The sequence below is a fragment of the Streptomyces sp. BV286 genome, from assembly GCF_019090165.1.
Taxonomy (GTDB): domain Bacteria; phylum Actinomycetota; class Actinomycetes; order Streptomycetales; family Streptomycetaceae; genus Streptomyces.
In genome coordinates this window covers 114,453-171,543 of record NZ_JAHRIB010000100.1, presented here as the reverse complement: position 1 = coordinate 171,543, position 57,091 = coordinate 114,453, and the positions used below count along the sequence as shown (strand labels likewise).

The window sequence follows — 57,091 nt, the reverse complement described above, 5'->3', positions numbered from 1 at the left end:
GGCGGGACCAACTCACAGTACCCGGCGGTAGTTTGAGGCGTGTCTGCAACCTGTCAGACCTTGACGTGAACCCTTGGTGGGGGGTTGGCTGTCCGTGATCGACCGCTGACAAAACCAGTCATCGGTGAATGTCAACCGGTTGCACAAAACAGACACTGAATTACCGCGTCGTGTGAGGAAGTTCCCGCGGTGTCTCCACCCCCTCCACCCCTCGGCCGTGCCCGCAAGCGCGCGGCCCAGGCCTTCGACGCCGCACTGGACGACGCCGAACTCGTCGCCGCCCGTGCCGCGTTGGCCCAGGGCCGGTGGACCGCCGTACGTTCCCTGCTGGTCGAGACCGGCGACGACTGGGACCGTCGCGGGCACCGCGTCACGACGCTCGCGCAGGAGAGCGGCACGCTGGCCTGGGCCCGCGACTGGCAGCTCGCCGAACCCGAGTCGGGGGACGCCGCGGTGCTGCTCGCCGTCGCCACCGTCCAACGCGCCCTGAACGGCAAGGAGAAGCCCACCAGGGCGCGTGAGGCGTGCCGCAGCGCGGCGGCGGCCGTGCCCGCCGACCCCACGCCCTGGCTCGGGCTGCTGATGCTGGAGCGTGTCCTCGGCGCCGAGCAGGACGTGGTCCAGCTCTTCGACGAGGTCCGGCACCGGTACCCCGACCACCACCACGCCCATCACCTGATGGTGGCCCGGCTGGCCGAGCGGCGCCCCGACGCCGGGCAGGACCCGCTGCACGAGGTCTACGACTTCGCGACCTGGTCCGCCGAACAGGCGCCCGCCGACTCGCCGCTGGCGATCCTGCCCGTCGTCGCGCACGCCGAGCGCTTCCGGGTGCTGGCCGCCGCGGGCAGCGAACCCGCCGACCCCGTGGCGTCCGGGCACTGGGTCGGCCGGCGGGCCCGGCAGGTGATGAAGACGGCCTTCGACTGGTGGCTGGAGTGGGAGCGCGACGACCATCCGCGCAGCCAGCTCGACCTCAACTTCCTCGCCCACGCCAAGTTCTGCGAGGGCCGGGGCGCCGAGGCGGCCGCCCTGTTCCACCGCATCGGATCGCACGCGACCCCCGTTCCGTGGTCGTACCCCGACCGAGACCCGCACAAGGCCTTCCGTGCCGCACGCGACAGCGTGCTCGGCACGGTCTGAACAAACGCCCCAGCACATCGCAGCCCCCGAAAGGACAACCCCGCCATGACGACGGGCAGTTCGCATACCTCAAGTGCGTCGAGCAAGAGCAGACAGACCGCCGCGGACAGCGGCATCAGCACCTTCAAGGGCCAGGACCGGGCGCTGCGCTCCGACCGGCTCGGCACGGGGGGCCTGTTGCTCTCCGTGCTCGCGGCGACCGCCCCGCTCATGGTGGTCGCGGGTGTCATGCCCACTACATTCGCGGTGATGGGCATCGTCGGCCAGCCACTGCTCTTCGTCCTGCTCGGCGTCGTGCTCGTCCTCTTCAGCGTCGGGTACGCCGAGATGAGCCGCCACGTCCACAACGCGGGCGCCTTCTACGCGTACATCTCCCGGGGACTCGGCGGCATGGCGGGCTCGGGGGCCGCGGCCGTCGCACTCGTCGCGTACAACGCGCTCCAGATCGGCATCTACGGCATCTTCGGCTTCGAGGTGTCCGGCCTGTTCGCCACCTACCTCGACGTCGAAGTCGCCTGGTGGATACCGGCGTTGGCGGCCGCGCTCCTCGTCGGCGCACTCGGCTGGCTGAAGATCGACGTCAACGCGCGCGTGCTCGGGGTGCTGCTGCTCATCGAGGTCGCGCTCGTCGTCATCTTCGACATCGCGGCCGTCGCCGACCCCGCCAAGGAAGGCCTGTCGCTGCACGCCTTCAACCCGGACACCCTCACGGGAGCGGGCCTCGGCACCGCCCTGTGCTTCTGCATCGCCGCGTTCCTCGGCTTCGAACAGGCCCCGGTATACGCGGAGGAGACCAGCCGGCCGCACATCCTGGTCCCGCGCGTGATGTTCCTCGCGATCGGCTTCGTCGCCGTGTTCTTCGCGCTCAGCTCCTGGGCGCTGACCGTCGCCGCGGGCCCCTCCGGGATCGTGGGCGCCGCCCAGAAGCAGAGCGCCGGGCTGCTCTTCCACCTCACCGAGTCACGGCTCGGCGGGACCTTCACCGACGTGCTCCACATCCTGTTCGTGACCGGCATGTTCGCCGCGATGCTCAGCTTCCACAACGTCGTCGCCCGGTACGCCTTCGCCATGGGCCGGGAAGGTCTGCTGCCCTCCGTCTTCGGCCGGACCACCGGCGCGAGCGGCGCGCCCGGCACGGGCTCGCTGCTCCAGTCCGTCATCGCCGTGGTGGTCGTGGCCGCGTTCGCCGTCGCCGACGACAAGCCGGTCGGCGACCCGACCGCGCCCGTCCTGCAGCTCTTCACCTGGATGGGCAACGTCGGCGCGCTCGGCGTCATCGTGCTGATGGCCGCTGCCTCGCTCTCCGTCATCGTCTTCTTCGCCCGCAGGGGCGCCGCGGCCGCCCAGGCCTGGCGCCTGGCCTGCTCGGTGATCGCGGGGGTCTCGCTCCTCGTCATCGCGGTCTACACCGTCAAGGACTTCGACGTCCTCGTGGGAGCCGGACCCGGCTCCTCGCTGAGCTGGGTACTGCCCGGCATCATCGTGCTGGCCGCCGCCGCGGGCGTGCTCCAGGGCCTGTTCCTGCGCGCCCGCAAGCCCGAGGCCTACGCCGGGATCGGCCTCGGCAACGAGGCGTTCCAGCTGGACAAGGCGGCCGGGCCCGACGCCTGAGCACCCGGCCCCCCGGCCGTCCCGCTCCTGAGAAACCCGTAAGAAAGATTACGGAACACTGACGAGCACCCCCGGCCCCTGGCTTCCCGGGGCCGGGGGTGCTCGAATCGGTGTGTGAACCCGGAACTGTCGTCAGCGGCCGCGGGCGAACCCGAGGAGGGCGGAGCCCCGGTGGGGCGCCGGCTCATGCTCGGGATGCTCGGGCTCGGTGCCCTGGGCGTGGTGACCGCGCCCACCCTCCAGCGAGGCCTGGAGTCCTTCCTCGGCGGCGCCGCGGACAAGGACCCCACCGGCCTGACCGGCCTCCTCCCCAACGGCGGCGGCTTCCGCTACTACTCGGTCACCTCCTCCGTCCCGCACAAGGACGAGGACTCGTACCGTCTGAAGATCGACGGCCTGGTCGACCGCCCCGGCACCTACACCCTGGCCGACCTGCGGGCCCTGCCGCAGACCCGGATGGTCCGCGACGTCCAGTGCGTCACCGGCTGGCGGGTGCCGGACACGCCCTTCGAGGGCGTACGGCTGTCCCGGTTGCTGGACGCCGCGGGGGTGCGCTCCTCGGCCGGTGCGGTGCGCTTCACCTGCTTCGACGGCGCGTACTCGGAGAGCCTGACCCTGTCCCAGGCCCGCCGCGCCGACGTCCTCGTCGCCCTGCGCATGCAGGACAAGGACCTGAACCACTCCCACGGCGGCCCGGTCCGCCTCTACGTGGCCCCCATGTACTTCTACAAGTCGGCGAAATGGCTGTCCGGCATCACCGTCACGTCGGACGTCCGCCCCGGCTACTGGGAGGAGCGGGGCTACGACGTGGACGCGTGGGTGGGCCGATCGAACGGACGGGACGATGACGCGACCTGAGATCGACGCCTCGCGGCCCCCGGACACCGGCGAGCGCTTCGCGGCCTCGGTCCGCGTGCGCCGCTTCTCGCCCGCCGAACGGTGGGTGCACCGGGCGACGGCCCTCCTGATGGGGCTGTGCGTCCTGACCGCGGCCTGCCTCTACCTGCCCCAGCTCGCCGAACTCGTCGGCCGCCGCGCGCTGGTCGTCACCGTGCACGAGTGGTCGGGGCTGCTGACTCCGGTGCCCGTCCTCGCCGGGCTCGTCTCGCGCGCCTTCCGGGCGGACCTGCGGCTGCTCAACCGCTTCGGGCCGCACGACCGCGTCTGGCTGCGTTCCGCGCTGCGCCGTGACGCACGGCCCGGGGCGCGGCCCGCCGGGAAGTTCAACGCCGGGCAGAAGACGTACGCGGCGTGGATCGCCGGTGCCGTCCTGGTCATGCTCGGCACGGGGCTGCTGATGTGGTTCACCCACCTCGCCCCGCTGGTCTGGCGCACGAGCGCGACCTTCGTCCACGACTGGCTCGCGCTGGCCATCGGCATCGTCCTCGCGGGGCACATCGGGATGGCCCTCGCCCGCCCGGAGTCCCGGCGGGGCCTGCGGACGGGGTCGGTCAGCCGCGAGTGGGCGGAGCGGGAACACCCGCTGTGGCGGCCCTAGCGCCGGTCTCCGGCGCGCCGCGTCCTGACGAAGGTGTGCGGAGGCGCGCGGGTCGTGCGTGGCAGGGCGCGCGGATCCCCGCGCCCCTTCCAGGACTCAGGCGTCGTCCCCGAAGTCCAGCAGGACCTTGCAGGACTCGGCGCGGTCCGCCGCGAGGGCGAACGCCGACTCCGCCTCGCCCAGCGGGACCACCGCGCTGATCAGCCGGTCGAGACGCGGCTGCCCGGCGAGGAGCGTGAGCGCCTCGTCGAACTCCCCGTCGAAGCGGAAGGCTCCCCGCAGTTCGATCTCACGGCTGACGACGAGGTTGCCGGCGAAGAGGCTCTGGCCGGGTGGCAGCATGCCGAGCTGGACGACGACCCCGCCGCGCCGCACCAGGCGCAGGCAGGTGTCCAGCCCGGCGGCGACGCCGGAGGCCTCGACGGCCGCGTCCACCTCGGCGGGCCAGTCGGGCGAGGAGGGCACATCCGCGCGTACGGCCGTGTCCGCGCCGGCCGCCACCGCGTACTCCAGGGCCCGCGGCAGCAGGTCCGTGACCGTCACCCGCGCGGCGCCCGCCGCCTTCGCCGCCGCGACGACCAGACAGCCGATGGGACCGGCGCCGGTCACGAGGACGTGCTTCCCGGAGAGGTCACCGGCCCGTCGTACCGCGTGCAGGGCGACCGACAGCGGTTCGGCCAACGCGGCCCGCCGCAGGGGCAGTCCGGCGGGCAGCGGCCTCAACTGCTCGGCCGGGACCACGACCTGGGCCGCGAATCCGCCCTGGACGTGCGGGGTGCGGGCCGCGCTGCCGAGGTAACGGGTGTCACGGCACACGTTCCGGCGGCCCGCGGCGCACTCCGGGCACACCCCGCACGGTGTGGCCGGGTGCACGGCGACGGCCGTACCCGGTGCGGGAAGGCCCCTGCCGCCGCCTCCGTACGAGAGCACGGTGCCGACGACCTCGTGACCGAGGACCATCGGCTCGCGGAGCCGGAAGTCGCCGACCCCGCCGTGGCGCCAGTAGTGGAGATCGGATCCGCACACCCCGCCGTACCGTACGGCGACGAGTGCCTCGCCGGGTCCGGCGAAGGGAGCCGGGAGGTCCTCCACGCGCAGGTCCCCCTGGCCGTGGATCACGCAACCGAGCATCGGGAAAGCCCCTTTCAGGCTCTGCGGACTCACAGGACGCTGGTCATGCCGCCGTCGACGTACAGCACCTGACCGCTGACGAAGTCCGCCGCCGGGGAGGCGAGGAACAGCACGCCGCCCACCAGGTCCTCCGTGCGCCCCCAGCGGCCGGCCGGGGTCCGCCGTCGGACCCATGCGCTGAACTCGGGGTCGTCGACGAGGGGTTGGGTGAGTTCGGTCTCGATGTAGCCGGGGCCGAGCCCGTTCACCTGGACCCCGCAGGGCCCCCAGTCGGCGCACATGCCCTTGGTGAGCATCTTCAGCGCGCCCTTGGTGGCGGCGTACGGCGCGATCCCGGGCCGTGCCACCTCGCTCTGCAGCGAGCAGATGTTGACGATCTTGCCGTGGCCGCGCGCCGTCATGCCCCGTGCGGCCTCGCGGCCCACGAGGAACGCGCTCGTCAGGTTGGTGTCGAGGATGCGGTGCCAGTCGGCGTCGGCGAACTCCAGGAGCGGCGCCCGCAGTTGCATTCCCGCGTTGTTGACGAGGATGTCCAGCGGACCCACCCGCTCCTCGACGTCCGCCATCCCGGCCGCGACCGACGGTCCGTCGGTGACGTCGAAGGCGGCGGTGTGGATCTCGCCGGGCAGTTCCGCGGCGGCCGCGGCGAGCCGGCCGGTGTCGCGGCCGTGGAGCACCACCGTGCAGCCCGCCTCCGCGAGGCCCCGGGCCAGCGCGAGGCCGATGCCCCGGCTGGACCCGGTGACCAGCGCGGTGCGGCCGGTGATGTCGAAGAGGGGATGAGTCATCGACGTGACTTTCTGTTCGGGTCGGCCGGACCGGCTGTCGAAGCCGGCTAGATCACCAGCGACAGCAGCATGACCAGGCCTCCGGCGACCACCGAGATGATGGTCTCCATGACCGACCAGGTCTTGATGGTCTGGCCGACGCTGAGGCCGAAGTACTCCTTGACCAGCCAGAAACCGGCGTCGTTCACATGGCTGAAGAACAGCGAACCGGCCCCGATCGCGAGGACGAGCAGCGAGGCGTGCGCGGTCGACATGTCGGCCGCGAGCGGTGCGACGAGACCGGCCGCCGAGATGGTGGCGACGGTCGCCGAACCGGTCGCGAGCCGGATCGCCACCGCGATCAGCCAGGCCAGCAGCAGCGCGGGGATCGACCAGTCCTTGGAGATGTCCAGGATCATCTGGCCCACACCGGAGTCGATGAGCGTCTGCTTGAAGCCGCCGCCCGCGCCGACGATCAGCAGGATGCCCGCGATCGGCGCGAGGGACTTCTCGACGGTCGAGGAGATCCTGTCCTTGGTGAACCCGGCCGCCCGCCCGAGGGTGAAGAGGGCGACGAGCACGGCGGCGAGCAGGGCGATCAGCGGCGAGCCGATCACGTCGAAGACCCGCTGGACCATGTTGTCCGGGTCGTCGATGACGATGTCCACCAGCGCCTTGGCCAGCATCAGGACGACCGGCAGCAGCACGGTGGCGATGGTGACGCCGAAGCCGGGGCGCTTCTCCAGGTCCTCGGAGGCGCGCTGGGGGATCATCTTCTCCGGGGCGGGGACGTCGACCCAGCGGGCCGCGTACTTGGAGAAGAGCGGGCCCGCGATGATCACCGTCGGGATCGCGACCAGGATGCCGAGGGCGAGGGTGACACCGAGGTTCGCCTTGACCGCGTCGATCGCGACCAGCGGACCGGGGTGCGGCGGGATCAGCCCGTGCATCACGGACAGACCCGCGAGCGCCGGGATGCCGATGCGCATCAGCGAGTAGTTGCCCCGCTTGGCGACCATGAGCACGACCGGGATGAGCAGCACGATGCCGACCTCGAAGAACAGCGGCAGCCCGATCACCGAGGCGATCAGCACCATCGCCCAGGGCATCGAGCGACCGCTCGCCCTGGCGAGGATCGTGTCGACGATCTGGTCGGCGCCGCCGGAGTCCGCGAGGAGCTTGCCGAGTATCGCGCCGAGCGCGATCAGCACGCCCACGCCTGCGACGGTCGAACCGAGACCGGACGAGAAACTGGCGATCGCCTTGTCGAGCGGGGCCCCGGCGAAGGCACCGAGCGCCAGTGACCCGATGGTCAGCGCGAGGAAGGCGTGCAGCCTGAACTTGGTGATGAGCAGGACGATGACGGCGATGCCCGCCAGAACGGCGATGCCCAGCTGAGCGTGGCCCGCCGAGGTGATCGGCTCGACGGGGTCCGCTGCCAGCATCTCGACGCTGAGTCTGGTCACGGTGCTTTTCCTTGGGTGGGAGGGGGAGTTTGTGGGGGTTACCGGGGGAGGCCGCGCAGCGCGGCCACAGCCCGGTCGGTGATCTCGTCGGGGCTGCCGGACACATCCACGGCGACACCCGTCTCGTCCGCCTGGAGCGGCTGGAGGGTGGCGAACTGGGAGTCGAGGAGCGCCGTGGGCATGAAGTGGCCCTTGCGGTGCGCCATCCGGTCCTCGATGAGCTCACGGTCACCGGTGAGGTGGACGAAGACGACGTCGGGCGCGGCCGACCTGATGCGGTCGCGGTAGTCCCGCTTCAGCGCGGAGCAGCTGACCACACCGCCGAGACCGGCCCGCCCGTGGGCCCAGGCGCCGATGGCGTCCAGCCAGGGAGCGCGGTCCTCGTCGGTGAGGGGGGTCCCGGCCGTCATCTTGGCGATGTTGGACTCGGGGTGGAAGTCGTCGGCCTCGGCGTAGGGAACGCCGAGACGGCCCGCCAGCAGGGGTCCGATGGTGGTCTTGCCCGTGCCTGCCACACCCATGACCACGACGACGTGGGGGGTAGTCATTGCTGCCTCGCTGTCTTCTTCGACATCGGATGAACGTCAGGTGCCGCATCCGTCACGACACTGAAACCCATAGGTCAGATGAATTCAAGAGTCTGAGACATATAAGTCTGACTTTTTGTTCCCCCGCTTCGCCTCGTAGGCTGAGCCTCATGAGCACACCGGGCCGGGGGCTGCACGGCCATGTACTGGAGAGCCTCGGTCCCTCGATCACCGCGGGCGAGTACCCCGCGGGCAGCGTGCTGCGCACCGACGAACTGGCGCAGCGGTTCGAGGTGTCACGCTCCGTGATGCGCGAAGCCGTGCGTGTCCTGGAGTCGATGCACCTGGTCGAGTCCCGGCGCCGCGTCGGTGTGACCGTGCGTCCCGCGCACGAGTGGAACGTCTACGACCCCCAGGTCATCCGGTGGCGTCTGGCGGGCGCCGACCGGCCGCGTCAGCTGCGCTCGCTGACCGTGCTGCGCTGCGCCGTGGAGCCCGTCGCCGCGGGCCTCGCCGCCAAGTACGCCACGGCCGAGCAGTGCGCCGAACTCACCGAGTGCGCCCTCGGCATGGTGGCCAACTCACGCGGCCACAAGCTGGAGGGGTACCTCGTCCACGACATCGCCTTCCACCGGATCGTGCTGCGGGCGTCGGGCAACGAGATGTTCGCCCGGCTCGGCGACGTCGTCGCGGAGGTCCTGGCGGGCCGCACCCACCACCAGGTGATGTTCGAGGACCCCGACCCGGCCGCGGTCACCCTGCACGTGCAGGTCGCGGAGGCCGTCCGCGCCGGTGACGCGGTCCGGGCGGAGGAGCTGACCCGGGAGGTCGTGCTGGGCGCCCTCCAGGAGCTGGACATCCTCAGCCCGGAGTCCTGAGCCGGAGCCCCGACTCCCTTGCCTCGTAAGGGAGTTGCGCGCCTGCGGGCGCGTCGCGCAGTTCCCCGCACCACTTGAAGGGGCTACTCGCCGATGTCCCCGTCGACGTACACCCAGGCCCCTTCGACGCGCTCGAAGCGGCTGTGCTCCTGCAGCGAGCCGCCGGCGTAGGACGCGCGGAAGGTCACGGTGCCGGTGCCGTGGAAGGCCGAGCCCTCGCTCGTACCGAGGATCTCCAGACCGCTCCACCGCATGGCCGGATCGAACTCCACCCGGGCGGGCCGGGTGCGCGGATGCCAGGTCCGCAGCAGGTACGCCTCGTCGCACCGCACGAACGCGCAGTAGCGCGAGCGCATCAGCGCCTCGGCGGTCGGTGCCGTCGCCCGGCCCTCATGGAACCGGCCGCAGCACTCCTCGTACGTTCCCGCGAGACCGCAGGGGCAGGAGGGGTTCCGCGCGGGGACGGAACGGCGCCGGTCACGGGACTGAGGAGTGCGTCGGGACATGAACGCCATTCTCCCGCACCACCGCCCGGGCCAATTCCCGCGCCCCGTCAGGGGCGCGGGGAACCGCGCGACCAGCCGCGGACGGCCCGCACACCGGTGACGGCCGGCCCCTGACCCGCTCCGGGCGGGACGCTCACCGACGGGACGCTCACGACGGCGGATAGGGCGGCCGCGCCGGAATCGCCGCGGAGCGGGACGGCAACGGCGGCAACGCCGTCTCGTCCAGCCACGCGGCGAACAACTCGTCCAGCGGCTCGACCGCGTACCGCGCCACATGCGCCGTGAACGCCGCCGTGGTCACCGACCCGCCCCGGTGCACGGCGGCCCAGCCCCGCAGCATCCGGAAGAACGCCTCGTCACCCAGCGCGCACCGCACCGCGTGCAGCACCAGCCCGCCCCGGTCGTAGAGCCGGTCGTCGAACATCAGCTTGCGGCCCGGGTCGGACAGCCTGAGGTCCTGCGGCAGCGCGGCCACCTTGCGGTGCGCCAGACCCGCGAGGGCCTGGGCGCTGCGCCCGCCCGACCGCTCCGACCACAGCCACTCCGCGTACTTCGCGAAGCCCTCGTTCAGCCAGATGTGCCGCCAGTCGGCGATGCTCACACTGTTGCCGAACCACTGGTGGGCCAGCTCGTGCGCCACCAGCCGCTCCGAACCCCGGGCCCCGTCCACGTGGTTGGCGCCGAACAGCGACAGCCCCTGCGCCTCCACCGGGACGTCGAGCTCCTCCTCGGTGACGACCACCGCGTACTCCCCGAAGGGATACGGACCGAAGAGCTCCTCGAACAGCTCCATCATCGCGGGCTGCCGCGCGAAGTCCCGGGAGAACTCCGTCAGCAGATGCGCCGGGATGTGCCCGGCCTGCGGGACACCGCCGAGCCCCGGATCACCGAGCAGTACGGTCTGGTACTTCCCGATGGACAGCCCGACCAGATAACTGGACGTCGGCGCCGCCTGCTCGTACACCCACGTCGTCGTGGACGCCTTCGGCGTGCGCGTCAGCAGCCGCCCGCCCGCCACCACCGAGTACGCCGACGGCGTGGTGACGGCGATCTGGTAGGAGGCCTTGTCCGCGGGCCGGTCGTTGCACGGATACCAGGACGGCGCCCCGACGGGCTGGCTCGCCACCAGCGCCCCGTCCTCCAGCTCCTCCCAGCCGAGCCCGCCCCACGGGCTGCGCACCGGCCTGGGATTGCCCGACCAGTGCACCTCCACGGTGAACGCGGCCCCGGCCCGGACCGGCTTCGCCGGGCGCATCCGCAGCCTGCCGCCGCGGTGCGTGTAGTGCGGCGCCCGGCCGTCGACCCGGACCCGGCCGATCCGGAAGTCGGCGAGGTTCAGATGGAACTCGGCGAGCGGCGACCGGCCCGCTATGGCGTTCAGGCGCGCGGTGCCGGACAGCCGGTTGGGTCCTGGACGGTAGTCCAGGGCGAGTTCGTACCGGTGCACCCGGTAACGGGGGTCACCGTTCGCCGGGAAGTACGGATCCGCTCCCACTGTCTGCTGAACCACTGAAGTGTCTGCTCCCCTGCGCTGTGCTCGTACGACGTGCCGGTGCACCGACCGCTGCCAGATCCGACCGGTCTGCCCGAGAGGCGCCGTACGGGGCCGCGTCTAGGGACGCCAGGCCTCGATCGGGTTGCCCAGCCAGCGGGTGTCGTCGGGGACGGTTTCCGCCGCCATGACGAGGGACGCGGGTCCCAGTGTGCTGCGCGCCCCGACGGAGCTGCCGGGCAGAACGATTCCGCCCGGGCCCAGGGTGGCGCCCTCACGGAGCACCACAGTATCCGTCCGCAAGATCCGGTCGTGGAAGAGGTGGGTCTGCAGGACGCAGCCGCGGTTCACCGTCGCCGCGTCCTCCAGCGTCACCAGATCCGTCTCGGGCAGCCAGTAGCTCTCCACCCACACGCCCTTGCCGATCCGGGCGCCCAGGGCGCGCAGCCAGAGGTTCAGCACCGGGGTGCCCGGCACGGACCCGGCCAGCCAGGGCACGGCGACGACCTCGACGAAGGTGTCGGCCAGCTCGTTGCGCCACACGAAACCGCTCCACAGCGGGTGCTCACCGGCCCGGTGCCGGCCCACGAGCAGCCACTTTGCGAGCACCGACAGCAGCCCCGCCGCCGCTCCGGCGCCCAGCAGCACCAGCCCGGCGAGCGCCCAGGCCCACGCCCCCAGCGCGCTCAGCGCCGCGACCGTCAGCACGGCGAGCGCCGCCGAGCAGAACACGGGCACGATCCGGCACAACTCGACGAGCCCACGCGCCCACAGCAGCCGCGCGGGCGGATCGTACGTGAGGCTCTGGTCGCCTCCCTGCGCCGACCGCGGCAGCTTCACCGGCGGCAGTCCCAGGTACGAGCTGCCCTTCTTGGCCTTCTTCGGTGTCGCGGAGAGCACCCCGACCAGGCCCCCGTCCGGTACCGAACGGCCCGGCGCGGTCATTCCCGAGTTTCCGAGGAAGGCCCGGCGCCCGATCTCCGCCCGCCCGATCCGCATCCAGCCGCCACCGAGCTCGTACGGCGCGGTCAGTGTGTCGTCGGCCAGGAACGCCCCGTCGCCGACCGTCGTCAGGCTGGGCAGCGCGAGCACCGTCGACACCTCGGCGCCCCGCCCGATCCGCATCCCGAGCAGCCGCAGCCACACCGGCGTGACCAGCCCCGCGTACAGCGGGAACAGCGTCTCGCGGGAGCGGTCCATCAGCTGGGTGACCGTCCAGGCCTGCCAGCCGATCCGGCTGTGCGTCGGATGCGTACCGGGCCGCAGACCCAGGCTGAGCAGCCGCACGGCGACCAGCAGGATCAGCGCGTACGCGAGACCGAAGGCCAGCGTCGCCGGCACCAGCGCGACCGCGGCGCCCCGCAGCGCCGCGGCGAGCCCGGCATCCGGGGTGACGAAGAGACTCACCACGAGCAGCGCGGCGAAGCCCGCGACCAGCGGCAACGCCGACAGCGCGAATCCGGTCGCCCCGTACATCGCACGCCAGTACGTGCCCTTCTGCGGACGCTCCTTGGGCCAGTCCCGCTTCGCCTTGCCGAGCTTGACCGCGGGTGCGCCCGCCCACCGCTGGCCGGTCGGGACCTGCCCGGACACGGCCGAACCGGGCGCGACCTCGGCCCGCTTGCCCACCCGGGCGCCTGGGAAGAGGATGCTGCGGGTGCCGACCACGGCGTGCGCGCCGACCTTGACCGGGCCGATCTCCAGGCGGTCCCCGTCCAGCCAGTGCCCCGACAGGTCCACCTCGGACTCCACGGCGGCACCCCGGCCGAGCTTGAGCATGCCGGTCACGGGCGGCAGCGAGTGCAGATCGGCGTCCGGCCCGACCTTGGCGCCCAGCGCACGCGCGTACCGCTCCAGCCAGGACCCGGTCAGCGAGGTCGCCCCGCTGAACTCGGCGAGCCGCTCGGCGGTCCACAGCCGCAGGTGCACCCCTCCGCCCCGCGGGTACCGCCCGGGCGTCACGTTCCGCAGGAGCAGCCGGGCGCCGCCGGCCGCGATGGCGAGCCGTCCGGGCGGGCTGAAGAGCAGGACGGCGCACGGGACGACGAGCCACCAGGAGGCGGTCGGCGCCCACGGATACGCGCCGAACCAGTGGAGCGTGTTGCCGAGCGCGGCCAGTGCCACCGTCCAGCGCAGCCCGAGCAGCGCGAACAGCGGTACGAGCAGCAGCAGTTGGACCACCTTGGCCCGCAGCGGCACCGGCGCGATCACCCGCTCCGCACCGTCGCCCTGCGCGGACCTCTCCAGATGCCGGGCCAGCTTCCGCAGCACGGGCTGCTGGTAGACGTCGAGCACGGCGGCGCTCGGGTAGCGGGTGCGCAGCCTCGTCGTGAGCTGGGCGGCGGCGAGGCTGCCGCCGCCGATCGCGAAGAAGTCGTCGCGGGCGGAGCCCACCGGGATGCCGAGCACCTCGCTCCACTGCTCGGCGAGCCACGCCTCGGTCCCGTACAGCTGCTCGGCGGGGCCGCCGGTCTCCACGCCCTCCAGCGGCCAGGGCAGCGCGTTGCGGTCGACCTTGCCGGACGTCCGGGTCGGCAGTTCGGCCACGGGCGCGAGCAGCGGGACGAGGGCCGCGGGCAGTTCCGTGCGCAGCTTCTCGACGGCCGCCGCCCGGTCCCAGCCGTCCTGGGTGACCACATAGCCGACGAGCAGCTGGTTCCCGCCACGGGCGGTCCGTACGGCGGCCGCGGCGCCCGCGACCCCGGGCAGCGCCTGCAGCGCGGCGTCCACCTCGCCCAGCTCGATCCGGCGCCCGCCGAGCTTGATCTGCTCGTCGGCCCGCCCGAGGAAGATCAGCCCTTCCGGCTCGGCCTTGACCAGGTCCCCGCTGCGGTAGGCGCGCTCCCAGCCGAGCGAATCCAGCGGGGCGTACTTCTCGGCGTCCTTCTCCGGGTCGAGATAGCGCGCGAGCCCCACCCCGCCGATCACGAGCTGGCCGCTGCCGCCCATCGCCACGGGCTCCCCGGCCTCGTCGACGACGGCGAGCTCCCAGCCGTCGAGGGGCAGGCCGATCCTGATCGGCTCCACGCCGCTCATCAGCGAGGCACAGGCCACCACGGTGGCCTCGGTGGGCCCGTAGGTGTTCCACACCTCCCGCCCCTCGGTGACCAGGCGCTGCGCCAGCTCGGGCGGACAGGCCTCACCGCCGAAGATCAGCAGCCGTACCTCGTTGAGGGCCTCCGGCTCCCACAGGGCGGCCAGCGTCGGCACGGTGGAGACGACGGTGATCTCCTGCTCAACCAGCCAGGGCCCCAGATCGGCGCCGCTGCGCACCTGGGAGCGCGGTACGGGCACCAGGCAGGCCCCGTACCGCCAGGCCAGCCACATCTCCTCGCAGGAGGCGTCGAAGGCGACGGAGAGACCCGCCATGACTCTGTCACCCGGCCCGATCGGGTCCTCGGTCAGGAACAGCCCGGCCTCGGCGTCCACGAAGGCGGCGGCACTGCGGTGGGTGACGGCCACACCCTTGGGCCTGCCGGTGGAACCGGACGTGAAGATGATCCACGCGTCGTGCTCGACCCCGGGGCGCGCGGCGGGCGCCTCGCTGCGCCCCCGCACGGTCAGCTCGTGCCCGGCTCCGACGACGGCCCGGACGTCCGCCTCCCCGAAGACCAGCTCGGCCCGCTCGTCCGGGTCCTCGGCGTCCACCGGCACATAGGCGGCTCCGGCGGCCAGTACGGCGAGGACGGCGACGTACAGCTCGTTGGTGCCGGAGGGGACGCGGACGCCGACCCGGTCCCCGAGGCCCACCCCTGCGGCGCCGAGCCGCCGTCGCAGGGTCTCGACCTCGACGGCCAGGGCACGGTAGGTGAGGCTGCGGCGGCCGTCGTCCAGCGCGGGCTCGTCGGGGCAGGCCCGCACGGAGGCGTCGAAGACGTCGACGAGTGTGCGCGGTGAGGGCGCGGAGGAGGCGGAGAAGCGCGCCCGGCCGCCGAACTCCGCCCGGACCTCGTCGTCGGACAACGCGAGCGCGGGGCCTTGCTGGAGGGCTGCCATCGGGTCCTCACATGTCGTTCCCGGATGCTCCGGGGGAGCCGGCGGGCCCGCAGGTATGCCTGGGGATGTTCCGGTCAGCTCCGAACAAGCGTGGAATTTTAGTACGACGCTAGCCGCGGACCTGCGCCGCAGCCATGCGAGCAGGCCTTTCGAGGGGCCCGGCGGGATGGGGCCGACTCTCTGACATGGGGATATGTCACCCTGACGAGATCTGCCCCACATGTTGCCGGAACCCGCTTCCGGGGGGTGTCACGGGCGGTGTCCGGGGGTGTCACGGACAACGAACGAGGGCCGCGACCAGTGGTCGCGGCCCTCGTTCATCTCGTGTGTCCGAGGGGGGACTTGAACCCCCACGCCCGATAAAGGGCACTAGCACCTCAAGCTAGCGCGTCTGCCATTCCGCCACCCGGACAAGGTGTCTGTCGCGCGGGGTTCCCCTCGCGGCGACGAAGGAAACATTACCAGGCTTTCCAGACCCCCCGATCACGGGCCGTCGGGGCGTGAACGGCCTGTGACGGGCCGGGTCCGCCCTTGGGACCGGAGGCCCGGAGAGGGAGGATGGGAGGGACCGCCAGCAGGGACTGTGGGAGGAAGCAGCGTGAGCGAGCCGGACACGACCAAGGGCATCACGGGTGAGGACGAGGTCGTCGACCTCTGCCGCGAGCTGATCCAGATCGACACCAGCAACTACGGCGACCACTCGGGCCCGGGTGAGCGCAAGGCCGCCGAGTACGTCGCGGAGAAGCTCGCCGAGGTGGGCCTCGAACCGCAGATCTTCGAGTCGCACCAGGGTCGTGCCTCGACGGTGGTCAGGATCGAGGGGGAGGACCGCTCGCGGCCCGGACTGCTCATTCACGGCCACACCGACGTCGTACCGGCGAACGCCCAGGACTGGACGCACCACCCGTTCTCCGGCGAGATCGCCGACGGCTGCGTGTGGGGCCGGGGCGCGGTCGACATGAAGGACATGGACGCGATGACCCTCGCGGTCGTCCGCGAGCGGATGCGCAGCGGTCGCAAGCCTCCCCGGGACCTCGTCCTGGCCTTCCTGGCGGACGAGGAGGCGGGCGGCAAGTTCGGCGCCAAGCACCTCGTCACCAAGCATCCCGACCTCTTCGAGGGCGTGACCGAGGCGATCGGCGAGGTCGGCGGGTTCTCCTTCACGGTCAACGAGAAGCTGCGGCTGTATCTCGTGGAGACCGCGCAGAAGGGCATGCACTGGATGAAGCTGACCGTGGACGGCACGGCCGGCCACGGTTCGATGATCCACCGGGACAACGCGATCACCGAGCTGTCCGAGGCCGTCGGACGGCTCGGCCGGCACAAGTTCCCGGTGCGCGTGACGAAGACGCTGCGGCACTTCCTCGACGAACTCGGCGACGCGCTGGGCACCGAGCTCGACCCGGAGAACATGGACGCGACGCTCGCCAAGCTCGGCGGCATCGCCAAGCTCATCGGCGCCTCGCTGCAGAACACGGCCAACCCGACGCAGCTGGGCGCGGGCTACAAGGTGAACGTGATCCCGGGCCAGGCGACCGCGCACGTCGACGCCCGTTATCTGCCGGGCTACGAGGAGGAGTTCCTCGCCGACCTGGACCGCATCCTCGGCCCGAACGTGAAGCGCGAGGACGTGCACGCCGACAAGGCCCTGGAGACCACCTTCGACGGGGCCCTCGTGGACGCCATGCAGACCGCGCTGTCCGCCGAGGACCCGATCGCCCGCGCCGTCCCGTACATGCTCTCCGCCGGCACCGACGCCAAGTCCTTCGACGACCTCGGCATCCGCTGCTTCGGCTTCGCCCCGCTGAAGCTGCCGCCGGAGCTGGACTTCGCCGGGATGTTCCACGGTGTCGACGAGCGGGTCCCGGTCGACGCCCTGAAGTTCGGGGTGCGGGTGCTGGACCGCTTCATCGAGGCGTCCTGAGATCTGCCGAACCGCGAGGCGTCCTGAATTAACCCGCTGAAACGACACTCCAATAATCGCCAGCGCGTACGGAGCCGACTGAGAAGAGTGAATGCGCTCATAGGCTCGTAGCCCTATTACTCCCTCCTCGTTACTGGTGATGTGATCCGCGGCTGGGATCACATTTGCCTACTAGGAGGAATAATGATCAAGAAGATCGTCGCCGCTGCCGCTGCCACGGGTGGCCTCGTTCTCGCTGGTGCGGGTGTTGCGGCTGCCGACGCCGGTGCTCAGGGTGCTGCCGTGCACTCTCCCGGTGTGCTCTCGGGCAACGTCATCCAGGCGCCCATCCACGTGCCGGTGAACGTCTGCGGCAACACGGTCTCCGTGATCGGGCTGCTGAACCCCGCCTTCGGCAACACCTGCGTCAACGCCTGACGTTGTGCTCACCTCATGAAGGCCTGCATTCCATGAAGGTCTGACGTCATGAGGGTCTGAGTCCGCGGCCCCGGAGCGCGCGCCATGCGCTCCGGGGCCGCCGACATTCCGTATTGCGCGCCCGCGCGTCCGGCGCGTGCGCGTTCCTGATGCAACAGGGCTCACAAGGCAGGGAAAAGCTATGCGACAGGTCACCCGCAAAGGTCTGATGACGGTGGCGGCCGCGACCGGGGTCCTCGCCGCCACCGGCGGTTACGCGCACGCCGACTCGGGGGCGCACGGCACCGCTTCGGACTCCCCGGGCGTACTCTCCGGGAACTCGGTGCAGGCGCCGGTGCACGCGCCGGTCAATGTCTGCGGCAACACCGTGAACGTGGTCGGGCTGCTCAACCCGGCGGTCGGCAACAAGTGCGCCAACAAGGGCGGGGGCTCCGGCCATCACGGCAACGGCGGCTCGGGTCACCACGGGCCGGGCGGTGGATCGCAGGCCGGGGGGCACACCGGTGACTCGCCCGGCGTCGGCTCCGGCAACCACGTGCAGGTCCCGGTGGACGTGCCGGTCAACGTCTGCGGCAACGGCATCTCCGTCGGCGGCATCGGCAACGCGGCCACGGGCAATGCCTGTGCGAACAGCGAGGACGGGCACTCGGTGACGCCTCCCGGGCACGGGGGGCCGAACACCCCGGGCAAGCCGGGAGACCCGGGGACCCCGGGCAACCCCGGTGATCCGGGAGACCCGGGCGGGCCCGGTGGTCCGAAGAGCGGGAACCCGCACGGCTCGAACCCGAACGACCTGGACGCCCAGGCCGTCGGCAGCCCCGACGGATCCGCGCAGCTCGCGCAGACCGGCGGCGACCTGCCGCTCGGCCTCGCGCTGCCGATGGGTGCGGGCGCACTCCTGATGGGCGCCGTGATCTACCGCAAGGCACGTGCCTCGGCATGAAGCCGACGCCATGACGCCCAAATTGCGTCATGGCATGACAAATCACCCCGGGGTGAGGGCTTGCATCCCCCGAGCAGGTCCGACGGAGTGGGCCCCGCACGGGCGGGGCCCACTCCGTTTCAGCCGTCCCGCGTCACCAGGTGGCGCGGACCTGGCGAATGATCCGTCGGCGCAACCGCACCCTGCGGCTGCCGTCCCGGTGCAGGCTGAGACGGTCCAACTCCCAGTGCCCGTACTCAGCATGGTCCGTCAGCAGGCGTGCCGCTTCCTTGCGGGAGACCCCGCGCGGCACATACACGTCGACAAATTCGTATTCCGGCATCGCATCTATTGTGCGTGCGGAGGCCCTGTACGGATAGCGTCTGCACTATGTCTGATGCTGCGCAGCCCACCGCTGCCGAGGTACGCGCCGCCGCCGAGGCGGTCAAGACCGCGCTCGACCGCCACCTGGCGGCGGTCGAGCGCAGGTCGGGTGAGGACGACCCGGCCGTCTACGAGGCGTTCAACGAGCTGGCCGCGGCCGCCGAGGAGTACGACGAGCTCCTCTACGACCGCTATGACGAGGTCACTCCCTTCGAGATCCCCGGCTCGGACGACGCGCTCCCGCCGTACACGGGGCCGGAGGAGCCCAGCTCGCTGAGCGTGCTGATCCGCCGGGACTACGCGGTGGCGGAGCCGCAGCGGCTGCTGGCGCAGGCCCAGCGGGTCGAGGCCGTGGAGGAGTCCGGTGCGGTGACGGCTGGCTTCGACGCCGCGTCCGGGACCGTGCACGGCGCGCTCGGTGTTCTCTTCGGGGAGTTCGAACCCGACGAGATCGCCTCCCGGCACAAGGAGTTCGGCCTGGAAGAGGGCGACTCGACGCTGTGGGTGACCGCCTCGGACGAGCAGGCCGACCCGGGTGAGTGGCTGGAAGCCCCGTTCGACCAGGCCGACACCCACCAGGTGGTGTGCCGCTTCGATGTCAGTGCCGTCTTCGACGACGACGCCGAGGACGACCTCGACGACGACCCGGACGACGCCGTCGAGCCGGAACTCGAAGCCGTGCTCGGAGGGGACGAGGACCGGGAGAGGACGGACGCGGACCGCTGACGGTCCGCTGTCACCCACGGTGGCGGCCACCGGGCTCCTCGGCCCGCCGGCCGCCACCGGTGCGTCCGGGGCCGTGGACCCCGCCGGTGACGGGACTCAGCCCGACGCCGGCACCTGAGCCGTGATCAGGGCGGACAGCCTGGTCGTACGGGGCTTCGCGGCGACCTCCGCGACCGCGTGCGGCAGCGCCTGCTCCACACCGTGGACCACGGAGAGGTGCCGGCCGGCACGGCCGAAGGCGGTGTAGACCCAGGGCCTGGAGAGCGCCTGGCCGGCGTCGCCGGGAAGCACCACGACCGCGGCGGGCCAGCGGACCCCGACCGCCTGGTGGGCGGTGAGCGCCCAGCCGTGCCGCACGGTCTGCTCCACCCGCTCCTTCGGTACGACGACCGGCACGCCCGCGCACTCCAGATGCAGCCCGTCGGCGTCGGCCTTCACCACCTGGCCCGGCACCAAACGGCCCGGCGCGGGGGAGTGCACGATCCGGTCGCCCGGGTCGAAGCCGCCGAAGCGCCCGGAGCCCGGATTGAGCCGCTCCTTCAGCGCGGCGTTGAGCACCCGGGTGCCCGCCGCGCCGCCGTGGCCCGGAGTGATCACCTGTGTCTGTTCGGCCGGAATGCCGATCGCGCGCGGCACCGAGTCGGCGACCAGCTGCACGGTGCGGTGGACCGCCTCGCCGGCGTCACGCACCGGGATGATCACCACTTCCTTGCCGGGGGCCTCGACCTGGTTCAGCTCGCCGATGCCGATGCCCGAGACCAGTTCGCCGACGGGCCCGGGATCAGGGGTCCGCGAGGCGATCTGCGGGCACACCCGGGCGGCGAGCAGATCCGCGAAGACCCGCCCGGGGCCCGCCGACCACAGCACACCGGGGTCCCCGCTCAGCACGAGCCGGGCGCCGTCGGGCAGCGACTCGGCGAGCATGGCCGCGTTCTCCACGTCGAGCTGAGGAGCGTCGAGCACGACGAGGAGGTCGGTCCGGAGCATGCCGTCCGAGTCCCGCCCCGGGCCCTCCGCTCCGGAGAGGAGGCCGGCGACGGTGGTCACGCCCGCGTCCGCCGGATCGCCGCCGGACGGTCCACGGCCGGGGTCCCCGGACGCTTCGCCCGGTGCTCCGGCCGTGCCGCCCTGCGGCGGGCCCGGTGCGTCCGTGTCCGGGCCGGACCGCGACGGCGGGTGCGCGGCCGAAGCCGCGTTCCCCGCCTGCTGCGCGGCGGCGATCAGCGCGGCGAAGTCCCGGCGGCCGTCCGCGCTGTGCGTGGCGGCGCACACCCGCAGGCCGAGCGAGCGGGCGGCCGCCACCAGGGACGCGGGCTCGGCGCGGGACGCCTCGCCGCCGGTGTGCAGCACGAGACCGTGGCCCGCGACCGCCCGGATCAGCTCGGCGGCGGAGCCGGTCGCGGCCGACTCCCAGGCCTTGTCCGGCCCGTCCTCCTTGGGCAGTGCGTTGACCACCCGGGCGAGCCCGTCGGCGAGGCTCTCCTCGGCGAGTGCGTACCGCTCCAGGCCGATGAGGACGCGCACCGGGCGTACGTCCTCGCCCTCGTCGGTCTCCTCGCCCTCGGCGTCGTCGTCCTCCTCGGACCGCCGGGGGGCCGGGGGTGCGCCCGGCTCGTCCAGCGCGTCCTGGAACACCAGGGCGTCGCCCTCGGCCAGGGCGCTCTGCACGGCGGCGTCGGGGTCGGGAACCGAGCGCTGCGCGAGCGCCGCGTGCAGGGCCGGGGCCTCCAGGGCGGTGTGTCCCGCCAGGGCCGCCTGTTCGAGGAGCCACACGGTGACCGCCCGGCCCCGCCGCTCGTCGTCCGGCCCGCACTCCGCGCCCAGCAGGGCCCGGGCGAACCCGTCCGCCTGCTCGGGCCGCACCCCCGCCACCCGCAGCAACTGCCAGGGATCCTCGCTCAGTCGGCCGTCCGCACCCTCGCCGAGGGTGGCGGCGGTCTGCGGCGCCAGCGTCTCGGGTGCGCCGCCCCTGACCAGCACCGCACGCACCGCGTCGACGGACTCGGGGGCCATCGACGCCGGCATGCCGGAGGGCGTGGGCTGCGGGCGCCGCACCGGCTCCGGCGCGACCCTGCGCGGCGCGGGCTCCGGCTCACTGAAGACGCTCGCCGGAGGCTTCTCGCCGCTCTCCACCGCCCGGACGGCCGCGAGCAGGTCGGCGGCCTTCCCGCTCAGTCCTGTCCCGGCCCGGACCGGTGCCGTCTTCTCCGCCTTCCGCCGCTCGATCCGCTCCCGCAACTCCCGCTGCGCGGCCAGCTCGGCCTCGGCCTCGGACAACTGGACCGCGCCTTCGGTGGCGGCGGTGCCGTCGGCAGCGCCGCCCTCCGGGGCCTCGCCGTCCGCGCCACCCTCGTCCGCGCCGCCCTCGGCCGAGTCGCCTTCACCCGTGCCGGGTGCGGCGGCCCCGGTGTCCGGCCGAGCCCCCGCGCCGGGCCCTGTGGACTCGGGTGCCGCGCTCGGCGTCCCCGGCTCGGCTTCCTCCGCGGCGGCGGACGGCTCCGTGGTCACAGCGTGCTCCAGTCGTGATCGGGGTAGTGGTGCACGGGCGCCGACACGTCGTCGAGCGCTCGGCAGATCTCGTCAGGAAGACTAAGGGTCTCCACTGACAACGCGGCCGTGAGCTGCGGCGCGTTGCGCGCGCCGATGATGGGGGCGGCCACCCCCGGCCGGTCGCGGACCCAGGCGAGAGCCACCTGGAGCGGAGTCACCGCGAGGCCGTCCGCCGCCGTCGTCACCGCGTCCACTATGCGGCTGGCCGCGTCGTCCAGGTACGGCGCGACGAACGGTGCCAGGTGTTCCGAGGCGCCCCGCGAGTCCGCGGGCGTCGCGTGCCGGTACTTGCCCGTGAGCACGCCGCGGCCCAGCGGGGAGGACGGGAGCAGGCCGATGCCCAGGTCCAGCGCCGCGGGCAGCACCTCGCGCTCGACACCACGCTGCAGCAGGGAGTACTCCATCTGCGTACTGGCGAGCCGCGTGCGTATCCCGGGGGAGGCGAGCTGCCAGGTGGCCGCCTTCGCGAGCTGCCAGCCGCAGAAGTTGGACACACCGGCATACCGGGCCCGGCCGCTGCTGACAGCGATGTCGAGAGCCTGGAGGGTCTCCTCCAGTGGCGCGTCCGGGTCGAAGGCGTGGACCTGCCACAGGTCCACGTAGTCCGTGCCGAGCCGGGCCAGTGAGGCGTCGAGGGCGGACAGCAGGTGCCCACGGGAGCCGTCGAAGCGCCGGTCCGGGTCCGGCACGCTGCCCGCCTTCGTGGAGATCACCAGATCCCGGCGCGGTACCAGCCCTTCCATGAGCTGCCCGAGCAGGTACTCGGCCTCCCCGTCCCCGTACACGTCGGCCGTGTCCACGAGTGTTCCGCCCGCCTCCCAGAACCCCTTCAACAGGTCGGCGGCGTCATGCTCGGCGGTGTCCCGGCCCCAGGTGAGGGTGCCGAGTCCGATTCGGGACACGCGCAGGCCGGTACGGCCGAGATGCCTCTGCTCCATGTGGCCTGAGATTACTGGCCGGACGTCCGAGCGTGGGGCCCTGTGGACAACCCGGATCACATGATCCGCAACCCTGTCCCTGCCGCTCGGCCCGGTGGCGCGCTAGGGTGCCGGACAAGGGACGTTACTGATCAGTAAGGGGAATCGGCCATGCAGCTCGGGATCAACCTCGGCTACTGGGGTGCCGGAATGGACGCGGACAACCTCGCCGTGGCCAAGGAGGCCGACCGCCTCGGCTACTCGGTCTGCTGGGCCGCGGAGGCCTACGGATCGGACGCGGCCACCGTGCTGACCTGGGTCGCCGCCCAGACCGAGCGCATCGACGTGGGTTCGGCCATCTTCCAGATCCCGGCCCGCCAGCCCGCGATGACCGCGATGACCGCCGCCACCCTGGACTCGCTGTCCGGCGGCCGCTTCCGCCTCGGCCTCGGCGTCTCCGGACCGCAGGTCTCCGAGGGCTGGTACGGCGTCAAGTTCGACAAGCCGCTGGCCCGCACCCGCGAGTACGTCGAGATCGTGCGCAGGGCGATGACCCGCGAGCGGCTGTCCTACGAGGGCGCGCACTGGACCCTCCCGCTGCCGGACGGCCCGGGCAAGCCGCTCAAGCTGACCGTGCACCCCGAGCGCGAGCACATCCCGCTCTACATCGCCGCGATCGGCCCGAAGAACCTGGAGCAGACCGGCGAGATCGCCGACGGCGCCCTGCTGATCTTCCCGTCCGCGGAACACCTCGAGGACACCGCGGTCAAGCACCTGCGCGCGGGCCGCGAGAAGGCCGGCCTGACCATGGACGGCTTCGACGTGTGCCCGACGCTGCCGCTCGCGCTGGGCCCCAAGGACGGCGACAAGGACGTCTCGGCCCTGGCCGACATGTTCCGCCCGTACACCGCCCTCTACGTGGGCGGCATGGGCAGCCGCAAGCAGAACTTCTACAACCAGCTCGCCCAGCGCATGGGCTACGAGAAGGAGGCCGCCGAGATCCAGGACAAGTACCTGGCCGGCGACAAGGCGGGCGCGGCGGCCGCCATTCCGCAGCAGCTCATCGACCAGACCACGCTGCTCGGTTCCGTGGACCGCATCGCGGACCGGATGGCGGCCTACGCGGCCGCCGGAGTCACCACGCTCACACTGGCCCCGGCGGGCTTCACGCTGGACGAGCGGATCGCCTCGCTGCGGGCCGGGTCCGACGCCCTGGAGCGGGCCGGACTCGCGTAGCCGCGCGCGGCGGGACGAGAGAGTTCCACGGCCGTGGTGGGGGCTCGGGGGTCTTCCCCGCCACGGCCGTCACGGAGCACAACGCGCCACGGCCCGCTCGGTTACGCGCCTGGCATGCCCTTCCCGTCCTCCGTTCGGCGGATTTGTCCGACACAGCTGTTGCCGCACCCCTGGCTGCCCATTTGACTCGTTCTTTGCGGACTCCGCATGGAGGCGGGCGTCCCGCATGGAGGTGGCAGTCATGCTTTCGGCCAAGAGTCTCTTCCAGGAGATCATCGACAACGACGAGTCGTTCCGGCTCTTCTGCTCCATCGCCGCCAGCGGGGAGACACAGGGAGGCTGGGAGAACGCGCGGATCGCGGCCCTCGTCCCGGAGAGCGAGCGTTCACTCGCACCCAAGATCACCCGGCACGGCGCGGACGAGGACAAGCACGGACGGATTTTCAACGCGCTCATGAAGAAGCGGGGCCTCACTCCCGTCGAGATCCCGCCCGAGACCGACTACACACTCCTTCTGGAGAAGAACGGCATCGGTCTCGCCCACGACAAGCTCAAGCGCGACGAGCCGCTCACCGTCCAGGACATCGTCACGTACCTCTCGCACAGCAGGGTCACGGAGCAGCGCGCCGCGGACCAGATGGTGATGCTCCGCAAGGACTTCGGGGACCATCCGGAGATCGGCAGGGCGGTGCGGATGATCTCCGACGACGAGGACAACCACCTCGCGTACTGCCACGAGGAACTGCTGCGCTTCGCGGCCGCGGGCCACGGCCGGGCCATCCAGCGGACCCTGCGCGAGTGCGCGCTCGCCGAGGTCGGCATCTACCGGGACGTCAGCCTCGCCGTGATGGGACACATGGGCCGCATCCTCGGCTGGTCCAGGCCCAAGGCGGTGGTGCTCGCGGCGGGCGTCCACGCCATGTACGCGTACGAGCGCCTGGCCGGCTGGCGGCGGATGGTCTCGCTGACGATGCCGCAGCGGCGCGACGCCCTGGGCGGGCCGGCGACGGCGGCACCCGAGTTCGCCTGACCGTGCGCCACGCGCGCGTGCGGCCCGTGCACGGCACGCGCGCGTGGATCGACCGGAGACCCGCTACAGCCAGCCGCGCTGCTTGAAGAGACGGAACAGCAGCACTTCGAGCACCGCCATCAGCAGGATGACCGCCGGATAGGCCCAGACCCAGCGCAGTTCCGGCATGTGCTCGAAGTTCATGCCGTAGATCCCCGCGATCATCGTGGGGACCGCTGCCATGGCCGCCCACGACGAGATCTTCCGCATGTCGTCGTTCTGCCGCACGCTCATCTGCGCCAGGTGCGCCGACAGGACGTCCGACACCAGCCGGTCCAGGCCCTCCACGGAGTCGTTCACCCGCGTCAGGTGGTCGTTGATGTCCCGGAAGAACGGCTGTGCCTTGCCGTCGACGAAGGGCACCCCCGAGCTGGAGAGGCCCGAGCCCGCGAGACGGGTCAGCGGCGGGGACAGCGGTCCGGTGGCCCTGCGGAACTCCAGGATCTGCCGCTTGAAGGTGTAGATCCGGGACGCGGTGTTCCGGGACCCGCCGTCGTTCGGCGAGAACACCTCCGCCTCGACCTCCTCCAGGTCCCGCTGCAGCTCCGTCGCCACCTCCAGGTAGTGGTCGACGGTGGCGTCGGCGATCGAGTACAGCACCCCCGTCGGGCCGAGACGCATCAGCTCCGGGTCCTTCTCCAGACGCTGCCGCACGGCCTTGAGCGGCGAACCGTCCCCGTGCCGCACGGTCACCACGAAGGAGTCACCCAGGAAGATCATGAGTTCGCCGGAGGACACGGTGTCGCTGTCCGGCTCGTACGTGACCGGCTTGAGGACCGCGAACAGGGAGTCGTCGTACACCTCCAGTTTCGGCCGTTGGTGCGCCTTCAGGGCGTCCTCGACCGCCAGCGGGTGCAGCCCGAACTCCTCCGTCACGAGGTCGAACTCGCGCTCCGTCGGCTCGTGCAGCCCGATCCACACGAACGCGTCTGCGCAGGTACGGGCCTCGTCCAGCGCATCGGACAGGTCCTCGGGGCCCTCCGTCCGGTGTCCGTCCCGGTAGATGGCACAGTCGACGATCACAGAGCGTATTCTCCTGTTCGCAGGGGCCTGGCGCACTCGGACCGCCGCCTAGGCTGGGGCGCATGCCCACCTTGATCCTCGTCCGGCACGGACGTTCCACCGCCAACACCGCGGGGCTGCTCGCCGGGTGGACCCCCGGCGTCGCCCTCGACGAGCGCGGCGCCGCGCAGGCCGCGGCACTGCCCGGGCGCCTCAGCGAACTGCCGCTTTCGGAAATCGTCAGCAGCCCTCTGCAGCGCTGCCAGGAAACGATTCAGCCGCTCCTCGACGCCCGGCCCGGCCTGCGGGCCCACTCCGACGAGCGTATCGGGGAGTGCCACTACGGGGACTGGTCCGGGCGCAAGCTCGCCGAGCTGGCGGGAGAGCCGCTGATGGAGGTGGTGCAGACGCATCCCTCCGCGGCCGCGTTCCCGGGCGGCGAGTCGATGCGCTCCATGCAGACCCGCGCCGCCGAGGCGGTACGGGAGTGGAACGCGCGCGTGGAGCGCGACCACGGCGGTGACGCCGTGTACCTCATGTGCTCGCACGGCGACATCATCAAGTCTCTGGTCGCGGACGCACTCGGCCTTCATCTGGACCTCTTCCAACGGATCTCCGTAGAACCGTGTTCCATCACCGCGATCCGTTACACCCGGCTGCGGCCGTTTCTCGTGCGCCTCGGGGACACCGGTGATCTCACGTCCCTCGCGCCGCGCGAGGAGGCCCCGGGCGGCGACGCCACGGTCGGGGGCGGTGCGGGCGCACCGTGATCGTCGGCCGCAGTAGGGTGAAGCGGTCGAAGCAGCGCAGCAGTTGTCAGCGCAGACGCAAGTGACGGCAGAAGCAGTCGATCGATCCAATGGAGACAGGACGTGTCCCGTCAGGTGTTCCTCTACGACCCGCCGGACCGTTTCGTGGCCGGTACGGTCGGGCTGCCAGGGCGCCGTACCTTCTTCCTGCAGGCCTCCTCGGGCCCCAGGGTGACGAGCGTGGCCCTGGAGAAGACGCAGGTCGCGGCGCTCGCCGAACGCATGGACGAGCTTCTCGACGAGGTCGTACGGCGTACCGGGGGCAGCGCTCCCGTCCCGGCGATGGCCCCGACGGAGGTCTCCGACGCCGCCCCGCTCGACACCCCCGTCGAGGAGGAGTTCCGGGTCGGCACCATGGCGCTCGCCTGGGACGGTGACGAGCAGCGCATGATCGTCGAGGCGCAGGCCCTCGTGGAGCTGGACGCCGACTCCGAGGAGGACCTGGCCGCCGCCGAGGAGGAGCTCCTCCAGGACGAGGAGAACGGCCCGCCGATGCTGCGGGTCCGCCTCACCGGCGCACAGGCCCGCGCCTTCGCCAAGCGCGCCCTCGACGTCGTCAACGCGGGCCGGCCGCCCTGCCCGCTGTGCAGCCTCCCGCTCGACCCGGAAGGACACGTATGTCCGCGCCAGAACGGATACCGTCGCGAAGCGTGACCACGGCCGAGCTGCTCACCGAGGGCGAGCTGACCGTGCGCGGCCGCATCCGTGAGGCCTCGAACGCGGTCCTGCTGTGCGACGTGTCGTACGAGGGGCGCGAGGCGTCCTGCGTCTACAAGCCGGTCGCCGGTGAGCGGCCGCTGTGGGACTTCCCCGACGGGACCCTCGCCCAGCGGGAGGTCGCGGCCTTCGAGGTGTCCGAGGCGACCGGCTGGGGGCTCGTCCCGACCACCGTGCTGCGGGAGGGTCCCTACGGCGAGGGCATGTGCCAGCTGTGGATCGAGCCGTCGGGCGAGGCCGGCGGTGCCGAGCTGCTCGGGCTGGTCGACGCCGAGGAGCCCGGCGAGGGCTGGAAGGCCGTGGGTCTCGCCGAGGTCGGCGAGGGGCGTACGGCCCTGCTCGTGCACGCCGACGACGAACGGCTGCGCAGGCTGGCCGTCCTCGACGCGGTGATCAACAACGCGGACCGCAAGGGCGGGCACCTGCTGCCCGCGCCCGGAGGGCTGCTGTACGGCATCGACCACGGCGTCACCTTCAACGCCGAGAACAAGCTGCGCACGCTGCTGTGGGGCTGGGCGGGGGAGAAGCTCACTCCGGAGGCGGTGCAGGTCCTGGAGCGGCTCAGGGACGCCCTGGGGGGCACGCTGGGCGGGCGGCTGGCGGAGCTGATCACCGAGACGGAAGTGGACGCCACGCGCGCGCGTGTGGCCGCTCTGCTCGGGTCCGGACGGCATCCGGAGCCCTCGGGGGAGTGGCCGGCGATTCCCTGGCCGCCCGTATAGCCGTGGCCGCGACGCGGACTCCGGGGCGCGACGCATACTCCGGTGCCGTGCGCAAGGATGCCTGTCAGGCCATCGGACCGGTCCGGTTCGTATACGGAACATCCGTCCGGTTAGGCTCAGGGCATGCATGCCTGGCCCGCTTCTGAGGTCCCCGCCCTGCCCGGCAAGGGCCGCGACCTCCGGATCCACGACACCGCGACCGGTGGTCCCGTGACCCTCGACCCCGGTCCCGTCGCCCGTATCTACGTCTGCGGCATCACTCCGTACGACGCGACCCACATCGGTCACGCGGCGACCTACAACGCGTTCGACCTCGTGCAACGCGTGTGGCTCGACACCAAGCGGCAGGTTCACTACGTCCAGAACGTGACGGACGTCGACGACCCGCTGCTGGAGCGCGCCGCGCGGGACGACGTCGACTGGGCCGCGCTCGCCGAGCAGGAGACCGCTCTCTTCCGCGAGGACATGACCGCCCTGCGGATGCTGCCCCCGCGGCAGTACATCGGCGCCGTCGAGGCCATACCCGGGATCGTCCCGCTGGTCGAGCGGCTGCGGGACTCCGGGGCCGCGTACGAGCTCGAGGGCGACGTCTACTTCTCCGTCGAGGCGGACCCGCACTTCGGCGGAGTGTCCCACCTCGACGTGGCGGCGATGCGGCTGCTGTCCGCCGAGCGCGGCGGCGACCCGGACCGTCCGGGCAAGAAGAACCCGCTCGACCCGATGCTGTGGATGGCCGCCCGCGAGGGCGAGCCGAGCTGGGACGGCGGCTCGCTCGGCCGGGGCCGGCCCGGCTGGCACATCGAGTGCGTCGCCATCGCGCTCGACCACCTGGGCATGGGCTTCGACATACAGGGCGGCGGCTCCGACCTCGTCTTCCCGCACCACGAGATGGGCGCCTCCCACGCGCAGGCCCTGACCGGCGAGTTCCCCATGGCCAAGGCCTACGTGCACGCCGGCATGGTCGCGCTCCACGGCCAGAAGATGTCCAAGTCCAAGGGCAATCTCGTCTTCGTGTCGGCGCTGCGCCGCGAGGGTGTGGACCCGGCCGCCATCCGGCTCGCCCTGCTCGCGCATCACTACCGGGCCGACTGGGAGTGGACCGACCAGGTGCTCCAGGACGCCCTCGCACGGCTCGACCGCTGGCGGGCCGCCGTGTCGCGGCCCGACGGCCCGTCGGCCGAGGCGCTCGTCGAGGAGATCCGCGAGGCCCTCGCGAACGACCTGGACGCACCGGCCGCGCTGACGGCCGTCGACCGCTGGGCGGCGCTCCAGAGCGAGCGGGGCGGTACGGACGAGGGCGCCCCCGGCGTCGTCTCGCGTGCCGTGGACGCCCTGATGGGCGTCGCTCTCTAGGACCGGGTCCGTCGGCCGGGACCGGCACGGTCCGGCAGGCCCCGGCGACCGCGCGTCGCACAACGCCGGGTGCCGGGCGGGTCGTTGCCCGCCCGGCACCCCGCGCGCGGCGGCCGTGACCGCTCGCGTCCTCGAGGGCTGGTGCCGCTCCCTCCGAGCCAACTCGGTCACGCCGCCGCCGAGTTCGCCCACCAGGCCCGAAGGCGAGCCGCATCGCGTCCGCGTGCCGTCCGCCAGGACACCGACGTCACGCCACATTCCGGCCCAAGGCTGCGCGGACGGTGGCCATGTGATGGGGTGACAGCGTCTGTTGACCGCTGGGCCGGCAGCGCGTCGGCCCTCTTGTGGAAGGACGCACCGTGGCACTCGAAGACCGTTCCTTCGCACGTCGAAGACTCCTCACCTCGGCCGCCGCCGCGGGCGGAGCGGCCCTCCTGGGCGGCACGGCGCACGCGGCCGAACCGCGCAAGAAGGCCTGGCCCGACCGCTTTCCGCTGCCGGACGGCTTCCAGCCGGAGGGCATAGCCATCGGCTCGGCCCCCTTCGCGTACTTCGGGTCGCTGGCCAACGGCGACATCTACCGGACGAGCCTCGCCACCGGGCGCGGCGCGGTCATCAGCCAGGGCCCCGGCGCGGGACACCCCGCCGTGGGCCTGAAGATCGACCGGCACGGCCGGCTGTTCGTCAGCGGCGGGACCGGCGGCGACCTGCGTGTCGTCGGCTCCCGCACGGGAAGGACCGAGAGGACGTACGCCGTCGGCGGGGCGTTCGTGAACGACGTGATCCTCACTCCGCGCGCGGCCTGGTTCACCGACTCGTTCGCGCCCCGGCTCTACCGGCTCGCACTCGACCGGCACGGCAGGCCCGGAGCCGTCACGGACGTGCCGCTGGGCGGCGACTGGCAGCAGGGCCCGGACTTCACCGCGAACGGCATCGAGCGCACGCCGGACGGCAGCGCGCTCCTGGTGGTGAACGTCTTCGTCGGCGGCGGCACCCTGATGAGGGTGGACCCGCGCACCGGAACCGCCACCGCCGTCGACCTCGGCGGTGCCGTGATCCCCAACGGCGACGGCCTGTTGCTCCTCGGCAGGGTCCTCTACGTGGTCCAGCAACAGCTGAACGCCATCGACGTGTTCCGGCTGAACGCGGCCGGCACCAGGGGCACGGCGATCGCCCGGATCACCGACCCGCGCTTCCGGATCCCGACGACGGCCGCCGCGTGGGGCGACCGGCTGTACCTGCCGAACGCGCGCTTCGACGTCGAGCCGACGCCCGGCACGGACTACGACGCGGTGGCGGTACCCCAGGTGTGACGTACGAGAGGTGACGTACGAGGGGTGTGACGTACGAGGGGGTGGTGCGTCCGCAGCGCACCACCCCCTCGACGTTCGGTCCAGGCGCGCCCGGATGCCGGATCCGGCCCGGTCGGCCCTTGTCAGTCCTCCGAGGGGCCGGAGGGGTCGGCAGGACCCGCGGAGTCGGAGGGGCCGGAGGCTCCGGAGGAGTCCGAAGGGCCGGGCGCGTCGGACGTGCCGGACGCGTCGGACGGGTTCGTGGGGCCCGGCCCGTCCTCGGGAGAGCCGGAGTCGTCCGTGGCGCCGGGGTCCGCGTCCCCGCCGTCCACGGCGCCGTCGGCGTCGCCGTCGGTGGTGCCGGGCCGCTGCGGCTTCGGCGGCCTGGTGCGGCCGGCCGGGCTCTCCCGCAGATACGTGGAGGGGTCGCCGCTCTCCGTGGCGTGGCCGCCGGGCGGCGCCGTCGGACCACCCCCGTCCCGTCTGCGCAGATAGCGCTCGAACTCGCGGGCGATCGCCTCGCCCGACGCCTCCGGCAGCTCGGCGGTGTCCCGGGCCTCCTCCAGCGTCTGTACGTACTCGGCGACCTCGCTGTCCTCCGCGGCCAGTTGGTCCACGCCCACCTGCCAGGCCCTGGCGTCCTCGGGAAGCTCGCCCAGCGGGATCCGCATGTCGATGAGGTCCTCCAGGCGGTTCAGGAGGGCCAGCGTCGCCTTCGGGTTCGGGGGCTGCGAGACGTAGTGCGGCACGGCCGCCCACAGCGACACCGCGGGTACTCCCGCATGCGTGCACGCCTCCTGGAGAATGCCGACGATGCCCGTGGGGCCCTCGTACTTGGTCTCCTCGAGGTCCATCGTGCGCGCCAGGTCCGGATCGGAGGTGACCCCGCTGACCGGCACCGGACGGGTGTGCGGGGTGTCGCCCAGCAGCGCGCCGAGGATCACCACCAGCTCCACGCCCAGTTCATGGGCGAAGCCGAGGAGTTCGTTGCAGAAGGAGCGCCAGCGCATCGACGGTTCGATGCCCCGCACCAGCACCAGGTCCCGCGGCTTGTCGCCGCCGACGCGGACCACCGACAACCGGGTCGTCGGCCAGGTGATCTTGCGTACGCCGCCGTCCAGCCACACGGTGGGACGGTTCACCTGGAAGTCGTAGTAGTCCTCGGCGTCGAGCGCCGCGAACACCTCGCCCTTCCATTCCCTGTCCAGATGCGCGACCGCGGTCGAGGCGGCGTCGCCGGCGTCGTTCCAGCCCTCGAACGCGGCCACCATGACCGGGTCGACCAGCTCGGGAACCCCCTCGAGCTCGATCACCCAGCGCCTCCTTCCGACGTGCTCTCGCGTACGCCCCAACCTTACGGCTTGCGCGGGGGGCGCCCGCAGCCCCCTCGCATGGGGGAGTGACCGGATCACTGCCCCGTTCGCCGCCTCTGAACACCCGCCAGTCATCCGAGCTGTCCGGCGTCAACCTCGATCGCGGGCCGGGCGGTTGTCGGGAGGCAGTGCCATACGTCGGACGACCAACAGAGGTCCGATGTCCCGGACCGGAAGGAGGCGGGGGCGCGCAGGCGGGCGACCACCACCGGTCCTTCGCGGTCCACGGCGCCCGTCCCCGGCTCCCGGCCGACCGCCCGGGCGGCCCGTACCGACGGCCGGTGTGGTCCCGCGTGCCCCCCGTCGGCACCGGCCGGGCCCACCGGGAAGTTCACCCGCGCGTGTGGGGCGGGACCCGATTCCCCGCCGGGCCCGGTGTCCGTACGGAACTCTTCGTCGGATGAGCGGAGTTGCCCCCGGGTCGCGTGTCCGGCGAGCCGGCGCGGTGTATCTGACGCTGCTGGCCGCCGGAACCGTGGGAGCCCTGCTGGTCGCCCCGCACCTGGACGACCCCGCGTCGGTGGTGGCCGCGCTGCTGCCGACCGGGGCCGGCGCCTACCTCGCCTGGAGCGCCTACCGGGCCGACCGCACCGAGGCCGCCACTGCGGCGGACCCGGGCACCCTCGCGGACCGGCTCGCCGTCGCCGTCCGGCGCCAGTGGGAGACCGAGGCGCAGATACGGCGGCTGGAGGATCCGTACCCGCTGCCCGTCGCCTGGCGGGCCGCCGATGCCGACCTGGCGGAGGCGACGCGGCCCGGCGGGCTCGACGGCCGTGACGGGGAGCTCGGCGACCTCTTCACCGAGCGGGTCCCCACCCGGCGACTGCTGGTCCTCGGCGCCCCGGGATCGGGCAAGACGCTGCTGCTCGTACGGCTCGTGCTCTCCCTGATCGAGCGACGGCAGCCGGGCGGGCCCGTGCCCGTCCTCTTCCCCCTCGCCTCCTGGGACCCCGGCGCCCAGGACCTGCGCAGTTGGCTGGAGCGCAAACTCGCGCAGGACCATCCGGACCTGGGAGCGGCCGCCTCGGAGGAGGACGGGCCGCTCACCCGCGCCGCGGCGCTGCTGGACCGGCGTCTGGTGCTGCCGGTGCTCGACGGGTTCGACGAACTGCCCGCCGCCGTGGGAGCCACGGCGCTGCACGCCGTCAACGAGGCCCTGCCGTACGGATGCGGGCTGGTGCTGTCGAGCCGGCCCGACGAGTACCGGGCGGCGCTACGGCCGCGGAGCGGGGTGCCCCCGCGACTCACGGGCATGGCCGGCATCCGCCTCGAACCCCTCCACGGACCGGACGTCGAGGCCTATCTGCTCCGGGACGCCGGCGGGAGCGGCACCCCGGCGGCGGCACGCTGGAGGCCGGTCGTCGACGCGCTGGGAACGGACACACCGGTCGCCGAGGCCCTGACCCGACCCCTGATGGTGTCGCTCGCCCGGTCCGTCTACAACCCGCGTCCCGCGCAGGGGCACGAGGAACTGCCGGACCCCGGTGAGCTGCTGCGGTGCTCCACCCCGGCCGAGGTGGAGCACCATCTCTTCGAGGCGTTCGTCGGGGCGGCGTACAGGCCGCACCCGCGCCGCCCCTGCCGGTGGACGCCGGCGCGGGCGCACGCCGCACTGCGTCATCTGGCGCGCCACATGGAGCGCGGACTCGACGGGGCGGCGGAGGTCGCCTGGTGGAAGCTTCACCGCGCCGTGCCGACCGCGCTGCCGCCGGTCCTCGTCGGCGCCCTGTTGGGCTGCCTCGGCTGGCTGGTCGAGGGCATGGCCATGGAACTGACCCATCGCGCCGCGCCCAACCCGCTGTTCCCGCCCCACTGGGAAGAGCGCGGCGGGCTCGGTGTGGTGGCGGCGGGCCTCTGCGGAGGACTGCGGTGCGGCCTCGTGGCAGCCGTGGTGATCACCCTGCTGTGCGCGGGCGTCGCTCCCGACCTCTCCGCCGGCCTGGTACTCAACCGGCTGGCCGACGGCGGTTCGCTGGCCCTCGTCGGAGTGATCGTCGCCGGTTTCGCCTTCGGCGGGCGGCCGGAACTGCGCCGGCCCTCCCACTGGGACCGGCGGGCGCTCCTGACCGGAGCCGCGGCGGCGGCCCTGTACGTACTGGCCTTCGGCAACGCCTGCGGGACGGTCAGCGCCCTCCTTTACGGGGTGATCGCCGCTGCCGTCGGCGCCGACGGCGTACGCGCGGATCCCGCGTGTCCCGTCGCCCGGGTCCGCTGGCGCTGGAGCCCGCGGGGCATCCTCACGGGGCTGGTGGGCGGCGCGCTGATCGGCGGCGGCATCCTGCTGGAGGGCCTGTTCGCCGATGTGCTCTCGGGTGGGGCGAGCCGTGAGTACCTCGGACCGGCCGAGCCGCTGGAGGCGTTCTGGGCCGCCGAACAGGTCGCGGCGGTGTACGCGGTGTCGTGCGTGCTCGTCCAGGGTCTGCGGACGGTCCCGGTCGACCTCGGCACCTCGGTCGACGGCCGGACCCTCCTCGGCAACGACCGGCGCACGCTCGGGACCTGCGTGTTCACCGCGGCGGTACTCGGCGCGGCCATGATCGGGACGCAGGGCTGGTGCGCCATGCTCTGGGGCTCGGCCCGCGTGTGGGGGGCCGGCGCCGGCGACTCCGGCCTGTGGGTCTACGTCGTCGGGCTGGTCCCCGCCCTGCTGACCGGCCTGGCCATCGGCATCCGTCAGGCGGCCTGGGGCCATTACGCCGTGGCCCGCTGCCACCTGGCCCTGCGCGCGAAACTGCCCTTCGACCTCCTGGCCTTCCTCGCTGACGCGCACGAACACCACGGCGTGCTGCGCAGGGCCGGCGCGGTCTACCAGTTCCGCCACATCGAGCTGCAACACCATCTGGCGGGCCCGCAAAGGCAGTTCACAACGTCGAGCGCAGCCACTGCTCCACGCTCGCGATGTGCACCGTCGCCCACGAACGGGCCGCCTCCGCGTCCCGGTCGCGCAGGGCGCTGAGGATCGCGCGGTGTTCGTGCAGGGTGCGGCTGACCGCGTCCTCCTGGGTCAGGCCCCGCCAGATGCGCGCGCGGGTGGTGGGCCCCGAGAGGCCGTCGAGGAGGGAGCACAGCACCGAGTTCCCGGAGCTCTGCACGATGCCCCGGTGGAACTCCAGGTCGCAGGCGACGAGTTCCTCCACCGAGGGGCCGGCGCCGAGGGCGTCCAACTGGGCGGCCAGCGCGTCCACCTGCTGTTCGCTGATCCGCAGCGCCGCCATCGCCGTCGCGGCCGGCTCCAGGATGCGGCGTACCGCGAGGAACTCCAGGACCGTGTCGTCGCGGTGGAAGTCCACGACGAAACTCAGCGCCTCCAGGAGGAGCTGCGGGTCCAGGCTCGTGACGTACGTGCCGTCGCCCTGCCGCACGTCCAGGATGCGGATCAGCGAGAGCGCACGCACCGCCTCCCGCAGGGAGTTCCGGGACAGGCCCAGATCGGCGGCGAGTTCGCTCTCCTTCGGAAGCCGGTCGCCGGGGCGCAGCGCGCCGGAGACGATCATTCCCTTGATCTTCTCGATCGCCTCATCGGTGACTGCCATGGCGGCCTCCCTGTCACTCAGACTGTCGCTCAGACATCCGATGTCTTATTATGCGGCTTCCGTCGCCCCGGCGAACCCGTCCCGGGCGATCACACCAGGTCGGACCGTGACACGAGAGCCGCCAGGTCCGCAAGCGCGGCGGCCTCGTCGAGCGTGGTGAGTACACGGTCGCGCATCAGGACCCGGCCGTCGACGAGCGTGTCCCGGACGTCCTCGGCCCGGGCGGCGTACGCGAGCGTCGACCACGGGTCGTGGCGGGGTGCCAGATGCGGACGTCCGAGGTCCAGGACGATCACGTCGGCCCGCTTTCCCGCCTCCAGCGAACCGAGCCGGGCGTCGAGCCCCAGGGCCCGGGCGCCCTCGATCGTGGCCATGCGCACGGCCTGCTCGGCGCCGACCGCGGTGGGGTCCCCACCGGCCTTGTGCACCAGGGCGGCGAGGCCCGCCGCGCGCAGCACGTCCAGGGTGTTGGAGCTGACCGCGCCGTCCGTGCCGAGTCCGACGGTCACGCCCGCGCCCAGCAGCCGCGGCACGGGGGCGATGCCGCAGCCCAGTTTGAGGTTCGACACGGGGCAGTGGGCGACCGACGTGCCGGTACGGGCCAGAGCGGCGATCTCGGTGTCCGAGAGGTCCACGGCGTGGGCCAGCAGGAGGTCCGGGCCGAGCAGGCCGAGCGAGTCGAGCAGCTCCACCGGCCGTCTGCCGTACCGCGACTCGACGGTGGCGACCTCGGTGGCGTTCTCCGCCGCGTGCATGTGCAGCAGCGCGCCGAACTCCCGTGCCAGGGCGGCGATGTCGGTCAGCTGCCCGGGGGAGAGGGTGTAGGCGGAGTGCGCGAAGAGCACCGGGCGGGTCCCGGGCGGCCACGCACGGCCCGCCAGGTCGCGGCGCGCCCACTCCAGCCGGTCCTCGTACGCGATGCCGTCTGCCGGGTCCGGTACGTCCATGAAGGTGGGCCCGGTGTGCAACCGCCAGCCGGCCTCCCGGGCGACCTGCTCGGCGGCCTCGTGGAACCAGTACATGTCGAGCGCCGACGTCACCCCGGCCCGTACGCTCTCCGCGATCGCCACCCGGATCGCCGAAGCGACGCTGTCCGCCGACAGCAGCTCGCTCTCCCAGCGGAGCACGCGCTCCAGGAAGCCCTGGAGCGTCACGTCGTCGGCGCGGCCGCGCAGCAGCGTCATCGCGAGGTGCGTGTGCGTGTTGACCAGGCCGGGGAGCACGAGGCAGCCCGTCGCGTCGAGGGTGTCGGCGGCCCTGTACCGCGACCGCAGCTCGCGGGCCGGTCCGACCTCGACGATCGCGCCGTCGCGGACGGCCACGGCTCCGTCGGGTACGAGCGTGCCGGCCTCGTCGACGGTGAGGACGTCACCGCCGTGGATCAACAGGTCGGCGGGGGCAGGGCGTTGGGCGGGGACGGTCACAGTGCGGTCTCCGATGCTTCCGCGAGCAGACGCAGGGCCTCCAGCGCGACCACACCGCCGCGCTCCACGCCCGCCGCGACGATCTCACGATGCGGGTCGTAGCCGCCGGTGGCGGCCTCGTCGACGAGTTCGTCCGCGTTCGCGCCGTCGATCACGAGCACGCCGCCCGCCGTCAGCCCGCGCAGTGAGGCCGTCACGTACAGCGCGGACAGTTCCATCTCGATGGCCGCGAGCCCCGCCCCGTCGTACGAGGTCAGCGGTATCAGCCCCGGCTGGAAGGCGGCCCGCGTCCACACGAAGCCGCGGTGGTGCGCGGCGCCCTGCTCCCGCGCCGCCCGCTGGAGCGCGAGCACCGCCTCCGGCGCGGCCACCGCCGGGTACTCGGGCGGCAGCAACTGCTGGGTCACACCGTCGTCGCGCACGGCCGCCTCCGCGATGACGAGGTCGCCGTCGCGGATTCCGGGCCGCATCGCACCCGCCGTGCCGAACCGCAGGAAGGTGTCCACACCCGCGTCGGCCAGCTCCTGGAAGAGCAGGATCGCCCCCGGAGCGCCCACCCCGTGGGAGGCGACGACGACCGGCACGCCCTTCCAACTCCCGGTGAAAGCGCGGTATTCGCGGTGGTACGAGACCTCCTCGGCGCCGTCGAGCAGCGCCGCGACGGCCGCGGCGCGCGCGGGGTCACCCACGACGACCGCGCGCGGCGGCAGCCCGGTACGGGGTATGCGCGTGATGGGGGCCGGATTCTGCGTCATGAAGTGACTCCAGTCGTACGGCTGTTGCGGCGGCGACGCTGCGCCGTGCTGAGGAAGAGGGCGCCGAGCGTGACGACGTACGGCGCGGCGTCGGTCGCCTGCTGCGGCAGACCGAGGCCCTGCAGACGGAAGCCCGCGGCCTCGGCCAGACCGAAGAGGAGCGCGGCGAGCAGCACGCCGAGCGGCAGGGCGCGCCCGAGCATGACCGCGACGACGGCGATCCAGCCCCGGCCGGCCGTCATGTTCTCGGAGAACAACGTGACGTTGCCCAGGGCGAGTTGTGCCCCGGCGAGCCCGCACAGCACACCGGACGCGAGTACGGCCGCGTACTTGTGGCGGGTCGGGCTCACCCCGAGTGTGGCCGCGGCGTCCGGGGCCTCACCGACCCCGCGCAGCCGCAGCCCCCACACATGGCGGGACAGCAGCAGCGCGGCCACGCCGACCGCCGCCCACGCCAGATACGCGAGGGGCGAGAGCCCACCGACCAGTGGCAGCCCGGCGAGTGACGGATCGTCAAAAGTGCCCTGCACGCCGAAGATCGTACGCAGCAGGAAGCTGGTCAGCCCCACGGCCAGGAGGTTCATGGCGATGCCGAGCACGACCGCGTCGCCGCGCAGTGTGACCGCGCCCACGGCGAGGATCAGCGAGTACGCGGCGGCGGCGAGCGCGGCCGCCAGGACACCCAGCCAGGGGCTGCCCGTGAACCAGCTGGTGGTGACGGCGGTGAAGCAGCCCATCAGCATCATGCCCTCGAGGCCGATGTTGAAGACGCCCGCACGCTCGCACACGGCGCCGCCGAGTGCGGCGAGCAGGATCGGCGTCAGCGCGCGCAGCGCCGACATGAGGAGATCGGAGTCGAAGAACATCAGGCGAACTCCCCCTGGGCGACGCTCTCTTGGTCTTTCCTCCGCCGTCGGCGCGGGAAGCGCAGCCGCGCCGCGAGGAACACGATGACGATGGCCTGGAGTACCTGGGTCAGCTCGCGCGGAACCTCGGTGGTGCGCTCCATCGACAGCCCGCCGACCTGGAGGACGGCGAAGAAGAACGACGCCAGCACCGTGCCCAGCGGGGCCGCCGCGGCGAGCAGCGCCGCGGTGAGGCCCGTCCAGGTGTAGCCGGGAGCGGTCAGCGCTCCGTCGAGGAAGCGGTAGGGGAAGCTCAGGACACCGATCGAGCCGACCAGTCCGGCGAGCGCGCCGGAGGTCGCCACCAGCCGGAGCGTGAGCCCCTTGCGCTCCACTCCCGCGTACGCGGCGAAGCGGGGGTTGAGCCCGGTCATCCGGATCTCGTACCCGATGGCCGTGCGCCGGTCGGCGAACCAGTACGCGGCTGCCGCCAGGACGACCAGGACCAGTCCCGCCGTCACGGTCGACGTGCCGAAGGCGGGCAGCGCCACCCCCTCCGGGAGCCGCCGCGTCTGAGGCAGGCTGGAGCCGGGCTCCTTGAGCGGATACCGCACCAGATACGAGGCGAACGAGGTCGCCGGATAGCTGAGCAGCAGGCTGCTGACCAGCAGCGGCACCCCGAACCGGTTCTCGCACAGCGCGGCCAGCGCGGCGTACGCGGCGCCCGCCGCGACCCCGGCGAGCAGCGCGAGTACGACGGTGAGCGGCGCGGGCAGCGGCGAGTACAGGCCGGTGACGGCGGCCGCGATGCCGCCGAGCACCATCTGCCCGTCCCCGCCGAGGTTGATGAGCCCGGCGCGCAGCGGGATCGCCAGCGCGAGCGCCATCCCCAGCACGCTGGTCCCGGTGCTGAGCGTCGCCCCGATCCCGTCGGCCCCGAGCGAACCGGTGATGACGGCCCCGTACGCGGCGAGCGGATCGGCGCCGGTGCCGACCAGGAACAGGGCGCCGATGAGGAGCCCGGCGACGACGGAGAAGGTGACAGGGGAGCGCAGTGCTCCCTTGATACGAGCCACGGCCATGTCAGTCTCCGTCCGGCGCGGGGTCGTGGAGCGGGGCGGTGGTCCGGGCCGGCACCTCGACCGCCGCACCTGCGGAGGCCGTCGTGTCCGCCGTCGGCCCCGCGCCCGCGGGGCTCTTTGTGCCTGCGGCTGTCTCCGCGTCCGCGGGGGCGGAAGCGTTCGCGGAAGGTGGGGTGCCTGCGGGCGCCGTCGGCGCCGGGCCTGCGGCCGTCGCCGAGCCGGTGGGGTCCGCCGTGCTCGTGGGCGGGGCCGGGACCGTGGAGGGCGCCGGGCCCGGGGAGTGCTCCGTGCCGCCCGCCATGGCCAGGCCGAGCGTCGCCTCGTCCGCGTCCGGCCTGTCGTACGAGGCTGTCACGCGGCCCTCGTACATCACCAGGATCCGGTCGCAGAGGCCGCGGATCTCGCTCAGTTCGGCGGAGACGAGGAGCACGGCGTGGCCCGCGTCGCGATAGGCGATCAACTCGTCGTGGATGGCCTGGATCGCGCCGATGTCCACCCCGCGCGTGGGCTGCTCCACCAGCAACAGGGGCGCCCCGTGGGCCAGTTCGCGGCCGATCAGGAGCTTCTGGAGATTGCCGCCCGACAGGGCGGAGGCCGGCCCGTCGGGCGTGGACGCCTTGATGCCGAAGCGCTCCACGAGCTCGCGCGCGTGGGAGCGTACGGCCGACGGGGGCAGCAGGCCGTGCCGCGAGGACAGCGTGGTGCGGTGGTGTCCCATGGCGAGGTTGTCCACGACGGAGGCCGCGGGTGCGGTGCCCACCGCGTGACGGTCCTCCGGAACGTACGCGAGGCCCTTCGCACGCCGCTCGGTGGCCGAGGCGCGCGTGATGTCCTCGCCCCGCAGTCCGACCCGCCCGGCGGTGACCGGCCGCAGCCCGGCGAGCGTCTCGACGAGCTCGCTCTGGCCGTTGCCCGCGACGCCCGCGATGCCGACGATCTCCCCGGCACGCACGGACAGCCGGACGTCGTGCACGCCCGCCGTGCTGAGCCCTTCGACGTCCAGCACGACGTCACCGGGCGTGCCCGGCGGGTGGACGCGGTCCAGTTCGACGGCGCGGCCGGTCATCGCGGCCGCGATCCCGGCGCCGCTCGTGTCCGCCGTACGCAGCCGGGCGACGACCCGCCCGTCCCGCAGCACGGTCACGTTGTCGCTGACTTCGAGCACCTCACGCAGCTTGTGCGTGACAAGGATCACCGTGCGCCCCTGCGCGGTCAGCGATCTGAGCACCACGAACAGGGCGTCGGCCTCGGCGGGCGTCAGCACCGCCGTCGGCTCGTCGAGGATGAGCGTACGGGCCCCGCGGTGCAGCAGCTTGAGAATCTCCACGCGCTGCCGAAGCCCGACCGGCAGGTCGCCGACCCGGCGGTCCGGGTCGACGGCGAGCCCGTGCTCGGCGGCGAGTTCGCGAACCCGGCGCCGCGCCGTGGCCCGGTCCAGCAGACCGAAGCGGCGCGGCTCGGCCCCGTAGACGACGTTCTCGGCGACCGTCAGCGAGTCGAACAGCTTGAAACTCTGGTGGACCATGCCGAGCCCGGCGGCCATCGCGGCACTCGGGCTGCCGAAGGACACCTCGCGCCCGTCGACACGTATCGACCCCGAGTCCGGCCGCTCCATCCCGTACAGGACCGACATCAGCGTGGACTTGCCCGCGCCGTTCTCGCCCATCAGCGCGTGGATCTCACCGCGCCGGACCGTCAGGTCGACCGAGTCGTTGGCGAGGGTGCCGGGGAAACGCTTGGTGATCCCGCGGAGCTCGACGGCCGGGGGCAGTGCGGCGACGGCCGTCGGCGCCCCCTCGGGGACACCGACGCCCGCGGCCGGAACGTCACTTGGCGGCGGGGTCATCGACCGTCAGCTCTCCGGACACGATCTGGTCGCGCAGCGCCTCGACCTTCTTCAGTACGTCCTTGTGCTCGGCGATCACGCACTTCGACGACTCCACCCCGTCCTCGAGGCCCGTCAGGCTGATGCCGCCCTCCTTGAGGCCGTACGAGACGGTCTTGCCGGCCTTGCCCTTGAGGACCTGCTCGATGCCCTCCTGCACGGCGACGTCGGTCTTCTTGATCACGTTGTCGACGACGGTGCCGGGAGCGGCCGTGCACTGGTTGACGTCGACGCCGTACGCGTACGCCTTCTTCGCCTCGGCCGCCTCGAAGACGCCGTAGTTGCCGGCCGCGGCCGCCGCCATGATCTGGTCGGCGCCCTTGGCGAGCAGCGAGTTCGCCTGCTCCTTGGCGCGTGCCGAGTCGTCGAACGGCGACTGGCCGCCGACGAAGCGGGTGCTCGCGGTCGTCTTCGGGGCGACCTTCTCGGCGCCGGCCGCGAACGGGTCGCTGTAGCGCCGGAACTGCGGGGTGTCGAGCACGTCCACCGCCCCGACCTTGCCGCTCTCGCTGAGCAGACCGGCCTCGGCGCCCGCCAGGTAGACACCCTCGTGCTCACGGAAGACGGCGCAACTCACGTTCGCGTACGTCTTCTTCGTGCAGGCGTCGATCACCAGGAACTGCTGCTCGGGGTGGGCCTCGGCCTGCTGTGCGACCGTGTCGGCGAACTCGAAGCCGATCAGCACGACGACGTCCGGCGCGGCGTCGACCGCGGCCTGCACGTTCTGCTGCTGCGAGGCGGGGTCGGAGGACTGGTAGACCTTCTGCGACCCGTCGTGCGCCTTGGCCGCGGTCTTCAGGCCGTCGACGGCCAGCTTCAGGAACTCGTTCTGCCCGACCGGGTCCGGCGTCACCAGCGTGAAGGACGGGCCGCCGTTCTTGGCGCCGGAGGACGAGCCGTCGTCCTTCGCGGCGGCGTTGCAGCCGGTGGCCGCCGCGGCGAGCAGCGCGGTGGCGAGGGCGGCGAGGCGGAGCGAGCGGGATCTGTGGGTACGGGGCATGGGAGCGGCCTTCCGGGAAGCTGCGTGCGGCGGTGCGCGCTCGACGAGCGGGAACGCCGAGAGGCGAGCGCGGGGCGAGGAGAGAAGCACGGGGGACGCCGGAGCAGGAGCCGGCGTCTCGGCGGTCAGCGTCGACAGCCGTCGCTTGCGCAGTGGCCGTGGTCGAGGAAGCGGCGCGTCGTCAGCAACAACACGTCCTCCTTCACATCGGCCTTCAGGGCTGCGGGTGCTGGACTGTAACACCGGTTTCCGGACATCCGCCCGGTTGTCTCGAACTGTGGTTCTTCGAGGTCATGTACGGTGTCGCGCATCTTCGGAACATCAGGAGTGTCCCGCCATGCCCCAGGAACTGCGCGCTGTCGACTGGACCGGAAACAGCCTCGCGCTCATCGACCAGACGGTTCTCCCGCACCGCACCGAGACCCGCCGAGTCCGCGACGTGGACGACCTCGTGGACGCGATCCGGCGGCTCGTCGTGCGGGGGGCGCCCGCGATCGGGGCGGCGGGTGCGTACGGGGTGGCGCTCGCGATGCTCCAGGGGGAGCGCGAGGGATGGTCGCGCGAGGAGGTGCTCGCGGCCGTGGCGCGCGTCCGTGCGGCGCGGCCCACCGCGGTGAACCTCATGGTGTGCGTCGACCGGGTGCTGACCCGCTTCGACGACGGGCTCGACGCGGTGCTCGCCGAGGCGGCCCAGGTGCAGCGCGAGGACGTGGCGGCGAACCGGGCGATGGGGGCGTTCGGGGCGGACTGGCTGCTCAAGCGGGTCGGCGGGGACCGGCCACTGCGGGTACTGACCCACTGCAACACCGGGGCGCTGGCCACGGCGGGATGGGGCACCGCGCTCGGTGTCATCCGTGAACTGCACGCCCGGGGACGGCTCGAGGTCGTGTACGCCGACGAGACGCGGCCCCTGCTGCAGGGGTCGCGGCTGACCGCCTGGGAGCTGGTCCAGGAGGGGATCCCGCACTTCGTCCAGGCGGACGGGGCCGCCGCCGGGACGATCCTGCGGGGCGAGGTCGACGCGGCGGTGGTCGGCGCGGACCGGATCGCCGCCAACGGCGACACGGCGAACAAGGTGGGCACGGTGGGGGTCGCACTGGCGTGCGCCGACGCGGGGGTGCCGTTCCTCGTGGCCGCGCCCACGACGACGGTCGACCTCTCCACGGCGACGGGGTCCGACATCCACATCGAACTGCGGGGTGAGGACGAGGTGTTGGAGTGGTCCGGGGTGCGGACGGCTCCGGCCGAGTCCCGTGGGCACAACCCTGCGTTCGACGTGACCCCGGGACGCCTCGTCACGGGGTTGGTCACCGAGCGGGGCGTGTTGGAGGTGTCCGCGGGGGAGTTGCCGGGGGACCGGCTGCGCTAGGGCGTGGCCGGGTCAGGGAGGAGGGGGCGTGGCCTCGGCCCCTCTCCTCCTCCCTCCCGCGTGAACCCCGGTCAGCGGCCCGTGAGTTCCAGCTCCAGGAGCCACTCCACGACCTCCGTGTGGTGGCGTGCCCGGCGAGGGTCGTCGCCCCACACGTACAGGCCGTGGCCGGCCACGACCACCGCCGGCATCCGCGGGTCGCGGGCCGCCTCCAGGCGGTCGCCGAGGACCTTCATGTCCTGGCTGTTGGCGATGACGGGAAGGGTGACCTCCACGTCGTGCGCGGGCTGGCCGACCCCCTTGAGCATCTCCAGGTCCTTGAGGACGATCCCGCCGGGCGAGCGCCGGCCCAGCGCCACCGACGCCACCGTGTGCACGTGCACCACGGCGCCCGCGCCGGTCAGGGCGGCCACGCGCGCGTGCAGCGCGGCCTCGGCGGACGGCCTGCCGCCGCTCACCGCCGCGCCCTCGGCGTCGACCAGGACGACGTCCGCGGGCGTCAGTTCACCCTTGTCGTGGCCGCTGGCGGTGACCGCGAGCCGCAGCGGGTCGCGGGAGAGCACCACCGACAGGTTCCCGGAGGTGCCGCGCATCCAGCCGAAGGAGGCGAAGCGGGCGGACTCGGCGGCGAGGACGGCGCCCGCCTCCTCCAGATCGAGTGTGCTGATGTCGGTGCTCACGTCGTGCTCCCTGAAGTGCTGATGCTGATCTCGTCGAACGTCCCCGCCTGCGCGTGGTCACCGACGCCCTGCTCGTAGTACGGCTCCCCGGGCCGCCGGATCCCGACGGTGTGCCAGCCCGCCTCGCGGGCCGCGTCCAGTTCGCCCGGCCGGTCGGACAGGAACAGGAGACGGCCTGCCGCCACGCCGGCCGATCCGGCGATACGGCGGTAGGACTCCGGCTCCTGCTTGGGCCCCGCGTTCTCGGTGTCGTACAACCCGTCGACGAGCGGCAGCAGATCACCGTCCGGGCTGCTCGCGAACCACGCGCGCTGCGCGGCCACGGACCCGGACGAGTACACGAGCAGCCGTACGCCGTCACGGTGCCAGCGGCGCAGTACCGGCACCACGTCGTCGTAGAAGTGGGAGACCAGGTCGCCCTGCGCGAACCCCTCGGACCAGATGAGGCCCTGAAGGGTCTTCAGGGGGGTGGCCTTCACGTCCTCGTCGAGCCACTCGGCGAGCGCCTTCTCGACCCGTACGGCGTCGGCGTCCGGCTCGCCGAGCAGTTCGCGCACCTGGGCGAGTGCCCGCAGCACGTCCGGATCGTCGCTCCGCTCCGTCAGCAGCGCTCCGAAACGGGAGCGCGAGTACGGGTAGAGCACGTCGACGACGAAGCCCGTGGCGCTCGTGGTGCCCTCGATGTCGAGCACCACGGCGTCCACGTCGACCGCCGGCCGGGGGCTCACGCCGCGGACCGGTCCCGCTCGTACCCCGCCGCGATGGTGTCGTAGTCGGGGAAGCGGCCGGCGATGGCCGAGCCGGTGAAGCTGCCGATCCAGCCGTCCTCCTCGTGGAAGAAGCGGATCGCGGTGAACGCCGGCGACGTCCCCATGTCGAACCAGTGCGTCGTGCCGCGCGGCACACCCAGCAGGTCGCCCTTCTCGCAGAACACGGCGTGCACCTCGCCGTTCACGTGCAGATAGAAGATCCCGGAGCCCGAGACGAAGAACCGGACCTCGTCATCGTCGTCGTGCGTGTGCTCCTGGAGGAACTTCTCCCGCGCGGCCTTCGCCTTCACGGGGTACTCCGGGTCGTCGCTCGGGTGCAGCCCGAGGACGTCGACCGTGGTGAAGCCCTCCTCGGCGTTGAGCCGGTCGATCTCCGGTCCGTACGCGGCGAAGACGGTGTCGCTGTCGGCGTCCGCGGGGACGTCCTCGCGGACCGGCCACTGTTCGTACCGCACACCGAGCGGAGCGAGCGCGGCGGCGATCTCGACGGGGTCGGAGGTGCGGCGCACCGTCGTCCCGGGACCGGACTCGGGCCACGTGGTCAGCAGGGTCATGGGAGCAACTCCAGGAGTGAGGAGGGGCGAAGAGGAAAGGACGCGGGACGGAGGAGCGCGGTGGACGCCTGTCCGGATGGTGGACAGGCGGCCGGACCGGTCGACGAGGGAGGGGCACGGTGCCGCGCGGCGGGCGGCGGACCGAAGAGGGGATCAGCAGGGGATCCGGACCTGTGGTCAGCCGCGACACGCCGCGCCGGTACAGCGTCGCATCGCTGTCGCGCCTGGTGTCGTCATCGGAACCTCACTGTCCCGGGTCGGGTGCCGGTCCCGAGATCGTAACTCCGGACCGGCACTCGGCCGAGTGTGACGAACTTGTTGTCTCAACCACTGAGAAACCGGTCCCAATACTTTGACGGCTGGCTGGAATCGTTCTCATGATCTGCGTATGAAGACGCTGCTGCTCGTGCGGCGGCTGTACGTGGACTTGCTCCGGTCGACCACAGCACGCTGTCGCTGACCTGATCCGGAGCGCCCCGGACGCCTCCGCACCACGGGATCCCCACCGGTACCCGTGACGCCTACGAGGTCTTCCGGCGCCCGCGGCCGTGGCTGGATTCCGGCCCCCGCCCGGCGCTCCGGACCCGCGCCCCCGCACGCCCTCTTCATCCCCCTCTGCACCGCTCCTGGAGCCGTCATGTCCCGTACCCGTCTGCCGCTCGCCGCGCTCTCGCTGGCATCCGTCTCCGCCCTGCTCCTCGCGGGCTGCTCGCAGTCCTCCAACGCCTCGGAGACGGCCGGCGACTCCGCCGCGTCGGCGTCCGCCGCCACCGGCAAGAAGCCCGCGCCCTTCAGCGAGGGCAGGGTCAAGGTCGCCCTGGTCCGGCAGAGCGGCGCCGGCGACTACTTCGAGCAGTGGGGCAACGGAGCCAAGGCCCAGGCCAAGGCCCTCGGCATCGACCTGACGGTGTACGACGCCCAGGCGGACAATGCCAAGCAGGCCACCGACCTCTCCTCGGCCATCAACTCCGGGGCCCGGGCGATCATCGTCGATCACGGCTTCCCGGCCACGATCCAGCCGGAGATCGACAAGGCGGTGAAGAAGGGCATCAAGGTCGTCGTCTACGACGTGGAGACCGCCACCAAGGGTGTCGTCTCCACCAAGCAGGACGACGCCAGCATGGCCCAGGCCGTCCTCGACGTGATGGCCGGCGAACTCGGCAAGGACGCGAAGGTCGGCTACGTCAACGTCGCCGGTTACGCCGCCCTCGACAAGCGCGACAGCGTGTGGAAGAAGACGGCCGACGCCAACGGCTGGAAGCAGCAGTTCAAGGTCGGCAAGGTCACCGACTCCACGGCCACCGACAACGTGCCCCTGGTCAGCGCCGCCCTCACCCAGCACTCGGACGTGGCGGGCGTCTTCGCCCCGTACGACGAACTCGCCAAGGGCACCGTCCTCGCCGTCCAGAACAAGAAGCTCCAGGACCGGGTGAAGGTCTTCGGCGCGGACGTCTCCAACGCCGACATCCAGAACATGACCGCCAAGGGCAGCCCCTGGGTCGCCACGGCGGGCACGGACCCGTCGGCGGTCGGCGCGGCCGTCGTCCGCACCGCCGCCCTGGAACTCGCCGGCGAGCTGAACAAGACCTCGGTCGAGTTCCCGGCCGTCGCGATCACCCAGGACTTCCTGAAGAGCAAGGGCATCGGGAACATGGACCAGCTGCGCAAGGCGCTGCCCGCACTGAACCTCGCCAAGGTCAGCACGGCCGACTGGATCCCCAATGTCGCCCACTGACTCACCCACTGAGTCACCCGCTGGCTCGCCCACTGACCCACCCGCCGGCCCACCCGAGGGCCGTGTGGCGGTGCGGCTGCGTGGGGTCGGCATGGCCTTCGGCGGCCGCACCGTCCTGGAGTCCGTCTCGCTGGACATCGCACCGGGCAGCGTCGTCGCGCTGCTGGGCGCCAACGGCGCGGGCAAGTCCACCCTGATCAAGATCCTCTCCGGGGTGCACACCGACCACAGCGGGGAGGTCGAGGTGAACGGCGAACCCGCCGCCCTCCGGTCCCCGCTCGACGCCCGCCGACTGGGCATCCAGACCGTGCACCAGCGGATCGGTGAGGGCATCGTCCCCGGCCTGACCGTCGCCGAGAACCTGGTCTTCGAGGAGCTGGCCAGGCAGCGGGGCAACCCGTTCCTCGACGGGCGCAGGCTGCTGGCCCGCGCCCGGGAGATCCAGTCGGCGCTCGACCTCGGCTGGAGCGACACGGTCCTCAAACGGGACGTCACCGAACTCGGCATCTCCGACCGGCAGTTGCTCATCCTGGCCCGGGCCCTCGCGACCAGTCCGAGGCTCCTCGTCCTCGACGAGCCGACCTCGGCCCTCTCCGCCGCCGAGGCCGAGCGCCTGTTCACGCTCGTCGAGCGGATGCGGGACGACGGCATCGCCGTCCTGTACGTCTCCCACCGCCTCGGCGAGATCGACGCCCTGGCCGACCGGCTGGTCGTCCTGCGGGACGGCCGTCTCACCGAGGACCAGTCCAAACCCTTCGACTGGGACCGCGCGCTGCGCGCCATGCTCGCGCAGTCCCAGGGCGCGGAGACGGCCCGTCCCGCGGACGCCCGGCAGGGTATCGGCCCCGGCTCGGGTGAGATCGCCGTCTCACTGCGGGGCGTACCGCTGCTCCCCGGTCACCCTCCCCAGGACCTGGACCTGCGGGCGGGTGAAGTCACCGGTGTGGTCGGTCTGCTGGGGGCGGGCAAGACGGAGCTGGCCCGCGGTCTCTTCGGCGCCGAGCCGTTCCCGAGCGGGACCGTGGAGCTGGACGGCACGCCGTACGCGCCCCGCCGCCCCGCCGACGCGATCCGGCGCGGAGTGCACCTCGTCCCCGAGGACCGCCACGCCGACGCACTCGTCCCCGGCTGGTCGCTGGCCCAGAACATCTCGCTGCCCTTCCTCAGGAGCCTCTCCACCACGGGGCTGGTGAGCCGGCGCAGGGAGAACGCCCTCGGCCGCGACACCATCGAGCGGCTCGGCGTCGTCGCCCGCGACGAACACAGCGCCGTGGAGGAGCTGTCCGGCGGCAACCAGCAGAAGGTCGTTGTCGGCCGCTGGCTCGCCGAACGCCCCCGCGTCCTCATCCTGGACGAGCCGTTCCGAGGCGTGGACATCGGAGCCCGCCGTGACATCGGCCGCCGCGCCCGGGCCCTCGCCGCCGAGGGAGCCGCCGTCGTCGTCCTGTCCGCCGACGTCGACGAGGTGCTGGAGGTCGCCGACCGGGTCGTCGTCCTCGCCGCGGGGGAGATCCACCTCGACGCGTACGGACAGGACGCGGAGCGCGACCGCGTCATCCAGACCATCTCGGCGTCCGTCTGATGCCGGCCGCACGGAAAGCCACCCCAGGAAGCACGCCATGACCCTCACCCGGAGCACCGAGGTGCCCACCAAGGCGGCGGCCCCGCCCGCGACCTCCACCGGTCTGCGCGTCCAGAGCGCCGTCATCAAGTACGGCTTCATCTTCGTCACCGTCACGCTCTTCACGTACTTCGCGCTCAGCGAGCCGTCCTTCCGGGACTCCGCGACGCTTCTCGACACCCTCCGGTACGTCTCCGTCGCCGCGATCCTCGGCCTGGGCGTGACCCTCACCATGGCCGTCGGCGGAATGGACATGTCCGTCGGCGCCGTCGCCGGGCTCGGCGTCACGGTCGCCGCCAAGACGATGGTCACGTACAACCAGGTCGGCCTGGTCGCGATCCTCGCCGTCGTCGCGGCGGGCGCGCTCGCCGGACTGCTCAACGCGCTGCTGATCGTCGTCCTGAAGATCCCCGACATGCTGGCCACGCTCGGCACCATGTTCGTGATCCAGGGCACCAAACTCATCCTCGTCGACGGCCAGTCCATCACCCCCGGCATGACCCAGTCGGACGGCAGCACGGCGCCGGGGAAGTTCACCGACGGGTTCCTGCGCATCGACCGGGGCACGGTCCTCGGCATCCCCATCTCGGTGCTGATCTTCGGCGCGCTCACGGTCGTCGCCTGGGTGTTCCTCGCCCGCACCCGCTGGGGCCGCGTCCTGTACGCGATCGGCGCCAACCCGGAGGCCTCCCGGCTGGCCGGCATCCGCGTCGGCGCCTACCGGGCCCTCGCCTACGTCCTGTCCGGTGTCCTCGCCTCGATCGGCGGCCTCATCCTCGCGGCCCGCATCGGCCAGGGGGACGTCTCGGCCGGAACCTCCCAGCTGCTGGAGGCGGTGGCGGTCGCCCTGGTCGGCACCTCCGTCCTCGGCCGGGGCCGCCCGAACGTCTGGGGCACCGCCCTGGGCGCCGTCCTGATCGGCATCATCACCACCGGCCTGACCATCAAGGGCCTGCCCTACTACACCCAGGACGTCGTCGAGGGCGCGGTGCTCATCCTCGCCCTGGTCTTCAGTTTCACCCTGTCCAAGCGCCGCACCGCATAAGGGAGTTCACATGGGCTACCGCATCCTGGAGACCGAGGACGTGCCCGCGTACCTGCGCGAGCGCGGCCACTGGGACGACCTCGGCGACATCCGGGTCCGCGAGGTCTCCGACGGCAACATGAACCGGGTGTTCCTCGCGTCGAACGACGACGGCACCCACCGCCTCGCCGTGAAGCAGGCCCTGCCCTGGGTCCGGGTCGCGGGCCCCTCCTGGCCGATGAGCCCCGATCGCGCCGACGCCGAGGCCCGCGCCTACGCGCAGGTCGCCAGGGTCGCCCCGGACAAGATCCCGGTGATCCACGGCTACGACGCCGAGAACCACGCCCTCGTCATGGAGGACATGTCCGACCTCGAGGTGCTGCGCACGGTCCTCAACGAGGGCGGCTCCTACGGCCCGGACACCTCGCGCCGGGTCGGCGAGTTCGTCGCCCAGCTCGCCTTCGCCACCAGCGACTTCGGCATGCCGTCCGCCGAGCGCAAGGCCTTGATCGCGGCCTCCGTGAGCCCTGAACTGTGCAAGATCACCGAGGACGTGGTCCTCTCCGAGCCGTACGTCGAGCACGAGCACAACCACTGGCACCCCGGGCTCGACGACCTCGCCGCCGAGTTCCGCGCCGACACCCGCCTGCGCACCGAGGTCGCCGACCTGCGCCACACCTTCATGACGTCCGCGCAGGCACTGCTCCACGGTGACCTGCACACCGGCAGCGTCATGGTCGGCGAGCGCGAAGGCGCCCCGGTGATACGGGTCTTCGACCCCGAGTTCTCCTTCGTCGGCCCGATCGGCTACGACCTCGGCCTCTACTGGGCCAACGTCCTCGTCGCCCGGGAACGGGCGCGGGCCCTCGGCACGGTCACCGACCACCAGGAGCAACTCCGCCTGTCCTGGGAGGGGTTCGAGCAGGAGTTCCGCCGGCTGTGGCCGACCCGCGTCGACACCTTCTTCGACGACGCCTACCTCGACCGCTTCCTGCGCCGCGTCCGGACGGACTCGGTGGGCTTCGCGGGCACCGAGATCGTGCGCCGCGTCATCGGCTTCGCCCACCTCACCGACCTGACGACCCTGCCGGACCCGGTGCCCGCCTCACGCGGTGCCCTGCTGCTCGGCCGTGAACTCATCCTGCGCCGAACGGAGTTGACGCACCCGGAGGACATCGGGGGGTGAACGGCACGCGGCCGGCGTGGTGACGGACCCGCGGGGCGGCCGGGCCCGGTCGCGCGGTTCCCCGCGCCCCCACGGAACCCGCGGCCGGCCACGACAACCGCATCGGCCCGGAACGGTCAACACGTGTGTCGATGCTGTGAGTTCGGGTGACGGCGAGGGCCCGGACAGTGACAATCCGTCCATGGACACGTTACGGGGCGGCCGGGACGGACGGGACGGCCGGGACGGGCAGGGCGGCCGGGACGAGTGGAAGCCACCGTCCGAAATACGCAACATCGTGCGGGACAGCACGGTCGAGTACCTCGTCCAGGCCGGACACATCCACGGCGACCTCGTCGTCAACCTGCCACCCCCGCGCGAGCCGGTCGACACCGCCGCGGAGGAACTGGCCCGAGCCGTACGCGCCCAGTGGTCGGCCGAGGTGGCCGCCTGGGAACTCGGCGACATCGAGGGCCCGCTCGCCGTGCGATGGCTCGCCCGCTGGGGCGTACCGGCCGCGGACGGCACCGGAGAGCGGCCGGTGCGCAGCGACCGGCTCGGCGACGTCGCCGACACCCTCCTCGCCCTCGGCACCCGCCGGCTCCTCGTGCTCGGCGGACCCGGCTCCGGCAAGTCGACCCTGCTCGCCATGACCGTCGTGCTGCTCGCCGGGCGCCACCTCGGCGACGTGACCCGCCGCGTCCCGGGCGACCGGGGCGTACCCGTCCCGCTGCTCCTGTCGCTGGAGTCGTGGCACGCCGAGACCGTGTCGTTCCGCGACTGGCTGGTCGGCCGTCTCACCGAGGACCACCCCGGACTGCCCCGGGTGGCCGGCGCGCATCCGGCCCGCCGTCTCGTACGCGACGGCCGCGTGCTCCCCGTACTCGACGGCCTCGACGAACTGCCCGCCCACCGCCGGGCCGCCGTCGTCCGCGAACTCAACGCCGCACCCAGGGAGTTGGGTTTCGTCCTGGCCTCCCGCACACCGGAGTACCGGGCACTTGCCGTGCGGGTCGCGGGCGCCTCCGACATCGAGGCACTCCCGGTGGGACCGCGCGACGCCGCGGTCCATCTGCTGCGCACGGCCGACGAGGCGCGGCACGAGCAGTGGGGGCCGGTCCTCGACGAACTCGCCGACCACCCCGAGGGACCGCTAGGCCGGGCCCTGTCCACGCCGCTGATGATCTGGCTCGCCCGGCGCGCCCACCGCCCGGTCCACACCGACCCGGCCCGGCTCGCCGACCACACCTGGCTGCCCACCCGGGAAGCCGTCGAGAGACACCTGATGGACGCGGTGATCCCGGCCGCCTTCGAGCCCGGCGCCCACGACACCGAGCGGCTGCACGCGCCGGGCCACTGGAACCCGGCGCGGGCCAGGGGCTGGCTCACGTTCCTCGCCCGCGAGCTGGAACGCCGTCGCACCGGCGAGTTCGCGTGGTGGCGGCTGAGCAGGGCCAGGGCCGCCCGGCTCCTCTCGCTGCCGACCCTGGTGGTCCTGTGCATCGTGCTCGCCGAGTCGATGATGACGGCGGTGACCTGGGTCGAGGACACCTACAGCGACTCGTACCAGCTCAACATCGAGGCATTCGACCGGAACTACCTGTTCGGCGCCGCCGTCATGGCCACCGGCATCCAACTCGCCACGCTCCGGTGGTTCGGCGACCGCTTCTGGGAACCGCGCCGCAGGGCCAACCCCTTCAGAACCGGTGCGGCACTGCGCTCCGCGTCCAGGGCGGCCTCCGTGCGCCGGGCCCTGGCCTCCCTCGCCATCCTCGTGGTGCCCAGCACGCTGCTCCTGCTCGTGGCCCGGGGCAGTTACCACGCCGACGCGTTCACGGCGCAGGCCGTCCTCGGGTTCATCGTGCCCACGATCGTGATGCTCATGATCGCCGCGCCGGCCGACACGGTCGACGCGGTGACCCCGGACGAACTGCTGGCGGGCGAGCGCCGTGCCGCGCTGCTCACCCTCGGGGTGGTCGCCCCGCTGATCGGTCTGGGCTGCGGACTGCACAGCCTGCTGACCGACCACGGCACGGTCGACTTCTGGGTCGCCTTCACGAAGGGCATGACGGGCGCCGTGATCGTGCTCGTGGCCCTGAGCCCCTGGTGCATGTGGGTGGTGTCCAAGGCATGGCTCGCCGTGCTCGGCCGGGTGCCCTGGTCCCTGATGGAGTTCCTGCGGGACGCGCACGGCGGAGGACTGCTCCAGCGGTACGGAGGTACGTACCGCTTCCGCCACCTCAGGCTCCAGGAACACCTGTCCGGCCGCCCGGCCGCCGCACCCCTGCTCCCGGCCCCGGGGCAGGGCCCCCTGCCGCCCACCGGCCCGTGGCCGGCCGCCGCTGCGGCGGGCCCGCAGGGGACACTCGCCACCGCCGGCCCGGACGGGACCTCAGCCGCCACCCCTCCCCGGCAGCCGTTCACGGTGAGCGGCCCCCAGCAACCCGGCCTCCGGCAATCCCACTCCCGGCAATCCGGTCTCCAGCAGCCCCTGCGACCGCGTCCCGCCGAGCCGTCGCCCCGGTTCGCCGACATCCTCGACAACCCGCCGTCCATGCGCGACGTGCCCGGCTACACCGTCGTGTCCGACGAGCACGCGTACGTCATGAAGGGCCGCAACCGCCGCATGCCGGTGGGCCATTGGCCGCTGTGTCTGCTCTTCATGGCGCTCGCGGCGGTGCGGATGGCCGCGACGGGGGACTGGGACAACGCGAGGGGCTGGACCAGCGTGCTGTTCTGGCCCGCCGTCGCCGCGTTCTTCAACGCGGTCGCGTTCATGCTGCCGAAGGAGCGCCGCGCCCTGCGGATCGACCACTGGGGGATCGCCGCCTCGACGGGCCGCCGCTCCGTGACGTACCCCTGGCAGGACGTCCTCGCGGTGCGCGTCCGCCAGGTGTACGCCCGAGGCCGCTACCAGCGCGTCTACGGACCGCACGTACGGCTCGCGCCGGATGCGCCGCAGCCGCCGCGGCCGTTCCGGGGACGGGACGGCTGGGCCCTGGTGATGGCGCTGCACGTCCGCGAGAGCATGCCCCCTGACATCGTCGAGGCCCTCGCCCGCTTCTCCGGCGGACGCTGGCAGGGCTGACTCGGAGGCAGGCGGGCAGGTAGGCGGGCGCGCACGCCGAGGGGCGGCTGCCTGTCCGGCAGCCGCCCCTCGCCCAACGCCCTGTGCCGCGCTGGGTCTACTTCTTGTCGAGCAGGTCCTGCACCTTGCCCCGCACCTCGTCGTCCGCGAGCCCGCGGATCGTCAGGGTCGTACGGCGGCGCAGCACGTCGTCCGCCGTCTCGGCCCACTCGTTGTCACGGGCGTACACGACCTGCGCCCAGATCTCGGGAGCGTCCTCGTGCACGCGCTCGGCCAGCTCCGGGTTGTCGCTCGCGAGGCGGGCGATGTCGAAGGCGAGCGAGCCGTAGTGCGTCGCCAGGTGCCTGGCGGTGTCGGCTCCCATGCGCGGGCCGGGCGCCGAGCCGTCGACCAGGAGCCGGTGCGCGACCGCGCGCGGGTTGGCGACACCCGGCAGCGGCAGCTTCTTCGGCAGCGCGGAGACCGGCTCGAAGTCCTCGCCGAGCGGACGGCCCGGCAGCGACTCCAGCTGCTTCATGACGGTCCGGCCGATGTGCCGGAACGTCGTCCACTTGCCGCCCGCGACGGACAGCATGCCGCCCCGGCCCTCGGTGACGACCGTCTCCCGCTTGGCCTTCGACGTGTCGCCGGGGCCGCCCGGCAGCACGCGCAGCCCGGCGAAGGAGTACGTGATCAGGTCACGGGTGAGCTGCTTGTCCCGGATGGAGAACGCGGCCTCGTCCAGGATCTGGGCTATGTCCTTCTCGGTGACCGAGACGTCCGCGGGGTCGCCCTCGTACTCCTCGTCGGTCGTGCCGAGCAGCAGCATGTCCTCCCAGGGGAGGGCGAAGGTGATGCGGTACTTGTCGATCGGGGTGGCCAGCGCGGCCTTCCAGGGGGAGGTGCGCTTGAGAACCAGGTGCGCGCCCTTCGACAGGCGGATGGACGGCGCCCCGTTCTCGTCCTCCATCTTGCGCAGGTGGTCGACCCACGGCCCGGTCGCGTTCAGCACGAGACGTGCGGACACACCGAACTCGTCGCCGGAGAGCCGGTCCCTGAGCTCCGCACCGGTCACCCGGCCCCGGGTGAAGCGCAGGCCCGTGACCTCGGCGTGGTTCAGCACGGTGGCGCCGGAGTCGACGGCCGCGCGGACCGTCATCAGCGCCATGCGGGAGTCGTTCATCTGGTCGTCGCCGTAGACGGCCACGGCCTTCAGGTTGTCCGTACGCAACTCGGGCACGTCCTGCGCGGCCTTCGACGGCGACAGCAGATGGCCGACGCCGTCACCGAAGGCCGACAGGGCCGAGTACGCGAAGACACCCGCGCCCAGCTTCGCCGCGCCGTGCGGCCCGCCCTTGTACACGGGGAGGTAGAACGTGAGCGGATTCGCCAGGTGGGGGGCCACCTGACGGGAGACCGCACGGCGCTCGAAGTGGTTCTCCGCCACCAGCTTCACCGCGCCGGTCTGCAGGTAGCGCAGACCGCCGTGGAGAAGCTTGGAGGAGGCGGAGGAGGTCGCGCCGGCGAAGTCGCCGGCGTCGACCAGGGCCACCCGCAGGCCCGACTGAGCGGCATGCCAGGCGGTGGAGATGCCCAGGATCCCGCCACCGATCACCAGGAGGTCGTAGGTCGCCTTGGACAACTGCTCGCGGGTCTCGGCGCGGCCCACTGCCTTCACGGTGAACGCGGCGGAGCCGCCCGCCGGGTGCGTCCCAAGAGCCGGGACACTCTGCAGGGTGGTCATTGCGAATTACTCCTCGTCCTCGATCCAGCCCATGGTCCGCTCGACGGCCTTGAGCCAGCTCTTGTACTCACGGTCACGGGTCTCCGCGGCCATGTTCGGGGTCCATTCCGCGGCCCGGCGCCAGTTGGCGCGCAGGTCCTCGGTGTTGGTCCAGAAGCCGACGGCGAGACCGGCGGCGTAGGCGGCGCCGAGGCAGGTGGTCTCGGCGACCATCGGGCGCACCACGGGGGCGTCCAGGACGTCGGCCAGGGTCTGCATCAGCAGGTTGTTGGAGGTCATGCCGCCGTCGACCTTGAGGGCCGTGAGCTCGACGCCGGAGTCCTTCGTCATGGCGTCGCTGATCTCACGGGTCTGCCAGGCCGTGGCCTCCAGGACGGCGCGCGCGATGTGCGCCTTGGTGACGTACCGGGTCA

The 57,091-nt window shown here is 72.4% G+C and carries 47 protein-coding genes, 1 tRNA gene and 1 pseudogene (1 of these 49 running past the window's edge); 23 read left to right on the top strand and 26 right to left on the bottom strand.

The window, feature by feature from the left end:
- Positions 1-189 precede the first annotated feature (189 nt).
- The 4 genes from KUF83_RS14135 (at position 190) to KUF83_RS14120 (ending at position 4,249) form a co-directional block, all read left to right on the top strand.
- The gene (locus KUF83_RS14135) at positions 190-1,140 is read left to right on the top strand and encodes a hypothetical protein (protein WP_217455012.1); all 951 of its coding nucleotides are present in this window, start codon (positions 190-192) and stop codon (positions 1,138-1,140) included.
- 45 nt (positions 1,141-1,185) lie between these two features.
- Complete coding sequence (locus tag KUF83_RS14130; protein WP_217455011.1) at positions 1,186-2,751, top strand: APC family permease; 1,566 nt, start codon at positions 1,186-1,188, stop codon at positions 2,749-2,751.
- Between the two features lie 186 nt (positions 2,752-2,937).
- Positions 2,938-3,609 (top strand): molybdopterin-dependent oxidoreductase, encoded by a 672-nt coding sequence (locus KUF83_RS14125; RefSeq protein WP_217455045.1) that lies wholly within the window; start codon positions 2,938-2,940, stop codon positions 3,607-3,609.
- Positions 3,596-4,249 (top strand): cytochrome b/b6 domain-containing protein, encoded by a 654-nt coding sequence (locus KUF83_RS14120; RefSeq protein WP_217455010.1) that lies wholly within the window; start codon positions 3,596-3,598, stop codon positions 4,247-4,249. The genes KUF83_RS14125 and KUF83_RS14120 overlap by 14 nt, the downstream gene beginning before the upstream one ends.
- Positions 4,250-4,345: 96 nt before the next feature.
- Here the strand turns inward: KUF83_RS14120 and KUF83_RS14115 are convergent, their stop codons facing one another.
- From KUF83_RS14115 to KUF83_RS14100, 4 genes are read right to left on the bottom strand one after another with little or no spacing between them, the layout of a single operon-like run.
- Complete coding sequence (locus tag KUF83_RS14115) at positions 4,346-5,380, bottom strand: L-idonate 5-dehydrogenase (protein WP_217455009.1); 1,035 nt, start codon at positions 5,378-5,380, stop codon at positions 4,346-4,348.
- A gap of 29 nt (positions 5,381-5,409) precedes the next feature.
- Positions 5,410-6,168, bottom strand: coding sequence for an SDR family oxidoreductase (locus tag KUF83_RS14110; protein ID WP_217455008.1), 759 nt, complete (start codon positions 6,166-6,168; stop codon positions 5,410-5,412).
- A gap of 47 nt (positions 6,169-6,215) precedes the next feature.
- Positions 6,216-7,613 carry a gluconate:H+ symporter gene (locus KUF83_RS14105; protein WP_217455007.1) on the bottom strand — a complete coding sequence of 466 codons (1,398 nt, stop codon included), beginning with the start codon at positions 7,611-7,613 and terminating at the stop codon, positions 6,216-6,218.
- Positions 7,614-7,651: 38 nt separating this feature from the next.
- Entirely contained in the window at positions 7,652-8,161 is a 510-nt protein-coding gene (locus tag KUF83_RS14100) for a gluconokinase (protein WP_217455006.1), read from the bottom strand.
- Positions 8,162-8,310: 149 nt separating this feature from the next.
- Here KUF83_RS14100 and KUF83_RS14095 point away from each other — a divergent pair, with 149 nt between their 5' ends.
- The gene (locus tag KUF83_RS14095) at positions 8,311-9,018 is read left to right on the top strand and encodes a FadR/GntR family transcriptional regulator (protein ID WP_217455005.1); all 708 of its coding nucleotides are present in this window, start codon (positions 8,311-8,313) and stop codon (positions 9,016-9,018) included.
- A gap of 83 nt (positions 9,019-9,101) precedes the next feature.
- Here KUF83_RS14095 and KUF83_RS14090 read toward each other — a convergent pair whose 3' ends face one another.
- From KUF83_RS14090 to KUF83_RS14075, 4 genes are all read right to left on the bottom strand, one after another.
- Entirely contained in the window at positions 9,102-9,524 is a 423-nt protein-coding gene (locus tag KUF83_RS14090; protein WP_217455004.1) for a YchJ family protein, read from the bottom strand.
- A gap of 148 nt (positions 9,525-9,672) precedes the next feature.
- On the bottom strand, positions 9,673-11,019 hold the full coding sequence (locus KUF83_RS14085) for a M1 family metallopeptidase (protein ID WP_217455044.1): 1,347 nt from the start codon (positions 11,017-11,019) through the stop codon (positions 9,673-9,675).
- Positions 11,020-11,136: 117 nt separating this feature from the next.
- Complete coding sequence (locus KUF83_RS14080; protein WP_217455003.1) at positions 11,137-15,012, bottom strand: Pls/PosA family non-ribosomal peptide synthetase; 3,876 nt, start codon at positions 15,010-15,012, stop codon at positions 11,137-11,139.
- A gap of 327 nt (positions 15,013-15,339) precedes the next feature.
- A tRNA-Leu gene (locus KUF83_RS14075) sits at positions 15,340-15,424 on the bottom strand.
- Between the two features lie 186 nt (positions 15,425-15,610).
- Here KUF83_RS14075 and KUF83_RS14070 point away from each other — a divergent pair.
- The 3 genes from KUF83_RS14070 (at position 15,611) to KUF83_RS14060 (ending at position 18,296) form a co-directional block, all read left to right on the top strand.
- A complete protein-coding gene (locus KUF83_RS14070; RefSeq protein WP_217455002.1) occupies positions 15,611-16,936 on the top strand; it encodes a M20/M25/M40 family metallo-hydrolase in 1,326 nt (441 codons plus the stop codon).
- A 183-nt stretch (positions 16,937-17,119) separates the two neighbouring features.
- The gene (gene chpH / locus KUF83_RS14065) at positions 17,120-17,353 is read left to right on the top strand and encodes a chaplin ChpH (RefSeq protein WP_217455001.1); all 234 of its coding nucleotides are present in this window, start codon (positions 17,120-17,122) and stop codon (positions 17,351-17,353) included.
- Positions 17,354-17,534: 181 nt separating this feature from the next.
- Positions 17,535-18,296 carry a chaplin gene (locus KUF83_RS14060; protein ID WP_217455000.1) on the top strand — a complete coding sequence of 254 codons (762 nt, stop codon included), beginning with the start codon at positions 17,535-17,537 and terminating at the stop codon, positions 18,294-18,296.
- A gap of 133 nt (positions 18,297-18,429) precedes the next feature.
- Here KUF83_RS14060 and KUF83_RS14055 read toward each other — a convergent pair whose 3' ends face one another.
- Positions 18,430-18,618, bottom strand: coding sequence for a DUF5703 family protein (locus tag KUF83_RS14055; protein ID WP_030354641.1), 189 nt, complete (start codon positions 18,616-18,618; stop codon positions 18,430-18,432).
- Between the two features lie 47 nt (positions 18,619-18,665).
- Here KUF83_RS14055 and KUF83_RS14050 point away from each other — a divergent pair, with 47 nt between their 5' ends.
- On the top strand, positions 18,666-19,385 hold the full coding sequence (locus tag KUF83_RS14050; RefSeq protein WP_217454999.1) for a hypothetical protein: 720 nt from the start codon (positions 18,666-18,668) through the stop codon (positions 19,383-19,385).
- Positions 19,386-19,481: 96 nt separating this feature from the next.
- Here KUF83_RS14050 and KUF83_RS14045 read toward each other — a convergent pair whose 3' ends face one another.
- Positions 19,482-21,893 carry a helix-hairpin-helix domain-containing protein gene (locus tag KUF83_RS14045; protein WP_217454998.1) on the bottom strand — a complete coding sequence of 804 codons (2,412 nt, stop codon included), beginning with the start codon at positions 21,891-21,893 and terminating at the stop codon, positions 19,482-19,484.
- The gene (locus KUF83_RS14040) at positions 21,890-22,873 is read right to left on the bottom strand and encodes an aldo/keto reductase (protein ID WP_217454997.1); all 984 of its coding nucleotides are present in this window, start codon (positions 22,871-22,873) and stop codon (positions 21,890-21,892) included. Before KUF83_RS14040 ends, KUF83_RS14045 begins: the two co-directional genes overlap by 4 nt.
- A 150-nt stretch (positions 22,874-23,023) precedes the next feature.
- Between KUF83_RS14040 and KUF83_RS14035 the strand changes: the two genes are divergently transcribed.
- Positions 23,024-24,088 carry an LLM class F420-dependent oxidoreductase gene (locus tag KUF83_RS14035; protein WP_217454996.1) on the top strand — a complete coding sequence of 355 codons (1,065 nt, stop codon included), beginning with the start codon at positions 23,024-23,026 and terminating at the stop codon, positions 24,086-24,088.
- Between the two features lie 241 nt (positions 24,089-24,329).
- Positions 24,330-25,118, top strand: a complete 789-nt coding sequence (locus KUF83_RS14030) for a ferritin-like domain-containing protein (protein ID WP_217454995.1) — start codon at positions 24,330-24,332, stop codon at positions 25,116-25,118.
- 63 nt (positions 25,119-25,181) lie between these two features.
- On the opposite strand, the gene corA is transcribed toward KUF83_RS14030, so the two are convergent.
- On the bottom strand, positions 25,182-26,180 hold the full coding sequence (gene corA, locus KUF83_RS14025) for a magnesium/cobalt transporter CorA (RefSeq protein ID WP_217454994.1): 999 nt from the start codon (positions 26,178-26,180) through the stop codon (positions 25,182-25,184).
- A 62-nt stretch (positions 26,181-26,242) separates the two neighbouring features.
- Here corA and KUF83_RS14020 point away from each other — a divergent pair, with 62 nt between their 5' ends.
- From KUF83_RS14020 to KUF83_RS14000, 5 genes are all read left to right on the top strand, one after another.
- Entirely contained in the window at positions 26,243-26,929 is a 687-nt protein-coding gene (locus KUF83_RS14020; RefSeq protein ID WP_217454993.1) for a histidine phosphatase family protein, read from the top strand.
- 102 nt (positions 26,930-27,031) lie between these two features.
- Positions 27,032-27,622, top strand: a complete 591-nt coding sequence (locus KUF83_RS14015; RefSeq protein WP_217454992.1) for a DUF3090 domain-containing protein — start codon at positions 27,032-27,034, stop codon at positions 27,620-27,622.
- Positions 27,586-28,407 (top strand): SCO1664 family protein, encoded by an 822-nt coding sequence (locus KUF83_RS14010; RefSeq protein ID WP_217454991.1) that lies wholly within the window; start codon positions 27,586-27,588, stop codon positions 28,405-28,407. The genes KUF83_RS14015 and KUF83_RS14010 overlap by 37 nt, the downstream gene beginning before the upstream one ends.
- 123 nt (positions 28,408-28,530) lie before the next feature.
- Positions 28,531-29,760: a cysteine--1-D-myo-inosityl 2-amino-2-deoxy-alpha-D-glucopyranoside ligase gene (mshC, locus tag KUF83_RS14005; RefSeq protein WP_217454990.1), complete on the top strand. Its 1,230-nt coding sequence runs from the start codon at positions 28,531-28,533 to the stop codon at positions 29,758-29,760.
- Between the two features lie 359 nt (positions 29,761-30,119).
- A complete protein-coding gene (locus tag KUF83_RS14000; protein WP_217454989.1) occupies positions 30,120-31,073 on the top strand; it encodes a superoxide dismutase in 954 nt (317 codons plus the stop codon).
- Positions 31,074-31,195: 122 nt separating this feature from the next.
- Here KUF83_RS14000 and KUF83_RS13995 read toward each other — a convergent pair whose 3' ends face one another.
- Complete coding sequence (locus tag KUF83_RS13995; RefSeq protein WP_217454988.1) at positions 31,196-32,365, bottom strand: PAC2 family protein; 1,170 nt, start codon at positions 32,363-32,365, stop codon at positions 31,196-31,198.
- Between the two features lie 460 nt (positions 32,366-32,825).
- On the opposite strand from KUF83_RS13995, the gene KUF83_RS13990 reads away from it, so the two are divergent.
- A complete protein-coding gene (locus KUF83_RS13990; RefSeq protein WP_217454987.1) occupies positions 32,826-35,381 on the top strand; it encodes an NACHT domain-containing NTPase in 2,556 nt (851 codons plus the stop codon).
- Here KUF83_RS13990 and KUF83_RS13985 read toward each other — a convergent pair.
- From KUF83_RS13985 to KUF83_RS13950, 8 genes and pseudogenes are all read right to left on the bottom strand, one after another.
- Complete coding sequence (locus KUF83_RS13985; RefSeq protein ID WP_217454986.1) at positions 35,287-35,958, bottom strand: FadR/GntR family transcriptional regulator; 672 nt, start codon at positions 35,956-35,958, stop codon at positions 35,287-35,289. The two genes, KUF83_RS13990 and KUF83_RS13985, sit on opposite strands and share 95 nt — an antisense overlap.
- An 89-nt stretch (positions 35,959-36,047) precedes the next feature.
- Complete coding sequence (locus KUF83_RS13980; RefSeq protein ID WP_217454985.1) at positions 36,048-37,382, bottom strand: amidohydrolase; 1,335 nt, start codon at positions 37,380-37,382, stop codon at positions 36,048-36,050.
- Entirely contained in the window at positions 37,379-38,137 is a 759-nt protein-coding gene (locus tag KUF83_RS13975; protein ID WP_217454984.1) for a nucleoside phosphorylase, read from the bottom strand. Before KUF83_RS13975 ends, KUF83_RS13980 begins: the two co-directional genes overlap by 4 nt.
- The gene (locus KUF83_RS13970) at positions 38,134-39,003 is read right to left on the bottom strand and encodes an ABC transporter permease (protein ID WP_217454983.1); all 870 of its coding nucleotides are present in this window, start codon (positions 39,001-39,003) and stop codon (positions 38,134-38,136) included. The genes KUF83_RS13975 and KUF83_RS13970 overlap by 4 nt, the downstream gene beginning before the upstream one ends.
- Positions 39,003-40,064, bottom strand: coding sequence for an ABC transporter permease (locus tag KUF83_RS13965; protein WP_217454982.1), 1,062 nt, complete (start codon positions 40,062-40,064; stop codon positions 39,003-39,005). The genes KUF83_RS13970 and KUF83_RS13965 overlap by 1 nt, the downstream gene beginning before the upstream one ends.
- A gap of 286 nt (positions 40,065-40,350) precedes the next feature.
- Positions 40,351-41,910, bottom strand: a pseudogene (locus tag KUF83_RS13960) (ABC transporter ATP-binding protein); the annotation flags it as partial.
- The gene (locus KUF83_RS13955; protein ID WP_217454981.1) at positions 41,891-42,949 is read right to left on the bottom strand and encodes a BMP family ABC transporter substrate-binding protein; all 1,059 of its coding nucleotides are present in this window, start codon (positions 42,947-42,949) and stop codon (positions 41,891-41,893) included. The gene KUF83_RS13955 and the pseudogene KUF83_RS13960, both read right to left, overlap by 20 nt.
- 125 nt (positions 42,950-43,074) lie before the next feature.
- Positions 43,075-43,260, bottom strand: a complete 186-nt coding sequence (locus KUF83_RS13950) for a hypothetical protein (RefSeq protein WP_217454980.1) — start codon at positions 43,258-43,260, stop codon at positions 43,075-43,077.
- A gap of 26 nt (positions 43,261-43,286) precedes the next feature.
- On the opposite strand from KUF83_RS13950, the gene mtnA reads away from it, so the two are divergent.
- Entirely contained in the window at positions 43,287-44,318 is a 1,032-nt protein-coding gene (mtnA, locus tag KUF83_RS13945; RefSeq protein WP_217454979.1) for an S-methyl-5-thioribose-1-phosphate isomerase, read from the top strand.
- A 71-nt stretch (positions 44,319-44,389) separates the two neighbouring features.
- Here the strand turns inward: mtnA and mtnB are convergent, their stop codons facing one another.
- The 3 genes from mtnB to KUF83_RS13930 are packed head-to-tail and all read right to left on the bottom strand — an operon-like array spanning position 44,390 to position 46,322.
- Positions 44,390-44,998, bottom strand: a complete 609-nt coding sequence (gene mtnB, locus KUF83_RS13940; protein WP_217454978.1) for a methylthioribulose 1-phosphate dehydratase — start codon at positions 44,996-44,998, stop codon at positions 44,390-44,392.
- Positions 44,995-45,726, bottom strand: coding sequence for an acireductone synthase (mtnC, locus tag KUF83_RS13935; protein ID WP_217454977.1), 732 nt, complete (start codon positions 45,724-45,726; stop codon positions 44,995-44,997). The genes mtnB and mtnC overlap by 4 nt, the downstream gene beginning before the upstream one ends.
- Positions 45,723-46,322, bottom strand: a complete 600-nt coding sequence (locus KUF83_RS13930) for an acireductone dioxygenase (RefSeq protein ID WP_217454976.1) — start codon at positions 46,320-46,322, stop codon at positions 45,723-45,725. Before KUF83_RS13930 ends, mtnC begins: the two co-directional genes overlap by 4 nt.
- Before the next feature lie 637 nt (positions 46,323-46,959).
- Here KUF83_RS13930 and KUF83_RS13925 point away from each other — a divergent pair.
- The 5 genes from KUF83_RS13925 to KUF83_RS13905 all read left to right on the top strand — a co-directional run bounded on the left by KUF83_RS13925 (position 46,960) and on the right by KUF83_RS13905 (position 54,955).
- Positions 46,960-48,057, top strand: a complete 1,098-nt coding sequence (locus KUF83_RS13925) for a substrate-binding domain-containing protein (protein ID WP_217454975.1) — start codon at positions 46,960-46,962, stop codon at positions 48,055-48,057.
- Positions 48,044-49,639, top strand: coding sequence for a sugar ABC transporter ATP-binding protein (locus KUF83_RS13920; RefSeq protein WP_374106057.1), 1,596 nt, complete (start codon positions 48,044-48,046; stop codon positions 49,637-49,639). The genes KUF83_RS13925 and KUF83_RS13920 overlap by 14 nt, the downstream gene beginning before the upstream one ends.
- Before the next feature lie 37 nt (positions 49,640-49,676).
- Positions 49,677-50,723, top strand: a complete 1,047-nt coding sequence (locus KUF83_RS13915) for an ABC transporter permease (protein WP_217454973.1) — start codon at positions 49,677-49,679, stop codon at positions 50,721-50,723.
- Between the two features lie 10 nt (positions 50,724-50,733).
- A complete protein-coding gene (gene mtnK, locus KUF83_RS13910; RefSeq protein WP_217454972.1) occupies positions 50,734-51,888 on the top strand; it encodes an S-methyl-5-thioribose kinase in 1,155 nt (384 codons plus the stop codon).
- Positions 51,889-52,069: 181 nt separating this feature from the next.
- Entirely contained in the window at positions 52,070-54,955 is a 2,886-nt protein-coding gene (locus KUF83_RS13905; RefSeq protein ID WP_217454971.1) for a hypothetical protein, read from the top strand.
- A 97-nt stretch (positions 54,956-55,052) separates the two neighbouring features.
- Here KUF83_RS13905 and KUF83_RS13900 read toward each other — a convergent pair whose 3' ends face one another.
- Positions 55,053-56,678, bottom strand: a complete 1,626-nt coding sequence (locus tag KUF83_RS13900; protein ID WP_217454970.1) for a glycerol-3-phosphate dehydrogenase/oxidase — start codon at positions 56,676-56,678, stop codon at positions 55,053-55,055.
- Positions 56,679-56,684: 6 nt separating this feature from the next.
- Positions 56,685-57,091, bottom strand: the 3' end of a protein-coding gene (gene glpK / locus KUF83_RS13895; protein ID WP_217454969.1) for a glycerol kinase GlpK. Its footprint extends 1,132 nt past the window's final position; 407 of the gene's 1,539 nt are visible here — the last part of the coding sequence; its start codon lies beyond the right edge, outside the window — the gene reads right to left on this strand; it ends in the stop codon at positions 56,685-56,687.

Excerpts from the sequence above, each read along its gene's own strand:
- KUF83_RS14115 (WP_217455009.1), bottom strand. The coding sequence starts at position 5,380 with ATGCTCGGTTGCGTGATCCACGGCCAGGGGGACCTGCGCGTGGAGGAC.
- KUF83_RS14090 (WP_217455004.1), bottom strand. The coding sequence starts at position 9,524 with ATGTCCCGACGCACTCCTCAGTCCCGTGACCGGCGCCGTTCCGTCCCC.
- KUF83_RS13920 (WP_374106057.1), top strand. The coding sequence starts at position 48,044 with ATGTCGCCCACTGACTCACCCACTGAGTCACCCGCTGGCTCGCCCACT.
- KUF83_RS13915 (WP_217454973.1), top strand. The coding sequence starts at position 49,677 with ATGACCCTCACCCGGAGCACCGAGGTGCCCACCAAGGCGGCGGCCCCG.
- KUF83_RS13905 (WP_217454971.1), top strand. The coding sequence starts at position 52,070 with ATGGACACGTTACGGGGCGGCCGGGACGGACGGGACGGCCGGGACGGG.
- KUF83_RS13955 (WP_217454981.1), bottom strand. The coding sequence starts at position 42,949 with ATGCCCCGTACCCACAGATCCCGCTCGCTCCGCCTCGCCGCCCTCGCC.
- KUF83_RS13965 (WP_217454982.1), bottom strand. The coding sequence starts at position 40,064 with ATGGCCGTGGCTCGTATCAAGGGAGCACTGCGCTCCCCTGTCACCTTC.
- chpH (WP_217455001.1), top strand. The coding sequence starts at position 17,120 with ATGATCAAGAAGATCGTCGCCGCTGCCGCTGCCACGGGTGGCCTCGTT.
- KUF83_RS13930 (WP_217454976.1), bottom strand. The coding sequence starts at position 46,322 with ATGACCCTGCTGACCACGTGGCCCGAGTCCGGTCCCGGGACGACGGTG.
- KUF83_RS14050 (WP_217454999.1), top strand. The coding sequence starts at position 18,666 with ATGTCTGATGCTGCGCAGCCCACCGCTGCCGAGGTACGCGCCGCCGCC.
- KUF83_RS14100 (WP_217455006.1), bottom strand. The coding sequence starts at position 8,161 with ATGACTACCCCCCACGTCGTCGTGGTCATGGGTGTGGCAGGCACGGGC.
- KUF83_RS14130 (WP_217455011.1), top strand. The coding sequence starts at position 1,186 with ATGACGACGGGCAGTTCGCATACCTCAAGTGCGTCGAGCAAGAGCAGA.
- KUF83_RS13925 (WP_217454975.1), top strand. The coding sequence starts at position 46,960 with ATGTCCCGTACCCGTCTGCCGCTCGCCGCGCTCTCGCTGGCATCCGTC.
- KUF83_RS13985 (WP_217454986.1), bottom strand. The coding sequence starts at position 35,958 with ATGGCAGTCACCGATGAGGCGATCGAGAAGATCAAGGGAATGATCGTC.
- mshC (WP_217454990.1), top strand. The coding sequence starts at position 28,531 with ATGCATGCCTGGCCCGCTTCTGAGGTCCCCGCCCTGCCCGGCAAGGGC.
- KUF83_RS14110 (WP_217455008.1), bottom strand. The coding sequence starts at position 6,168 with ATGACTCATCCCCTCTTCGACATCACCGGCCGCACCGCGCTGGTCACC.
- KUF83_RS14035 (WP_217454996.1), top strand. The coding sequence starts at position 23,024 with ATGCAGCTCGGGATCAACCTCGGCTACTGGGGTGCCGGAATGGACGCG.
- KUF83_RS13970 (WP_217454983.1), bottom strand. The coding sequence starts at position 39,003 with ATGTTCTTCGACTCCGATCTCCTCATGTCGGCGCTGCGCGCGCTGACG.
- KUF83_RS14030 (WP_217454995.1), top strand. The coding sequence starts at position 24,330 with ATGCTTTCGGCCAAGAGTCTCTTCCAGGAGATCATCGACAACGACGAG.
- KUF83_RS13950 (WP_217454980.1), bottom strand. The coding sequence starts at position 43,260 with ATGCGCGACACCGTACATGACCTCGAAGAACCACAGTTCGAGACAACC.
- KUF83_RS14055 (WP_030354641.1), bottom strand. The coding sequence starts at position 18,618 with ATGCCGGAATACGAATTTGTCGACGTGTATGTGCCGCGCGGGGTCTCC.
- KUF83_RS13975 (WP_217454984.1), bottom strand. The coding sequence starts at position 38,137 with ATGACGCAGAATCCGGCCCCCATCACGCGCATACCCCGTACCGGGCTG.
- KUF83_RS14020 (WP_217454993.1), top strand. The coding sequence starts at position 26,243 with ATGCCCACCTTGATCCTCGTCCGGCACGGACGTTCCACCGCCAACACC.
- mtnA (WP_217454979.1), top strand. The coding sequence starts at position 43,287 with ATGCCCCAGGAACTGCGCGCTGTCGACTGGACCGGAAACAGCCTCGCG.
- KUF83_RS14120 (WP_217455010.1), top strand. The coding sequence starts at position 3,596 with ATGACGCGACCTGAGATCGACGCCTCGCGGCCCCCGGACACCGGCGAG.
- KUF83_RS14080 (WP_217455003.1), bottom strand. The coding sequence starts at position 15,012 with ATGGCAGCCCTCCAGCAAGGCCCCGCGCTCGCGTTGTCCGACGACGAG.
- KUF83_RS14010 (WP_217454991.1), top strand. The coding sequence starts at position 27,586 with ATGTCCGCGCCAGAACGGATACCGTCGCGAAGCGTGACCACGGCCGAG.
- KUF83_RS14095 (WP_217455005.1), top strand. The coding sequence starts at position 8,311 with ATGAGCACACCGGGCCGGGGGCTGCACGGCCATGTACTGGAGAGCCTC.
- KUF83_RS13990 (WP_217454987.1), top strand. The coding sequence starts at position 32,826 with ATGAGCGGAGTTGCCCCCGGGTCGCGTGTCCGGCGAGCCGGCGCGGTG.
- KUF83_RS13900 (WP_217454970.1), bottom strand. The coding sequence starts at position 56,678 with ATGACCACCCTGCAGAGTGTCCCGGCTCTTGGGACGCACCCGGCGGGC.
- mtnK (WP_217454972.1), top strand. The coding sequence starts at position 50,734 with ATGGGCTACCGCATCCTGGAGACCGAGGACGTGCCCGCGTACCTGCGC.
- KUF83_RS14125 (WP_217455045.1), top strand. The coding sequence starts at position 2,938 with ATGCTCGGGATGCTCGGGCTCGGTGCCCTGGGCGTGGTGACCGCGCCC.
- KUF83_RS14060 (WP_217455000.1), top strand. The coding sequence starts at position 17,535 with ATGCGACAGGTCACCCGCAAAGGTCTGATGACGGTGGCGGCCGCGACC.
- KUF83_RS14040 (WP_217454997.1), bottom strand. The coding sequence starts at position 22,873 with ATGGAGCAGAGGCATCTCGGCCGTACCGGCCTGCGCGTGTCCCGAATC.